This is a genomic window from Ruegeria sp. BHSB058, from assembly GCF_059613285.1.
In genome coordinates this window covers 1-55123 of sequence record NZ_JBXWSF010000013.1, presented here as the reverse complement: position 1 = coordinate 55123, position 55123 = coordinate 1, and the positions used below count along the sequence as shown (strand labels likewise).

At 57.5% G+C, this 55123-nt stretch carries 58 protein-coding genes and 1 other RNA gene (1 of these 59 cut by a window edge); 33 read left to right on the top strand and 26 right to left on the bottom strand.

Annotated elements, in window-relative coordinates:
• The 7 genes from AC2FNB_RS05550 to AC2FNB_RS05520 form a co-directional block, all read right to left on the bottom strand.
• Nucleotides 1–634, bottom strand: the 5' portion of a protein-coding gene (locus tag AC2FNB_RS05550; protein ID WP_480751142.1) for a TFIIB-type zinc ribbon-containing protein. Its footprint begins 500 nt before the window's first position; the window shows 634 of its 1134 coding nt (coding positions 1–634); its start codon is at nucleotides 632–634; its stop codon lies beyond the left edge, outside the window.
• 3 nt (nucleotides 635–637) lie between these two features.
• Complete coding sequence (locus AC2FNB_RS05545; RefSeq protein WP_496744973.1) at nucleotides 638–802, bottom strand: hypothetical protein; 165 nt, start codon at nucleotides 800–802, stop codon at nucleotides 638–640.
• A 65-nt stretch (nucleotides 803–867) separates the two neighbouring features.
• Nucleotides 868–1992 carry an SPFH domain-containing protein gene (locus tag AC2FNB_RS05540; RefSeq protein ID WP_496744971.1) on the bottom strand — a complete coding sequence of 375 codons (1125 nt, stop codon included), beginning with the start codon at nucleotides 1990–1992 and terminating at the stop codon, nucleotides 868–870.
• A 22-nt stretch (nucleotides 1993–2014) separates the two neighbouring features.
• The gene (locus tag AC2FNB_RS05535; protein WP_496744969.1) at nucleotides 2015–2977 is read right to left on the bottom strand and encodes a DUF2927 domain-containing protein; all 963 of its coding nucleotides are present in this window, start codon (nucleotides 2975–2977) and stop codon (nucleotides 2015–2017) included.
• A 5-nt stretch (nucleotides 2978–2982) separates the two neighbouring features.
• Entirely contained in the window at nucleotides 2983–4173 is a 1191-nt protein-coding gene (locus AC2FNB_RS05530) for a toxic anion resistance protein (RefSeq protein WP_496744967.1), read from the bottom strand.
• 28 nt (nucleotides 4174–4201) lie between these two features.
• Nucleotides 4202–5113 (bottom strand): 5-bromo-4-chloroindolyl phosphate hydrolysis family protein, encoded by a 912-nt coding sequence (locus AC2FNB_RS05525; protein WP_480751135.1) that lies wholly within the window; start codon nucleotides 5111–5113, stop codon nucleotides 4202–4204.
• 177 nt (nucleotides 5114–5290) lie between these two features.
• Entirely contained in the window at nucleotides 5291–6106 is an 816-nt protein-coding gene (locus AC2FNB_RS05520) for a pseudouridine synthase (RefSeq protein WP_496744965.1), read from the bottom strand.
• Between the two features lie 62 nt (nucleotides 6107–6168).
• On the opposite strand from AC2FNB_RS05520, the gene AC2FNB_RS05515 reads away from it, so the two are divergent.
• The gene (locus AC2FNB_RS05515; RefSeq protein ID WP_496744963.1) at nucleotides 6169–6624 is read left to right on the top strand and encodes a nucleoside deaminase; all 456 of its coding nucleotides are present in this window, start codon (nucleotides 6169–6171) and stop codon (nucleotides 6622–6624) included.
• A gap of 43 nt (nucleotides 6625–6667) precedes the next feature.
• On the opposite strand, the gene AC2FNB_RS05510 is transcribed toward AC2FNB_RS05515, so the two are convergent.
• Nucleotides 6668–7639: a nuclear transport factor 2 family protein gene (locus AC2FNB_RS05510; protein WP_496744961.1), complete on the bottom strand. Its 972-nt coding sequence runs from the start codon at nucleotides 7637–7639 to the stop codon at nucleotides 6668–6670.
• A 12-nt stretch (nucleotides 7640–7651) separates the two neighbouring features.
• The gene (locus AC2FNB_RS05505) at nucleotides 7652–8344 is read right to left on the bottom strand and encodes a metal-dependent hydrolase (RefSeq protein WP_496744960.1); all 693 of its coding nucleotides are present in this window, start codon (nucleotides 8342–8344) and stop codon (nucleotides 7652–7654) included.
• A 389-nt stretch (nucleotides 8345–8733) separates the two neighbouring features.
• On the opposite strand from AC2FNB_RS05505, the gene AC2FNB_RS05500 reads away from it, so the two are divergent.
• The 6 genes from AC2FNB_RS05500 to rnpB all read left to right on the top strand — a co-directional run bounded on the left by AC2FNB_RS05500 (nucleotide 8734) and on the right by rnpB (nucleotide 13409).
• Entirely contained in the window at nucleotides 8734–9537 is an 804-nt protein-coding gene (locus tag AC2FNB_RS05500; protein ID WP_496744958.1) for a nickel-binding protein, read from the top strand.
• A 155-nt stretch (nucleotides 9538–9692) separates the two neighbouring features.
• Entirely contained in the window at nucleotides 9693–9980 is a 288-nt protein-coding gene (gene gatC, locus AC2FNB_RS05495; protein ID WP_480751125.1) for an Asp-tRNA(Asn)/Glu-tRNA(Gln) amidotransferase subunit GatC, read from the top strand.
• A gap of 3 nt (nucleotides 9981–9983) precedes the next feature.
• Nucleotides 9984–11471, top strand: coding sequence for an Asp-tRNA(Asn)/Glu-tRNA(Gln) amidotransferase subunit GatA (gene gatA / locus AC2FNB_RS05490; protein WP_480751123.1), 1488 nt, complete (start codon nucleotides 9984–9986; stop codon nucleotides 11469–11471).
• A gap of 42 nt (nucleotides 11472–11513) precedes the next feature.
• Entirely contained in the window at nucleotides 11514–12317 is an 804-nt protein-coding gene (locus tag AC2FNB_RS05485; RefSeq protein ID WP_496744955.1) for a hypothetical protein, read from the top strand.
• The gene (locus AC2FNB_RS05480; RefSeq protein WP_496744985.1) at nucleotides 12314–12988 is read left to right on the top strand and encodes an N-acetylmuramoyl-L-alanine amidase; all 675 of its coding nucleotides are present in this window, start codon (nucleotides 12314–12316) and stop codon (nucleotides 12986–12988) included. Before AC2FNB_RS05485 ends, AC2FNB_RS05480 begins: the two co-directional genes overlap by 4 nt.
• Nucleotides 12989–13017: 29 nt before the next feature.
• An RNA gene (rnpB, locus tag AC2FNB_RS05475) (RNase P RNA component class A) lies at nucleotides 13018–13409 on the top strand.
• Between the two features lie 6 nt (nucleotides 13410–13415).
• Here rnpB and AC2FNB_RS05470 read toward each other — a convergent pair.
• From AC2FNB_RS05470 to AC2FNB_RS05460, 3 genes are all read right to left on the bottom strand, one after another.
• The gene (locus AC2FNB_RS05470) at nucleotides 13416–13748 is read right to left on the bottom strand and encodes a GYD domain-containing protein (protein WP_496744953.1); all 333 of its coding nucleotides are present in this window, start codon (nucleotides 13746–13748) and stop codon (nucleotides 13416–13418) included.
• A gap of 68 nt (nucleotides 13749–13816) precedes the next feature.
• Entirely contained in the window at nucleotides 13817–14659 is an 843-nt protein-coding gene (locus tag AC2FNB_RS05465) for a DUF2182 domain-containing protein (protein WP_496744951.1), read from the bottom strand.
• Between the two features lie 14 nt (nucleotides 14660–14673).
• Nucleotides 14674–15309 (bottom strand): DUF1326 domain-containing protein, encoded by a 636-nt coding sequence (locus AC2FNB_RS05460; RefSeq protein ID WP_496744950.1) that lies wholly within the window; start codon nucleotides 15307–15309, stop codon nucleotides 14674–14676.
• Nucleotides 15310–15623: 314 nt separating this feature from the next.
• Between AC2FNB_RS05460 and rpmG the strand changes: the two genes are divergently transcribed.
• The gene (gene rpmG, locus AC2FNB_RS05455; RefSeq protein ID WP_005630270.1) at nucleotides 15624–15791 is read left to right on the top strand and encodes a 50S ribosomal protein L33; all 168 of its coding nucleotides are present in this window, start codon (nucleotides 15624–15626) and stop codon (nucleotides 15789–15791) included.
• A 206-nt stretch (nucleotides 15792–15997) separates the two neighbouring features.
• Nucleotides 15998–16510, top strand: coding sequence for a hypothetical protein (locus AC2FNB_RS05450; protein ID WP_480751116.1), 513 nt, complete (start codon nucleotides 15998–16000; stop codon nucleotides 16508–16510).
• 136 nt (nucleotides 16511–16646) lie between these two features.
• On the opposite strand, the gene AC2FNB_RS05445 is transcribed toward AC2FNB_RS05450, so the two are convergent.
• Together AC2FNB_RS05445 and AC2FNB_RS05440 are read right to left on the bottom strand one after the other, a co-directional pair.
• Complete coding sequence (locus AC2FNB_RS05445) at nucleotides 16647–17423, bottom strand: Bax inhibitor-1/YccA family protein (protein WP_480751114.1); 777 nt, start codon at nucleotides 17421–17423, stop codon at nucleotides 16647–16649.
• Nucleotides 17424–17583: 160 nt separating this feature from the next.
• Nucleotides 17584–17793: a DUF1127 domain-containing protein gene (locus tag AC2FNB_RS05440; RefSeq protein WP_496744948.1), complete on the bottom strand. Its 210-nt coding sequence runs from the start codon at nucleotides 17791–17793 to the stop codon at nucleotides 17584–17586.
• A 124-nt stretch (nucleotides 17794–17917) separates the two neighbouring features.
• Between AC2FNB_RS05440 and AC2FNB_RS05435 the strand changes: the two genes are divergently transcribed.
• Nucleotides 17918–18799 carry a LysR family transcriptional regulator gene (locus tag AC2FNB_RS05435; protein WP_480751111.1) on the top strand — a complete coding sequence of 294 codons (882 nt, stop codon included), beginning with the start codon at nucleotides 17918–17920 and terminating at the stop codon, nucleotides 18797–18799.
• On the opposite strand, the gene AC2FNB_RS05430 is transcribed toward AC2FNB_RS05435, so the two are convergent.
• Nucleotides 18800–19756 (bottom strand): NADPH:quinone oxidoreductase family protein, encoded by a 957-nt coding sequence (locus tag AC2FNB_RS05430; RefSeq protein ID WP_480751109.1) that lies wholly within the window; start codon nucleotides 19754–19756, stop codon nucleotides 18800–18802.
• A 346-nt stretch (nucleotides 19757–20102) separates the two neighbouring features.
• Here AC2FNB_RS05430 and AC2FNB_RS05425 point away from each other — a divergent pair, with 346 nt between their 5' ends.
• The 3 genes from AC2FNB_RS05425 to AC2FNB_RS05415 all read left to right on the top strand — a co-directional run bounded on the left by AC2FNB_RS05425 (nucleotide 20103) and on the right by AC2FNB_RS05415 (nucleotide 22762).
• Nucleotides 20103–20474: a helix-turn-helix domain-containing protein gene (locus AC2FNB_RS05425; RefSeq protein WP_496744946.1), complete on the top strand. Its 372-nt coding sequence runs from the start codon at nucleotides 20103–20105 to the stop codon at nucleotides 20472–20474.
• Nucleotides 20475–20519: 45 nt separating this feature from the next.
• Complete coding sequence (gene hisN, locus AC2FNB_RS05420) at nucleotides 20520–21311, top strand: histidinol-phosphatase (protein WP_496744944.1); 792 nt, start codon at nucleotides 20520–20522, stop codon at nucleotides 21309–21311.
• A gap of 116 nt (nucleotides 21312–21427) precedes the next feature.
• On the top strand, nucleotides 21428–22762 hold the full coding sequence (locus tag AC2FNB_RS05415; RefSeq protein WP_480751105.1) for an 8-oxoguanine deaminase: 1335 nt from the start codon (nucleotides 21428–21430) through the stop codon (nucleotides 22760–22762).
• Nucleotides 22763–22817: 55 nt separating this feature from the next.
• Here the strand turns inward: AC2FNB_RS05415 and guaD are convergent, their stop codons facing one another.
• Nucleotides 22818–24107 carry a guanine deaminase gene (guaD, locus tag AC2FNB_RS05410; RefSeq protein WP_496744942.1) on the bottom strand — a complete coding sequence of 430 codons (1290 nt, stop codon included), beginning with the start codon at nucleotides 24105–24107 and terminating at the stop codon, nucleotides 22818–22820.
• 140 nt (nucleotides 24108–24247) lie between these two features.
• On the opposite strand from guaD, the gene mgtE reads away from it, so the two are divergent.
• Nucleotides 24248–25639, top strand: coding sequence for a magnesium transporter (gene mgtE, locus AC2FNB_RS05405; RefSeq protein WP_496744941.1), 1392 nt, complete (start codon nucleotides 24248–24250; stop codon nucleotides 25637–25639).
• A 10-nt stretch (nucleotides 25640–25649) separates the two neighbouring features.
• Nucleotides 25650–26207 (top strand): 5-formyltetrahydrofolate cyclo-ligase, encoded by a 558-nt coding sequence (locus AC2FNB_RS05400; RefSeq protein ID WP_496744939.1) that lies wholly within the window; start codon nucleotides 25650–25652, stop codon nucleotides 26205–26207.
• Between the two features lie 3 nt (nucleotides 26208–26210).
• Here the strand turns inward: AC2FNB_RS05400 and AC2FNB_RS05395 are convergent, their stop codons facing one another.
• Nucleotides 26211–26435, bottom strand: coding sequence for a putative hemolysin (locus AC2FNB_RS05395; protein WP_496744937.1), 225 nt, complete (start codon nucleotides 26433–26435; stop codon nucleotides 26211–26213).
• Between the two features lie 155 nt (nucleotides 26436–26590).
• On the opposite strand from AC2FNB_RS05395, the gene AC2FNB_RS05390 reads away from it, so the two are divergent.
• From AC2FNB_RS05390 to AC2FNB_RS05380, 3 genes are all read left to right on the top strand, one after another.
• Nucleotides 26591–27403, top strand: coding sequence for a TIGR00282 family metallophosphoesterase (locus tag AC2FNB_RS05390; RefSeq protein ID WP_480751099.1), 813 nt, complete (start codon nucleotides 26591–26593; stop codon nucleotides 27401–27403).
• A 100-nt stretch (nucleotides 27404–27503) separates the two neighbouring features.
• Complete coding sequence (locus tag AC2FNB_RS05385; protein ID WP_480751097.1) at nucleotides 27504–29282, top strand: SLC13 family permease; 1779 nt, start codon at nucleotides 27504–27506, stop codon at nucleotides 29280–29282.
• A gap of 105 nt (nucleotides 29283–29387) precedes the next feature.
• Entirely contained in the window at nucleotides 29388–30134 is a 747-nt protein-coding gene (locus tag AC2FNB_RS05380; protein WP_496744935.1) for a YbaY family lipoprotein, read from the top strand.
• 145 nt (nucleotides 30135–30279) lie between these two features.
• Here the strand turns inward: AC2FNB_RS05380 and AC2FNB_RS05375 are convergent, their stop codons facing one another.
• From AC2FNB_RS05375 to AC2FNB_RS05365, 3 genes are all read right to left on the bottom strand, one after another.
• Nucleotides 30280–31941: an FAD-binding dehydrogenase gene (locus AC2FNB_RS05375; protein WP_496744933.1), complete on the bottom strand. Its 1662-nt coding sequence runs from the start codon at nucleotides 31939–31941 to the stop codon at nucleotides 30280–30282.
• Between the two features lie 70 nt (nucleotides 31942–32011).
• Nucleotides 32012–32746 (bottom strand): glutamine amidotransferase, encoded by a 735-nt coding sequence (locus tag AC2FNB_RS05370; RefSeq protein WP_480751094.1) that lies wholly within the window; start codon nucleotides 32744–32746, stop codon nucleotides 32012–32014.
• Between the two features lie 48 nt (nucleotides 32747–32794).
• Nucleotides 32795–34567, bottom strand: coding sequence for an SLC13 family permease (locus AC2FNB_RS05365; RefSeq protein WP_496744931.1), 1773 nt, complete (start codon nucleotides 34565–34567; stop codon nucleotides 32795–32797).
• Between the two features lie 107 nt (nucleotides 34568–34674).
• On the opposite strand from AC2FNB_RS05365, the gene AC2FNB_RS05360 reads away from it, so the two are divergent.
• A complete protein-coding gene (locus AC2FNB_RS05360) occupies nucleotides 34675–35415 on the top strand; it encodes a YebC/PmpR family DNA-binding transcriptional regulator (protein WP_480751092.1) in 741 nt (246 codons plus the stop codon).
• Nucleotides 35416–35502: 87 nt separating this feature from the next.
• Here the strand turns inward: AC2FNB_RS05360 and AC2FNB_RS05355 are convergent, their stop codons facing one another.
• The gene (locus AC2FNB_RS05355) at nucleotides 35503–36192 is read right to left on the bottom strand and encodes a nitroreductase family protein (protein ID WP_480751090.1); all 690 of its coding nucleotides are present in this window, start codon (nucleotides 36190–36192) and stop codon (nucleotides 35503–35505) included.
• Between the two features lie 41 nt (nucleotides 36193–36233).
• The gene (locus tag AC2FNB_RS05350; protein ID WP_496744929.1) at nucleotides 36234–37118 is read right to left on the bottom strand and encodes an ArgP/LysG family DNA-binding transcriptional regulator; all 885 of its coding nucleotides are present in this window, start codon (nucleotides 37116–37118) and stop codon (nucleotides 36234–36236) included.
• An 87-nt stretch (nucleotides 37119–37205) separates the two neighbouring features.
• Here AC2FNB_RS05350 and AC2FNB_RS05345 point away from each other — a divergent pair, with 87 nt between their 5' ends.
• From AC2FNB_RS05345 to AC2FNB_RS05320, 6 genes are all read left to right on the top strand, one after another.
• Nucleotides 37206–37805, top strand: a complete 600-nt coding sequence (locus AC2FNB_RS05345) for a LysE/ArgO family amino acid transporter (protein ID WP_496744927.1) — start codon at nucleotides 37206–37208, stop codon at nucleotides 37803–37805.
• A 39-nt stretch (nucleotides 37806–37844) separates the two neighbouring features.
• Nucleotides 37845–38753 (top strand): DMT family transporter, encoded by a 909-nt coding sequence (locus AC2FNB_RS05340; RefSeq protein ID WP_480751086.1) that lies wholly within the window; start codon nucleotides 37845–37847, stop codon nucleotides 38751–38753.
• A gap of 102 nt (nucleotides 38754–38855) precedes the next feature.
• Nucleotides 38856–39428 carry a choline-binding transcriptional repressor BetI gene (gene betI, locus AC2FNB_RS05335; protein ID WP_480751085.1) on the top strand — a complete coding sequence of 191 codons (573 nt, stop codon included), beginning with the start codon at nucleotides 38856–38858 and terminating at the stop codon, nucleotides 39426–39428.
• Complete coding sequence (gene betC, locus AC2FNB_RS05330; RefSeq protein ID WP_496744925.1) at nucleotides 39425–40933, top strand: choline-sulfatase; 1509 nt, start codon at nucleotides 39425–39427, stop codon at nucleotides 40931–40933. Before betI ends, betC begins: the two co-directional genes overlap by 4 nt.
• An 81-nt stretch (nucleotides 40934–41014) precedes the next feature.
• Entirely contained in the window at nucleotides 41015–42673 is a 1659-nt protein-coding gene (gene betA / locus AC2FNB_RS05325) for a choline dehydrogenase (protein WP_496744924.1), read from the top strand.
• 100 nt (nucleotides 42674–42773) lie between these two features.
• Nucleotides 42774–43013, top strand: a complete 240-nt coding sequence (locus AC2FNB_RS05320) for an HP1242/YdcH family protein (RefSeq protein ID WP_480751080.1) — start codon at nucleotides 42774–42776, stop codon at nucleotides 43011–43013.
• Between the two features lie 67 nt (nucleotides 43014–43080).
• Here AC2FNB_RS05320 and AC2FNB_RS05315 read toward each other — a convergent pair whose 3' ends face one another.
• Together AC2FNB_RS05315 and AC2FNB_RS05310 are read right to left on the bottom strand one after the other, a co-directional pair.
• A complete protein-coding gene (locus tag AC2FNB_RS05315) occupies nucleotides 43081–44481 on the bottom strand; it encodes a helix-turn-helix domain-containing protein (RefSeq protein ID WP_480751078.1) in 1401 nt (466 codons plus the stop codon).
• Between the two features lie 63 nt (nucleotides 44482–44544).
• A complete protein-coding gene (locus AC2FNB_RS05310) occupies nucleotides 44545–45750 on the bottom strand; it encodes a multidrug effflux MFS transporter (protein ID WP_496744923.1) in 1206 nt (401 codons plus the stop codon).
• A gap of 182 nt (nucleotides 45751–45932) precedes the next feature.
• Here AC2FNB_RS05310 and AC2FNB_RS05305 point away from each other — a divergent pair, with 182 nt between their 5' ends.
• The 4 genes from AC2FNB_RS05305 to AC2FNB_RS05290 all read left to right on the top strand — a co-directional run bounded on the left by AC2FNB_RS05305 (nucleotide 45933) and on the right by AC2FNB_RS05290 (nucleotide 48722).
• Nucleotides 45933–47465 carry an acyl-CoA carboxylase subunit beta gene (locus AC2FNB_RS05305; RefSeq protein WP_496744922.1) on the top strand — a complete coding sequence of 511 codons (1533 nt, stop codon included), beginning with the start codon at nucleotides 45933–45935 and terminating at the stop codon, nucleotides 47463–47465.
• 251 nt (nucleotides 47466–47716) lie between these two features.
• Nucleotides 47717–48202, top strand: a complete 486-nt coding sequence (locus AC2FNB_RS05300) for a DUF6497 family protein (RefSeq protein WP_496744921.1) — start codon at nucleotides 47717–47719, stop codon at nucleotides 48200–48202.
• Nucleotides 48202–48375 carry a hypothetical protein gene (locus AC2FNB_RS05295; RefSeq protein ID WP_480751071.1) on the top strand — a complete coding sequence of 58 codons (174 nt, stop codon included), beginning with the start codon at nucleotides 48202–48204 and terminating at the stop codon, nucleotides 48373–48375. Before AC2FNB_RS05300 ends, AC2FNB_RS05295 begins: the two co-directional genes overlap by 1 nt.
• The gene (locus AC2FNB_RS05290) at nucleotides 48369–48722 is read left to right on the top strand and encodes a hypothetical protein (RefSeq protein WP_480751069.1); all 354 of its coding nucleotides are present in this window, start codon (nucleotides 48369–48371) and stop codon (nucleotides 48720–48722) included. Before AC2FNB_RS05295 ends, AC2FNB_RS05290 begins: the two co-directional genes overlap by 7 nt.
• Before the next feature lie 86 nt (nucleotides 48723–48808).
• On the opposite strand, the gene AC2FNB_RS05285 is transcribed toward AC2FNB_RS05290, so the two are convergent.
• The gene (locus AC2FNB_RS05285; RefSeq protein WP_480751068.1) at nucleotides 48809–49948 is read right to left on the bottom strand and encodes a DcaP family trimeric outer membrane transporter; all 1140 of its coding nucleotides are present in this window, start codon (nucleotides 49946–49948) and stop codon (nucleotides 48809–48811) included.
• A gap of 656 nt (nucleotides 49949–50604) precedes the next feature.
• Here AC2FNB_RS05285 and AC2FNB_RS05280 point away from each other — a divergent pair.
• Both AC2FNB_RS05280 and AC2FNB_RS05275 read left to right on the top strand, forming a co-directional pair.
• On the top strand, nucleotides 50605–50805 hold the full coding sequence (locus tag AC2FNB_RS05280) for a hypothetical protein (protein ID WP_480751066.1): 201 nt from the start codon (nucleotides 50605–50607) through the stop codon (nucleotides 50803–50805).
• 123 nt (nucleotides 50806–50928) lie between these two features.
• Complete coding sequence (locus AC2FNB_RS05275; protein WP_496744918.1) at nucleotides 50929–52974, top strand: ATP-binding protein; 2046 nt, start codon at nucleotides 50929–50931, stop codon at nucleotides 52972–52974.
• Nucleotides 52975–53072: 98 nt separating this feature from the next.
• On the opposite strand, the gene AC2FNB_RS05270 is transcribed toward AC2FNB_RS05275, so the two are convergent.
• Entirely contained in the window at nucleotides 53073–53519 is a 447-nt protein-coding gene (locus AC2FNB_RS05270) for a DUF4174 domain-containing protein (protein WP_480751063.1), read from the bottom strand.
• A 416-nt stretch (nucleotides 53520–53935) separates the two neighbouring features.
• Between AC2FNB_RS05270 and AC2FNB_RS05265 the strand changes: the two genes are divergently transcribed.
• Nucleotides 53936–54568 (top strand): hypothetical protein, encoded by a 633-nt coding sequence (locus AC2FNB_RS05265; RefSeq protein ID WP_496744916.1) that lies wholly within the window; start codon nucleotides 53936–53938, stop codon nucleotides 54566–54568.
• Nucleotides 54565–55123 (top strand): methylmalonyl-CoA mutase family protein (locus AC2FNB_RS05260; protein ID WP_496744914.1); only part of this gene is annotated, 559 nt, incomplete at its 3' end. The genes AC2FNB_RS05265 and AC2FNB_RS05260, both read left to right, overlap by 4 nt.

Below are 55123 nucleotides of genomic sequence, written 5' to 3'. Positions count from 1 at the left end.
GTACTTTCTGAACCTGCTGCTGCACCCGCTTTCCATCCCGCATGACGGTACGGGTTTCGTAATAGACGTCTCCGCGTTCACCCCGATAAGCCGATTTCGTGTCGGCATCGAACGTCCAGTAGGGAACGTATATCCCCTCCATCCGGCGGCCTTTTCGCGCGTATTCCTTCAGGCCGCTGGGGGCGAACCACAACCGGCCCAGCCAATCCGACATGGCCTTGTGCGCCGTGCGCTCATCCAACGCAAACGGCAGCACGCCGCGCGGCTTGATATGCCGGTGAATACCGGTTCCCGTCACGACCGGCGTCGCGCAGAACGGGCATTCGGCGGCGTGGGTATCCGGATCGAACTCGACCTGGGCGGCACAGTTGGGACAGGCCAGCACCCGCGTCTCTTCCATCTCTGCATCGGGCAGGCGTTCGGCCAGGGCCGCATCGAAATCCAGTTCGCGCAGGCTGGCCCCGCCCCAGGGACCGGCGCCGATGGCTTCGGAATGGCCGCAGTGGTCGCACACCAACGCCCCTTGTTTCGGATTGAACCGATAATCCGCCCCGCATTGCGCGCAGGGAAAGCGATGCTCCTGCACGGCAGGACCAGAGGTGTCGGTTGGCGGGGGCGGTGGAGCAGCGGTCATGGGTCAGGCCTTTGCCTTTGTCATCCGGGTCGTGGTGCCATCCTTTCTGACGGCCTGGTGCCAGATGGCGACGACGGCGTGAAGCAGCGCCACCAACATCACGGAAATGCGGGCCACCTCAAGCGAACTGCCTGCCAAGGGTCCCGATATGCGTTGTACAATTCGCACAACTACCCCCTCAAAATCAGTACAAAATGAACACTTCGCAGCTACACATCTGGATGTTGCTTCCGTCACGCACCCGGCGGCGGGGGCGGCAGGACGGTGAAAAGCTGTGCCAGTTCCTGCACATCTTCCGCCCGTTTCCAGCCGTCCTGACCTGCAGTCCAGACATAAGTGTCGCGCGTGATCTCTCCGCCCGCCGCCATCCGTCCCAGCCTGGCCTTCGAGAACGGCCCCGAGGTTTCTCCATTCACCGCGACATGCCAGACATGTTCGACCGGAGGTGGCGGCGGCGGAGCCGCTTGCGCAGCTGCGGCAGGCGCTCCCCATGGGCCGCGCGGCTGGCTGGTCGCCATCTGCTGCGCCATCGCCATACCCATTCCCATGCCAAGACCGGCGCCCATGCCGCCGCCCTGACCGGGATTGCTGGCCGCTGCGGTCATCGCTTCGGCTGCCGAATACTGGGTGAACTTGCCCAGATCACCCGCCAGCCCCATCGACGTGCGCTTGTCCAAAGCGGCCTCGACAGCAGGTGGCAGCGAGATGTTTTCGATATAGAATTCAGGCATTTCCAGGCCATAGGTATCCAGAACCGGCGACACTTCGGCAGCGATCAGCTTGCCCAGATCGGCGGTGTTGGCCGCCATGTCCAGAACCGGAATTCCCGAGCTTGCGATCACTCGGGAAAATTCCTGAACGATGATGTTGCGGATCTGAAAACTGATCTCGTCCATGGTGAATTCGCCATCGGTACCGACAATTTCCACCAGGAACCGCGCCGGGTCCTTGACCCGAATTGTATAGGTGCCAAAGGCGCGAATGCGGGTGGGACCAAACTCCGGATCACGCAGCATGATCGGGTTCTTGGTGCCCCATTTCAGATCATTGAAACGCGTCGTGTTGACGAAATAGATCTCGGATTTGAAAGGGCTTTTGAAGCCGTGATCCCAGTGCTGCAAGGTGGTCAGGATCGGCATGTTGTTGGTTTCCAACATGTACAGGCCGGGCGTGAACACATCCGCCAGTTGCCCTTCATGTACAAACACCGCCGATTGCCCCTCGCGCACGGTCAACTTGGCACCGTACTTGATCTCATGCCCCTCACGCTCGAACCGCCAGACCATTGTGTCGCGAGTGTCATCCACCCAATGAATGACATCGATGAACTCACCGGTCAGAAAATCGAAAATTCCCATGGGTTTTCTCCTGTCAAAGCTGTCAGAGCGGCTGCCCCATCAATTCTCTTGCAATATCCTCGGTCACTGGGCGTGCCTCAGCGGCGGTCATGCCCGGCTTCAGCCGAGGATCGTAAAGCATCATCAGTAACTTTTCGTCGTGACTGGTCAGCAGGGCGAACTCGTCATCATCATTGAAAATTGAGGGCCGCGCGGCAGGGCTGTCATTGGGCAGTCCGAGGCCCTGCGCAATCTCTTCGTGAATACAACTGAGCCGCACGAGGTCGGGATGCTCCGCCCGTATCAAAGCGACAGCACGCGTGTAAGTGTGGCTTGACTCGCCGCCGGCGGACGCGAAGACAAAGCAATAGAACGCGCGGGGCAGATCGTTAAACAAATCAAGCTGAGCCTGTCCAATATTCGGGATCAGTTGCCGCAGCCGGTCTTGAACATAGGCCGTGTCATCGTCACCTGCGATGAAGACATGGAAATTGGAGTTCTGGTCAGTGGTGGAGATCGGATGACCCGTGACGCGTGAAAGCCGCGCAGCATAGGATTTCACCCGCGCACTGTCCTTCTGTCTGCGCTCGGGCGGAACGCTTGGGCCATAGTCGACACTGATCCGGACCGAATCGACCCATCGGCTGAGACGCCCGCTGGTGCGGCGAGGAGTGCTCGAGACGCTCTGACCGGAATACTCGCTATAGAACGCAATGGTTTCGAAATTCCGGACAAGATCTTGCGCATCATAAGGCGTATCCGGGCCGCCGCCATCCGTGCGCAGCAACCCCCGCGTCAGCAGATCGCCTTGCACCTTTTCATAGTACCGGGCCAGGTCCTGGCTTTGTGCCGAGGGTGGGACATAGGCGTTGGCAGGAGGGGTCGACGTCGCCGGGCGTTCCTGCGGTACTGGTAAAGGCGGCCCATCGACATCGCAGCCAACCAATGCCAACAGGGCGCAGATTGCTGCGCTCGAATTGCCAAATCTGAGCCTTTGCGCAATCAAGTGGTTCAGCCCGGAACTGCGGTTCCGGCGGCGTCACCCATGCCGTCCTGCCGGGCCTTGGCGGCGGCCAGTGTATCTCGCAACTCCGCCTCCATCTTTTTCAGTTCTTCCTCGGCTGCGGCGCGCTTTGCCTTGCCTTCATCGGCAATCTGCAGGCTTTCCTGAATCGTGCCGACCAGATCGGCGTTGGCCTGTTTGACTGCCTCGATATCAAAAACACCGCGTTCCATTTCCTGCCGGATCATCTTGTTGCTTTCGCGCAGGTTGGCGGCGTTGGCAGTCAAAAGTTCGTTGGTCAGATCATTGGCCTCGCTCACTGCCGCCGCCGCCTCGGCGCTTCGCTGTATGGTGACGGCTTGCGCCAGTTGCGTTTCCCAAAGCGGGACAGTGTTGACCAGCGTCGAGTTGATCTTGGTCACCAGCGACTTGTCGTTTTCCTGGACCAGCCTGATCGAGGGAAGCGACTGCATCGTCACCTGCCGCGTCAGCTTGAGGTCGTGCACACGGCGTTCAAGATCGTCACGTGCGGCTCGCAGGTCGCGCAATTCCTGCGCCTTCATCACCTGTTCACTTTCGGCTGCGGTCTCGACCCCGGCTGCAGTTGCGGGAATGTCTTGGCTGTCAAGTTCGGTCAGCTTTTCTTCGCCTGCTGCAATATAGAGCGCCAACTCGTCATAGAACCCAAGCGTCTTTTCATAGAGCAGGTCCAACGATTTAATGTCCTTGAGCAATGTATGTTCGTGTCCAAGAAGATCGTCGGTTATTCGGTCGATCTGGCTCTGGACCTCTTCGTACCGGGCGGTGAACTTGGCGAGAGGCGCGGCGCGGCCCAAAAGCTTTTCCCACCATGACCGTTCGCGACGCACGTCCAGTTCGCTAACCGAAAAGCCGCGAATTGTGGTCACGATATCACGCAGGCTGTCGCCTGCCGGACCTACGTCCTTGTTGCGGACATCTGCCAGCATCGATTGGCTGATTTCCTGCAACTCTGCCTGGGCGCGCGATCCGAACGAGACGATCGAATTGGTATCAGCCATGTCGATTTCGCCCATCCGCTTGCGAATCTCGGCACCAACCGGCGCGTCGGCAGTTTCCAGTGAAACGGCTTCGGTCTGGGGTTCAGGTAGGGCGACAGCCGTGACTTCCTGCACCAGTGCTTCGGCTTCTACAGCTTTGTTTCTTGTGGCATCGGACATGAATCGCCTCCTCAATCAATCAAACCGGTCACTCCGGCCGGACACCTTCGCGCTTCAAACGGTCGCGCAGAACTTCAATTTCGACTGTCAAATCGCTGTGGTCATCCAGCAGCATCTTGCGGGTGCGCGCGGCAAAATTCTGTTCCAGATCGTCCAGCAACGCCGCAAAATCGGCCAGGGCGCTGGCGTCCCGTGTTCTCGCGTAGACATCAGCAAACTTGGCGGTCGCATCGCGCGCGCCGCGCAAATAGACAGTCAGGTACTTGCGTGCGCCCGTGAGGTCGCGGGGGTCATCCTCGACCGTCCGGAACAATTCTCGAGCGGTGTCCTGAAAACGTTCGACACGCGCTTCGATCTTTCGGTCGCCTGCGCGTTTGATGGCGTCGGACATATCCTGCAGCAGTTTTTCCGCATCGCCAACAACTCGCGCAACCCGGTCCTGTTGAAAGGTATCGACGCCCTCCATGCCCTTGTCCGTCAAGGGATCGACGCCGAAGGACACAGAATGAAGCACTGTTCCGACAAGCCCGTAGAGCAACGGGGCCAGCACGCTGATTTGAGAGGCAGTACCGACATCAAGATAATCGTTGCGAAAAGCGGCGAGACCCACGCCAAGCCCGGTCAGAACACTGGCAAATATTTTTCGTGGAATGGCCGGGCGGCGGGCTGCACGGCGGTCGTGATACGCGGCTTCGGCCCGCAACCCTTCGCGCAAAAGGTACGCGGCAGCCGTCAGAATTCCAGCCGCAATTAGACCCATGGTCAGCCCGATTGCCCCGTCGTTCAGCGACAGAAAAACCAGCGGGATAGCCGGAACGAACATCACATTGGCCCGCGCCCCGGCAGGATCCACACGCGCGCCGTCGAACTGTCCGCGTTGCGGGGGATCGTCGCTGCCAGATGCATCCGGGCTGTATTTTCCGCCAAAGCGCTGGGCCATCGCCTTACAGCCCTCCAAGCCAGCCGGTGCACACGCCAAACAACAGCACAATCAGCGCTGCATAGGCTATTTTCTGCAATCCGGTCTGAGACATGGCGTTCCCCAAATTACCGCCGACAAATGGGAATCTAGTGGATGCTCAGCCGGGACGCTAGGGGGAAGGTTGCGTCAGTCAACTCACCGGCGGGGTTTGCCGCCGGGGGCAGACCGATTTCTTTGAGGGCGAGCGGGCCGTTGCACCGGGTCGGCGGTCTTGTCGGTTTGATCTAGCCCCAACTGATCGCGCATGACCCTGCGTCGAACCTCCTCCACCTCGCCGGGCTTGAGGCTTCCGAGTTGAAATGGCCCGTAGGACACGCGGATCAGCCGGTTCACGGAAAGCCCGATATCCTCCATTGCGCGGCGGATTTCGCGGTTCTTGCCTTCGCGCAAACCAACCGTCAGCCAGGCATTTGCTCCCTGCTGGCGATCCAGTGTGACCGTCATGGGTTGGAATCTTTCGCCTTCGATCACAAGCCCTTGGCGCAGCGGTGCGAAATCTTCATCCTTCGGGCGTCCGTTGATCCGCACCCGGTACTTGCGCAACCAGCCGGTGGAGGGCAATTCCAGCTTGCGCTTGATGCCGCCATCGTTGGTCAACAGTAACAACCCTTCAGAGTTCAGGTCGAGCCGCCCCACGCTCATGACACGTGGCATGTTTTCGGGCAGTTTGTCGAAAATAGTCGCACGCCCCTTTTCGTCGCGGGTCGTGGTCACCAGTCCGGTGGGCTTGTGATATAGCCACAGACGCGCCGGTTCAGCCTCGGCGACAGGATTACCGTCAACCGTGATCCTGTCCTTGCCGGACACGTTCAGTGCTGGACTGTCGATGGTCTTGCCATTGACCGTCACGCGGCCTGCTTCGATCATGCGTTCGGCCTCGCGGCGCGAGGCAACACCGGCGCGGGCAAGGACTTTGGCGATCCGGTCGCCGGGAGGAGGGGTTTTGCTCATGCCACCGGCCATAGCGCATCCCGACGACTTGCGAAAGCCGGGTTTGTGAGGCAGTCAGAGGCATGGAATTCAGATCGTATATGAGTCAGGCACTTTCGGAAGCGCGCGCCGCTGCCGAGCGCGGCGAAGTGCCTGTGGGCGCAGTGATCGTATCGCCTGAAGGCCGGGTTGTCGCCAAGTCCGGTAACCGGACGCGGGAGTTGAGCGATCCAACGGCACATGCGGAGATTCTTGCCTTGCGGGCGGCCTGTGTAGACGCGGGCTCTGAACGGCTGCCCGGTCACGATCTGTATGTGACACTGGAACCCTGTGCAATGTGCGCGGCGGCATTGTCGGCAACGCGGATCAGGCGCGTCTACTATGGCGCTGCAGATCCCAAATCGGGAGGCGTGGCACACGGCGCAAGGGTGTTCTCTCATCCGCAGGCGCATCATAAGCCCGAAGTTTATGACGGAATATCCGCGGCAGAATGCGAAGCTTTGCTGAAATCATTTTTCGAGCAGCGAAGGGTGGATTGACGCGCGCATCTTCGCGCCATTTGAGCCGTGCATTCGTTTTTCTTCATCTCCAATTCAGGCGATAAACCGTCTGCTGTCCTCCGAACCCTTTGAGATGCACCGATTTTGGAACACCAAATTGCAATTCCGCGTCAGTCCCCGCCAGCAGGCGCGTCACATCTGAGACATAAATTTCATTCGGGCCGCTCAAGTCGGTCACGCGTGCGGCCTTGTTCACAACCGTCCCGAAAAAATCCTCGTCTCTTTGTATGACGTCTCCTGAATGGATGCCGACCCGCAGGCCAAGCGCTGTGTCTGACGGAAAAGCCGTGTTTTGCCTTTGCAAGGCCACCGCCGCCCGCGCAGCATCGTGAACGGATCGAAAGATCGACATCGTTCCGTCGCCCAGGGATTTCACCAGCCGCCCGTCGTGCTTATCGATCACGTCCCGGGCCAACTGCAAATGGCGATGGATCATGTCTGCCCAGTTGTCATCTCCTATCTGCTGCGCGATCCGGGACGAGTCGGCAATGTCGGTAAACATCACCGACGCCGCGCCTTCGCTTTGATCCAACGTGAAGCCTTTCCTCGCCGCCGCAACGAGTGCGTTGAGCGCCTCATGTTCGATGCCGATCTTTTCCAGATTGGATTTCGAGTTCGACACATGAAGCTGGATCATCTTCCAAACGCCATTCTCGAGGTGCAGCACGAAAGTAAAACGGTGCAGAGATGAATTGCCGTTACTGGCGAATGTCAACGTGGCATGGCAATGGGCCCAGCCGATATTCCCGCACTCGAAGGCTTCAAGGCTGTGTTCCTCCCAGTCATAGCGCGGAATCTCGTCGACATGTTCGGCGAATCCTTTGCGGAATAGTTGCCCCGACCAGGCTTCGTCGTCTGCCGTTCCCTGGTACCTCAAATGCTCCGAAGCAGACAGCATGTTCGCCAGCGTGGCGCCGTCACGGTTCTGAACGGCCTGGTGCCAGCGGCGCACTACCGCCATCAGTTCCGGAGAAGGGGAGAGCGCGCCAGACATGTCGTGACGGTGTCAGGTTTCTATCGCCCGCATGACCTCGGGTTCGATCACGGTCACACCGGGCAATCCGTCAACCAAATCCTGCGCGGATTGCTCGAGGATCGGGAATGTTTTGTAGTGGCACGGAATCACGGTCTTGAAGCTGAAATACCGTTTGGCCGCATAGGCGGCCTGTTTCATGTCCATGGTGAAATGCCCGCCAGCGGACAAGATGCCGATATCGGGTTTGTAGTAGTCGCCCATCCATTCCATATCCGCCATGAGCGCCGTATCGCCTGAATGATACAGCGTCTGACCTTCGGCCATGATCATGAAACCCACCTCGCTGCCGCCGGTGCGCAGGCCCTCGGGAGTAGAAAATGTCGATGAATGAGAGGCGGGCACCATCGCCACTTTGACCGAGCCAAGCTGCACGGTCCCTCCCTTGTTGAAACCGATGGTATCGATGCCTTCGGTCTCGCCCCAGAATCCCATTAGATCGTATTGCCCGACAACAGGTATGCCCAGCTTCCTTGCCAGAGGCAGGACATCCACGACGTGATCGAAATGCGCATGAGTCAGCAGGATATGCGTGGCCCCGGCGACGGCTGCGTCGTGATGTTCTTCGGGGAGCGAGGGGTTTCCGGTCAGCCACGGATCGATCAGAAGAATCTGCTCTCCCGTTTCGATGCGGAAACTGCCGTGGCCCAGCCAAATGATGTTCATGAAATCCTCCCTCGTTGAACTTGGCTCAAGCCTAGCATCGGAAATGCAAAAATCCATGGACTGGATGCGCGAATTTGGAGCCATTTTTAAAAGCGTTTGTGATCGCTTCGAGCCTTCCGATTGCATCAATCATATTGCGAGGCTAGGCGTACCGTCTGTAAAAGTCGATCCTTGGCTACCCACATCTGTCGACTGTCGTGAATGCGAAAGTGGTAGGCTGGAAGAACGTGGTTACCAGATCAATCGGGACGAGGGGCAGAGGATTCCGGTTTCGATTCGAGGCGCTTCTCGCCGATAACCCCCGGCACGGGATACCGCACCGTACATGAAACGCAAAGTGTGCGGGCAACCCGTGTTATACTTCGGACGAAGAGGAGGAGGGGAAGCACATGCCAATCTTCTCGGATCGTCACGACATGGTCGAAGAAACAGCGGAGGGGGTGGCGATGCACCACCTTCGGGATTTGAAGATACAGGACCAATACGGTGTCAAGTTTCTCACCTATTGGTTCGATGCCGAACGGCGCACGACTTTCTGCCTGGTGGATGCGCCGGACAAGGCAACCGCCGACCGGGTGCACGCCGAGGCACACGGGCACGTAGCCAATGAAATGATCGAGGTCGACCTGTCTGCCGTTGAAGCGTTTCTGGGCCGCATTCAGGATCCGCCTACCGCGCAGACGAAGGCCATTGATGACTCGGCGTTTCGCGCGATCATGTTCACCGACATGATTGGTTCCACTGAAATGACCCACAAGCTCGGTGACGACATGGCTGTGGAATTGTTGCGGGCTCATGACGCGATCATCCGCCGGTCGCTGGAGCGCTATGAAGGGCGAGAGATCAAACACCTTGGCGACGGAATCATGGCATCGTTCCATGATGTGCCGAATTCCGTGAACTGCGCCTTGTCCATTCATAGGGAGTTCACTTCCTACAACAAAAAGAACGAGATACCAATTCAGGTTCGGATTGGTGTCCATGCCGGTGAGCCCGTGGAGGACAGCAACGACTTATTCGGTTCAGCCGTGCAGATGGCGGCGCGAATTTGCCAGGTAGCTCAGGCGAGCCGGCCCCTTGTTTCGTTACAAGCAAAAAACGCATGCGTGGATGCAGGTCTGGAATTCCAGCCAGTGGGCGCAAAACAGTTGAAGGGTATTTCCGCGCCGGTCTCGCTTTTTGCGCCTGTCTGAAATGATCGTTTTGAGGAAATGGCGCCAGTTGAGCGCGCGCATCGTCGGAAAACGGCTTTCTCGGGGTTGCGGCTTGGAAGCCAACAAGACTCTTGCGCACTTGCGACCCGCCCGTCTGAGGGGTAAATGCCCCCTGACGCATATGAGGGTTAGCCATGTCGATTGACCAAAGCACCGCCGCCAAGGTGGCCAAACTGGCCCGGATCAAGGTCGAGGATGACGCGCTGCCGGCGCTGGCCTCGGAGTTCAATACGATCCTTGGGTTCATCGAGCAACTGAACGAGGTGGATGTCGAGGGTGTCGAGCCGATGGTCTCGGTCGAGCCAATGCGCCTGAAGCGTCGCCAGGATGTGGTCACCGATGGCAACCAGCAGGACAGGGTTCTGTCCAACGCCCCCGATGCGCGCGAGGGCTTTTTTGCGGTCCCGAAGGTGGTGGAGTAAGACATGAGCGATCTCAACAAACTGGGCTTGGCAGAGGCCCGCGACGCGCTTCGCAAGGGCGAAACCACTTCCGTCGAGCTGACCCAGGCCTGTCTGGCCGCCATTGACGCGGCGGACGCGCTGAACGCATTTGTCCACAAGACGCCTGAAATCGCCATGGACCGTGCAAAGGCTGCGGACGCACGGATCAAAGCTGGTAACGCGCCGTCGATGTGCGGCCTTCCCATTGGCATCAAGGACTTGTTCTGCACCAAGGGCGTGCCGTCGCAGGCGGCCAGCCGCATTCTCGAAGGGTTCAAGCCCGAGTACGAATCGACTGTGTCGCAGCAACTTGCCGATGCGGGCGCGGTGATGCTGGGCAAGCTGAACATGGACGAGTTCGCGATGGGATCGTCGAACGAAACTTCGGTCTATGGCAATGCCGTCAGCCCGTGGAGACGCGGGAATGATGATGCACAGCTGACCCCCGGTGGGTCGTCTGGCGGCTCGGCTGCTGCCGTGTCAGCTGACCTGTGTTTGGCTGCAACCGGCACCGATACCGGCGGTTCGATCCGACAGCCTGCGGCATTCACCGGGATCACCGGTATCAAACCCACCTATGGCCGTTGCTCGCGCTGGGGTATCGTCGCGTTTGCCTCTTCGCTGGATCAGGCCGGTCCGATGACCAAGAATGTGCGTGACGCAGCGATCATGCTGGAAACAATGTGCGGCCACGACCCCAAGGATTCCACCAGCGCCGAACTGGCCGTCCCGAATTTCGAGGCCATGTTGACCGGCGACATCAAGGGCAAAAAGATCGGTATTCCGAAAGAATACCGCATGGACGGAATGCCGGCCGAAATCGAAAAACTCTGGGCCGATGGCGCCGCTATGTTGAAAGATGCAGGCGCTGAGATTGTCGATATCTCGCTGCCGCACACCAAATACGCACTGCCCGCCTATTATGTGATTGCTCCGGCCGAGGCATCCTCGAACCTCGCCCGCTATGACGGTGTTCGCTATGGCCGCCGCGCCCGGTTGGCGCAGGGCGATGGCATCACCGAGATGTACGAAAAAACCCGCGCCGAAGGCTTTGGCCATGAGGTTCAGCGCCGCGTGATGGTCGGAACATATGTTTTGTCAGCGGGCTTCTATGACGCTTACTACAATCGTGCGCGCCGTGTCCGTACCCTGATCAAGAAGGATTTCGAAGATGTGTTCGCCGCAGGCGTGGACGCGATTCTGACCCCAGCCACCCCATCTGCCGCCTTCGGGCTGGGCGAGATGACCGAGACCGATCCGGTACAGATGTACCTCAACGATGTGTTCACCGTGACCGTGAACCTCGCGGGGCTTCCTGGTATTTCTGTCCCAGCGGGACTGGACAAGCAGGGTTTGCCGCTGGGTCTGCAGCTGATCGGACGCCCGTGGGAAGAGGGCGATCTGCTCAATACTGCCTATGCGCTCGAAAATGCGGCCGGTTTTGTGGCCAAACCGGGCAAATGGTGGTAACTCTAAAGTAGAGCAGGAAAGAGCAACAAAAGGCAGCTTGAAATGCGTGCAGTTCTTCTGATCCCGGCGATCGGCCTTTTGGCCGCATGTGACACCACCAGCACGGTTCCCGGAACCGAATTCAACACACCTTCGTATCAGGCGCAACGCGAGGCGGTTCTGAGCGGGCAAACCGTAAACGGGGACCCTTTGATCCCGCCTTCGGTTATCTCGTCTGAGGCGCTGTCGCCATCATCTGTCGAGGCGTCTGCACTGGTGGCCCAAGGCGATCCGTTGACAGCTGTGCAAACAGGCGGGGATTCGGCCGAAGATATCGCCAATCAGACCGCGGCGGCACTGGCGGGTACGTCACCGTCTGCCACTGCTCAGCCCGATGTACCGGTTGCGGCGGTCGCAGCTCCATTGACAGCTACAGCTCCATTGAGCGCTACTGCGCCGGTGGTCGCCAATAACGTCAGCATTTCCGACGAGCAGAGTTTTGACGCGGTGTCCAACCGACGCTCGATTGAAAGTGACGCGGCGCGGATCGAAAAGAACAAGGCGACTTACGAAGTGGTCACGCCAACTACGCTGCCGCAACGCAGCAGCGATGGTCAGCCCAATATCGTGCAATACGCGCTTTCCTCTTCGAACCCGGTTGGGGCACAAGTCTACAGCCGGGCGGGGTTCAACTTGCAGGCCAAGGCTCAGCGAAACTGTGCCAAATTCCCCTCGCCGGATCAGGCCCAGATCGAGTTTCTGGCCAGTGGCGGACCGCAAAGGGATCGCAAGGGTCTGGACCCCGATGGTGATGGCTATGCCTGTGGCTGGGACCCGAGCCCGTTCCGACGGGCGATCAATAACTGACACCTGTGGAGCCGATCTGGCAACCATCACCGAATTTCGGCCCGCGCCGCGATGGGCTGACGCCGTCGCTGATCGTTCTTCACTACACCGCGATGGAGGGCGCCGGGGCGGCGCTTGAACGGTTATGTGATTCTGATGCCGAAGTATCAGCGCATTACCTGATCGGACGTGATGGCATGCTTTGGCAGATGGTAAACGAAGAGGACCGGGCCTGGCATGCCGGCGCCGGAAGTTGGTGCGGGCACACCGATATCAACTCGCGGTCTATCGGGATCGAGTTGGATAACGGCGGGGATCATCCTTATTCGGAGCCGCAGATGGCGGCATTGGAGCGACTGCTGACGAGGATCATGGCGCGCTGGAGCATTCCTCCCAAAGGCGTCATCGGTCATTCAGATATGGCTCCGGGTCGAAAGTTCGATCCCGGATCCCGCTTTGACTGGCCGCGGCTTGAGCATCAGGGATTAGCGGGAAAACGCGGATTCTGCGAAGGTCCAAAAGACGCTCCGGCGACATTGTTCCGGGCGTTGGCGCGGGACAAGGGCTATACGGCCGATGTGGATGACGAGACGCTGCTTGCCGCAGTTCGTCTGCGTTATCGCCCGCGGGCCTGCGGCGCGTTGGAGCCTGCGGATTTCACACCGCTTGGCCATACTGCGCTCTGGACCTGAGGGAACAAAACTCCTATGTCCCCAACTGCGCGGAGGGCCGGATGGCCGCTGGGGCAGACGCCCGAGAGGAAAGTCCGGACTCCACAAGGCAACGGTGCCGGGTAACGCCCGGGCGGGGAAACCCGACGGAAAGCGCCACAGAAAACAGACCGCCGCGCATGCGCGGTAAGGGTGAAACGGTGGGGTAAGAGCCCACCGCGCCGCTGGCAACAGGGGCGGCACGGCAAGCCCCACCGGGAGCAATGCCGAATAGGGTCCCCGCGCGGGCCGGTCGGCGTCAGCCGATACCGCCGCTAGGCTCGCCTTGGCCGAGAGGGACCGGGTTGGCAGCTTGAGCCGCGCAGCAATGCGCGGCCTAGAGGAATGGTCATCGAAGGGGGCAACCCCGGAACAGGATCCGGCTTACAGGCCCCCCGCGCGTTTTTCTTTACGAGCCCGGCGCTTTGTATGCGCCGGTCAACCCGGCCGCTTTTTCGGCAATCGCCGCAAATTCGGCACCGGTCCATGCCCTGACGGTTTCAATGCTGGACGTAACACCGGAAGCGCCCACCGCCATTCCGACCGAGACGGCATCCGCGCCATCCGGTGCTTCGCTGACAAGCACGATGTCGTTGGTTCCGGTGGTCATGTATAGCGCGACGATCTTGCCGCCGACCTTGTCCAAAAGCGCCTGAATGGCAGCGGTCCTGTCCTCCGGTTTTTTCATCAGTCCCTGAATCCCGGATTGTGAATAAGATGCGTAGGTAATGAATAGGGGCATGTTGCCCTCCATGATTGAGGTGTGCGGGACGAACAAATTGGCCAGTCCCCAGGCCTGGTACTCCAAAGTCAGACCAACGCGGAGAACGCCGGATAGACCAGATAAATGCCGAAAAGGCACAGTGCGGCGCCTGTCACAGCGACTAGCCATCTGGAGTGAGGCAGCAGTTTTTCTGCCGCCACATACAGGGCGATACCTGCAATCCAATACAGGTTCATGATGCCACCCACGAACAAAAGCGCCATCAGAACCCAGCAGCATCCCAGGCAATAGAGTCCGTGATCCATACCAGTCAGAAGTGCCCCCACCCGGCCAGGTCGATTGTGCGTGGCCAGGAAATGGGCAGGCGATCTGCAGTGACGCAGGCAGGCCGATTTCAGTGGGGAGAACTGATAAAGGCCTGCTGCGATCATCACAAAACCGGCAAAGGTCTTGGAGCGGATGGTCATCATGGGACCGTCTGAAAGCCCCCAGGCTTCCAGAGCATATTGCAGCACTGTGGCCAAAAGGCTGAACCCCGCCCAAGCAATCAGATAGCCTGCCAGAAACAGGGTGCCGAGGAGGGTTACTGAGGCTTTGTCGGCCCCATGTCTTTTTAGGGCGGTATATAGCAAGAGCATGGGAGCTGCGCTGGGTGTCATCATGGCGATCATCATGATCCACCACATCAGAAAGATCAGAACGGCGTATTGCAACGTCCATTGAACGGCCATGCCCATCATCATGGGTTCCCCGATAGGGCGGGCCATTCGAGTCATCTCCAAGGCCGACATGTTCATGCCAACACCGGCAATCGTATACCAGACCGCGCCCATCACAACCAATGACACGCTGGCCAGGACGATCCGAGTGTCGTGACGGGCCAGCTTTTCCGCCGGCCCATACGCGTTTAGATCAGTTTTGCCGCTCATGAGGCATACCCTGTTCAGGCCCCGACGACGCCGTGTCCGGAAATGTTCAGATGAGCCAGATGAGCATGCGTGGTATCAAATGTCAGGCTGATGGCGCCGCCGGTTGTCGTTGCGGTGCCGGAGGCAGCTTCGGCATGGCGATATTCAAATCCGTTAGGTAAATTGATTCCGGCGCGGTGCGGGAGGCCGGATACGATATGGGGAATCGGCCCTACCTCGACGTTGAAAATCCCCTTGACCTCGGCCGTGCCGGTGCGTTCCTCGCGGCTCCAGTCAAGTTCGACAGGAAGATAAAGCGTTTCGTGTTTCGTTGGACTCATTGCTGCATAAACGTACCACATCGTAGCCATTTCATCGGTATCTTCGCCCAACATGATCGACTCCAACGCCTTGCGCTGATCGGCGTCCGCGCGCTCATCCACGATCAATTGCATCTGGCCATTGCCTTCGTGAATTGGACCAGGCCAGTAGTAGACGCCTGCTGCCCTAAGGCCACCCAGCTTGGTGTCGCCGTAGTGCCCTGACTTGATGTCATAAACGACGATAGCCTCGCAGTTCCCATGTGTCGGCAGAACGCTAAATTGGCAGGGACAGCCGAAGTTGCAATTGCAATTGGCAAGCTCTTCCGCATCAATGTGCCACTCTGTCATGGTTTACCCCCTCGGTAGACTTGTTTGAACCAGCATGCTCGAACGTGGGTCTTGCCGTGGAAGGCCTCGTAATGCGATTTCCGGTTATTGTTCCCCGGACTTACATTATCCGACGACATTATCACGGAACCGTGATGTATTCAAAATTTTGCCAAACGGATGAATCTTTCCCGTGTCTGCAACTTGAGAGAGCGTTTGAAAAACCTGCCGTTCTGCATCGAATCCGGTTGACTTGGCCGTAAAGCAGGGTAAAAGCGCACGCTCATAGGAATTCAACCGAAAGGCTCCTGCCTTTTCGGACGCAGGAGATAACCATGGCGAAGCCGACGACCATCAAGATCCGTCTGAACTCGACCGCGGGCACGGGCCACTTCTATGTGACCAAGAAAAACGCTCGCACCATGACCGAGAAAATGACCGTTCGTAAATACGATCCGGTCGCTCGCAAACATGTCGAGTACAAAGAAGGCAAGATCAAGTAAGCCTTCTTATACAGGATGTTCGAGGAAGGGCCGCATCAGTATGCGGCTCTTTTTTTTGATTTTGTGGCGTTCGACACACTGGGTGCGATGCGTGGGCCGTTGCAGACGAGCATCAGGCTTACAGACAATCGAAAGTCACCCTGCTTGATATGAAGCCCTTACTGCCTTTACGGTTTCAGCAACCCGTCACAAATCTCTGAGCAGCCATGAAAAAAATCTTGTTTCCCGCATTCGCCTGTCTCTCGCTTGCAGCTTGCGACGATTTCTGGAACCGTGAAGGGGTTGGATTTACCGGCCTTGATGGTGAGCCAAAAACCTTTTCGGAAGAAAAAGGGGTTGTGGACTATATCACGCGCCGTGAAAGTGTTCCGGCGGAACTGGCGCGTCTGGCACCGGTCAAGGTGACGACGGATGAGACTGATATGAACAAAATTGCCGGTGTCGCTATTGACCACGGTGGACGAACCCCCGCGAATGCAGTCGAAGTCGGCGGGCAGGACAAAACGCTGATGCTGAGCAATGTCGAAGTTAACGGTATCCTGTTTGCCGTTCTGCGTACGCAGGAAGGAACAACAGCGAAGATGGATGCCTCAGCCGGGAGCGCGTTCTCCAGCGCCATACCCCGCCTGACCGGGTGCCTTGCAAGCGGAAGTGCCTATCAGAAAGGTTCAGCTGGCAAGCGGACCACTGGTTTCGCCGTGCCGCTGGATTGCAGCTGATCTGACGTCGATCTTCTTTTTAGGAAATGGCCGCCGTACGGTGGCCGTTTTTTTTATCTATGAGAAACCGTTCAGAAAAAAAAAGGCGGGTTCCAAAGAACCCGCCCCATCTTGTTTGATTTGGTTTGCCCGCAGTTTATTCGCGGCTTCCAAACAACTGCAGCAGGAACATGAACATATTGATGAAGTCTAGGTACAGGCTCAGAGCGCCCATAATCGCTGCTTTGCCCAGCCATTCCTGATCGCCGGAGTGGGCCATCTGAATATACGTGGTCTTGATCTTCTGTGTGTCATAGGCGGTGAGGCCTGCGAAAATCAGCACGCCGATCACCGAAATTGCGAACGCCATCGCCGAAGAGGCAATAAAGATGTTGACGATAGAAGCCACGATCAGGCCAATCAGGCCCATGATCAGGAACGTTCCCATCCCCGACAGGTCTTTCTTGGTGGCGTAACCATAAAGCGACAGGCCGGCAAAGGCGATCGCGGTGATCAGAAACACCTGAATGATGGACTGGCCGGTGAAGACCAGAAAGATCGAGCTGATGGAAAGACCCATCACGGCGGCAAAGGCATAGAACACAAGCTGTGCACCAGCCGCGCTCAATCTGTTAATGGCTGCGCCAAAGCCAAAGACAAAGGCCAGAGGCGCGAACATGACCACCCACTTCAAAGGCGATGCATAGATCGAATAGCCGAATTGGGTCAGGTACTTGTCTGCGCTTAGTTGTGCCGCGGCGGCCGACGGATCGGTGGTCACCGCCAGCCCGGAAATCGCCCATGCAGCCAGGAATGTGATCAGCATGCCTACGGACATCGTGCCGTAGACCTTGTTCATATGGGCGCGCAGGCCCTCGTCAATCTGGGCAACGCGCGCGCCAGCCGCCGTCCGGATTGTGTCGAATTCAGCCATTGAGGTCTCCCTAAAGTTGTCCGTTTGTGTGCAGGTGCAAACCTGCGGTACTCGGAGCAAATATCGGAAAGGAAGCCTCGCAATTCAAGCCTTTTCATGACAAATTCTTGAGGTTGCGCAGATGGTAGTCATCCGGAGTTAACTGCGTTTGGCGCCGCGATCAGCAGCGCCAGTTGTCCGGAGCGTCCCAGATCGGTTTGGAGGCCTCCTCGCGGGCTTCAGTTTTGGTCAACCCGACATCTTCAAGGGCACGACTGTCCAGACGTTCCAGAGCGCGACGTTGACGCCAGACAGAAAGCAAGGTCCGGATGCGGTATGTGCGCGATGTGCGGGCGGTGCGGCAAGTAGTGGATGCAGAGGTGAGTGTCATATCGGAACCTTTCTTGATTGCTGATGTGTTTTCTTTCTTTCATCAATTTTCTTGAATTATATGGTGCAGTATGATTGATTTTGAAAACGAATGTTTTTGATCTTTCACATCAAGGATTGTGATAATGAGAAACTTGGACATCACCACATTGCGTTCCTTTGTGGCGGTTGCGGATCATGGCGGTGTGACTCGCGCAGCGGGATTCCTGCATCTCACGCAATCTGCTGTCTCCATGCAGTTGAAACGACTGGAAGAGCTATTGGGTCAGGAATTGCTCGACCGCAGCGGACGCACCATCGCGTTGACGGCATCCGGTGAACAGCTGCTGGCCTATGCCCGCCGGATGGTGGCGCTCAATGACGAATTGATTGGGAAACTGACCGATCAGGCATTTGAGGGCGAAGTGGTTCTGGGGGTTCCGCATGACATAGTTTACCCGGCGATCCCAAGGGTATTGCAGCGGTTCAATGCCGATTTTCCGCGTGTGAAGGTGCAACTGGTGTCGTCTTATTCGCTGCAACTCAAGGACATGTTCGGCAAGGGCGAATGCGATTTGATCCTGACCACCGAAGCATCGAATGGGGAAGGGGCCGAGACGGTCGCTGAACTGCCGCTTCGCTGGATCGGCGCGCCTGGAGGATCCGCATGGCGCAAGCGGCCGCTTAGGTTGGCATTGGGGCGGCGGTGCATGTTCCGCCCGCAGGTAATCTCTGCCTTGGATGAGGCCGGGATTCCGTGGGAACTTGCTGTCGAAACTGAAAACGACCGCACAATTGAAGCAACCGTAAGCGCGGATCTCGCAGTGCATGCGATGCTGGATGGAACCGAAGCCGCGCATCTGGAGCAGATCGACTCGGGGAGGGCTTTGCCCGAACTGCCAGCCCACCGGATAAATCTCTACGGTGGCGAAAGTGGTCGGGGTGCGATTGTCGAAGCGCTGGCGGAGTTGGTGCGCCAGAATTTCCGGATGATCGGTGGGCCACAACTCAAGGCCGTCGCCGGTTGATTATGGCGTAATCACCACCTTGCCGGTCGATTTGCGTTCTTTCAAAAGCGTCATTCCCTCGGCAACCCGTTCCAGCGGCAGTACGTGACTGATATGTGGTTTGATTTTTTCTTCGCCATGCCACCGGAACAGGGTTTCAAAGCTGTTTCGTACAACTTCGGGGCGGAATTTCAGATACCCGCCAATGTAAACGCCGATGACCGTAAGGTTTTTGACCAGCAAGTGATTGGCTGAAATCTGTGGCACGTTGCCACCGGCAAAACCGATGGGCAGCAAGCGCCCTTCGGGATTTGTGGCCCTGAAGGCGGCTTTGAATACATCTCCGCCGATGGCGTCATAAACGACATCGGCCCCACCCAGAGTCTTGACCCGCTCTCGCAGGTCTTCTGACGCGTCGATCAGGTGGTCCGCACCGGCGGCTTGGGCAACTGCCAGCTTGTCTGGACCTCGCGCCTGAGCGATTACCCTGGCCCCCATCAACTTGCCGATTTCGACCGCTGTTAGCCCTACGCCTCCGGCGGCACCGGTAACCAGCAAAGTTTCGCCGGGTTGCAACATGGCACGATGACTTAGCGCAATGTGGCTGGTGCCATACGCAATTTGTATTGCAGCAGCGTCCTCAAAGCTCATCGAGTCCGGGAGCCTAATCGCCCGTTCAGCATCGAAAGTTCCAAACTCTGCTAATCCCCCTTGACCCGAGTAGACAGCGATTCGGTCTCCTGGCTTCAAGTCGGTCACATTTGTTCCGACTTTGTCGACAATCCCGGATATTTCCATTCCGAGTGTAAAAGGCACGGCAGGCGTATCTTGATAGCTTCCCTGCTGCATCAGTAGGTCTGCAAAGTTTAGACCGCAGGCTCGAATGGCGACTCTGACCTGACCCTGCTCCGGCTCTGGCTTTGGGGTGTTCACAAGCTCGGCAGAGGCTCCCATAGTGGTCACGTTGTATGCGAGCATCAAGATGTGTCCTTTCTCGGAGCCTGTGGCAATGGCTCGGTTTTCGGTTCTTGAACGCATAGCGAAACGTGGAATGGGCAACAACTCCCCGGTGTTTTCTTTAGGGTAATCTCTACTCAGAAGTTGACATTTGTTTGCATCATACTCACAACCACAAACCTGTGTTGCGGGGTCTTGATTCAACCTTCTTGAAATGAGGCGCGAAATTCGCGATATATAGTGATAGTGCAGTTCGGGGTGCATATTCGGAATTAGGGAGTTCTTAAAAGGCCACCCGCTAGTTTGGGGGTCAAGGCCTAAGGCGCGAGTACCCGGACAGTTGTCAGTGTAACAGAGGAGAGAACCCATGACCCATCCCGTCGATGTCCATGTCGGCAAGCGTGTGCGGCACCGCCGTTGGCTGATCGGAATGACACAGCAGCAGTTGGCGGAGCAGGTTGGAATCAAGTTTCAACAAATCCAGAAATACGAGACCGGCGCAAACCGGATCAGTGCGTCACGCCTTTGGGACATCGCGGAGGCGCTGGATGTGCCTGTGAGTTTCTTCTTCGAAGGCCTTGACGAGTCGCACAAGGACACGCCGCAAAAGCAAAAGGTTCCTGCGGACCTTATGGGTGACAAAGAAGCATTGGATCTGGTCCGCTCATATTACGCAATTCCAGAAAACCAGCGTCGCCGCTTGTTTGAACTGGCGCGTGTGCTAAGCGACGTAGCGTAATCCAAAGGTCTTGACTCTCCTGATCGCTGGCCGCACGGGTGTGTTATGGAACATACCCAGTTCAGTGATCTAGAAGTTGCCGAAATGCTGGCGGATGCTGCCCGGGCGGCCATTCTGCCATATTTCCGGCAGCCTATATTGGAAACTCAAAACAAGCTGCATGCCGGTTACGATCCGGTTACCGTTGCGGATCATGCTGCGGAACAAGCCATGCGCGATGTGTTGGCCAGGCACCGTCCCGAAGATGGGGTTTGGGGGGAAGAATTCGGCAAGACGGCAAGTGCCAATGGTCGGATGTGGGTTTTGGACCCGATAGACGGAACTCGGGGGTTTATCAGCGGAACACCAACTTGGGGCGTGCTGATTGCCCTGTCCAACAACGAAGGCCCTTTTCTTGGCGTCATTGACCAGCCCTATATCGGCGAGCGATTCGTCGGAACGCATGATGCGGCGTATGTTCGTGGTCCGCACGGCGAAACCCGGCTGCAAACACGAACACCCGTCGCATTGAAGGATGCGGTGTTGTTCACCACGTTTCCAGAAGTTGGGACACCGGAAGAGGGTGCTGCATTTCGGGCCGTTGCCGAGCAGGTAAAACTGACGCGGTTCGGAATTGATTGTTATGCCTATGCGCTACTCGCTGCAGGTCAGGTGGATTTGGTGATCGAGGCTGGTCTGAATGCTTACGACATCCAGGCTCCCATTGCCGTTATCCGATCGGCTGGTGGTGTAGTGACTGATTGGCAGGGCGGCCCGGCTCATCAGGGTGGACGAGCCTTGGCGGCGGCAAATCCTGAGATTCATGCGGAAGCGCTGGATATCCTTCGCCGGTTCTGAACAAACTTGAAAAGCGGCGGTTGACAGTATAGTCAGACGCTGACCGGTTCTTGAGTCCGTTTTCCGCCGGTCCCAACACTCCTTGCACGAAACGGGCGGTTGCAGGAGTGTGAAACATGAACGAAATCCTGTTGAAGAATGCCGACACCATCCTGACAATGGATGACGAACGGCGCGAATTATCAAATTCCGACGTCATAATTCGGGACGGCCAGATCGCTGAAATTGGGCATGATCTGAAGTCTGATGGCGAAATTCACGATCTGGCAGGTTGTGTGGTGACGCCGGGACTAGTGAATACGCATCACCATCTTTATCAAACATTGACCCGCGCCGTGCCAAAAGGGCAGGACGCGCTGCTGTTTGGCTGGCTACAGACGCTCTATCCAATCTGGTCCCGGTTCGGCCCGGACGAGATGTTCGTGTCGGCTCAGATTGGTCTCGCTGAATTGGCGTTGTCGGGTTGTACACTCAGTTCCGACCACCTCTATCTCTACCCCAATGGCGCGCGCTTGGATGACACGATCGCAGCTGCGGCTGAAATCGGACTACGGTTTCACCCGACACGTGGAGCGATGAGCATTGGTGAAAGCGATGGCGGATTACCGCCGGATCAGTTGGTGGAAAACGAAGCAGACATTCTTGACGACATGATACGTGTGGTCGATGCATTTCACGATCCCTCCGAGGGTTCCATGTGTCATGTCGGGCTGGCCCCGTGTTCTCCGTTTTCGGTCAGTCGTGATCTGATGCGTCATACCGCTGATTTGGCGCGGGACAAGGGCGTCATGCTGCATACCCATCTGGCAGAAAACGACGAAGATATTGCGTATTCTCTGTCACAGTTCGGGTGTCGCCCCGGACAATATGCCGAAGACCTAGGCTGGACAGGTTCGGATGTATGGCATGCCCATTGCGTCAAGCTGGACGGACAGGAAATTGATCTCTTCGCTGGCAGTCGAACCGGTGTCGCTCATTGTCCTTGCTCAAACTGTCGTCTTGGCTCGGGGATCGCCCCGGTGCGCGAGATGCGGGACAGAGGGGTCACTATCGGGTTGGGCGTTGACGGGGCGGCATCCAATGACTGCGGCAATCTGATGGCCGAAGCGCGCCAGGCGATGCTGTTGCAGCGGGTGGCGCGCGGGGCCGATGCGATGTCGGCGCGCGAAGCGCTGGAAATCGCGACGCGGGGCGGAGCGGATGTGTTGAATCGCCCGGATTGCGGGCGTATCGCACCTGGCAAACGTGCCGACATCGCAGTCTGGGACGTGCGCTGTGTCGAAAGTGCGGGTAGCTGGGACCCGGCGGCACTGCTTCTGGCCGGGCCGACCACAGTAAAACACCTGTTTGTCGAAGGGCGTCAGATTGTGAGTGATGGGCAGGTCACTACGGTCGATTTGCCGGTGGTGATCGAGCGTCAGAACCAGCTGGCACTTGCGCTGCAAGACTGAACCCTGATGCTGCCTTCATGAATAACAGTTGCACGCCCAATGGCGCGCGCCAACATCATTTGGCCACGCGCTGACCGCTGATCCAGACTTCGGCGATGGCGCGGTCGTCGCCCATCATGATGGTTGGGAAGATTGCCTCCCACAAGTCGTCCGCGACGGCGACGCGTTGCGCAATGGCCGGGGTCGATGCCAGGTCGAGAACCACCAAATCTGCGTCCATCCCATGTGCGATATTGCCGATACTATCGTCCATGCGCAGGGTTCTGGCGGATCCGACTGTCCCCAACCACAACAGTTGTGCCGGGTGCAGAGGCGTGCCGCGCAGTTGCCCGATTTCATAGGCCGCGGCCATCGTGCGCAGCATCGAAAAGCTAGACCCTCCACCGGTATCCGTAGCAAGGCCAATTCTGTGCCCGTCCTGCATCAAACCGGCCATATCGAACAGGCCGGACCCGATGAAGGTGTTTGAGGTCGGACAGTGAATCAGGGCCGCGTCCACCTCGCGCAGCCGGTCGCGTTCCCGCGGTTCCAGATGGATCACGTGACCATAAAGCCCCCTTTTGCCCAGAAGGCCGAAGCGCTCATAAGTGTCCAGATAGTCGCGCGCGTCCGGAAACAGCGACATGACCCATTCGATCTCGTCTGTTTGCTCGCTCAGGTGCGTTTGCATCAGGCATTCGGGGTTCTCCGCCCAAAGCGCACCCATCGCTTCCAGCTGTTCCGGTGTCGAGGTCGGAGAGAACCGCGGTGTGATGGCATAAGAAATGCGATCGACCCCATGCCACTTCTGCAACAGCGACTTGGATTGGTCATAGGCGGTTTGGGCGGTGTCCCGCAGACCTTCGGGGGCGTTGCGATCCATACAGGTCTTTCCCGCAACTACTTTTTGCTTGCGCTTCTGCGCCTCGGCGAAAAATGCATCGACGCTTTCAGGGTGGATTGTGCAGAAACTGCACATGGTCGTGGTTCCGTGCGCCGCAGTAAGATCCAGATACCGCGCCGCGATTTCGGCGGCGTATTCGGTAGAGGCGAATTTCATTTCTTCAGGAAAGGTGTAGATGTTCAGCCAGTCGATCAGTCGCTTTCCCCAGCTGGCGATCATCGCGGTCTGGGGATAGTGAACATGAGGATCGATAAAACCCGCCATAATGATCCGGTCCCCATGGTCTATGCTTTTGGCATCGGGGTTGGCCTCTTGCAAGGATCGCGCGGACCCAACGGTTTCGATTATGCCGTTTGATATCAGCACGGCTTCGCTGACGCGCACGGCGTCTGTTGGCTCACCCTCGAAAGGTGAGGCAGTAAAGCTTAACACGCGACCTTGCAGCAGTGTTTTCTGCGTCATGTCCAGTCGATCTCCACTTTGTTGGAACCGACGCACAGCATAGAAGCGGCAAAGATGTGGGTAAATTGCGCTATTGTCATTGTTTTCCGGTAGCAGCTTCTTCTAATTAGGGGTCAATCGCGAAAGTGAAGGGGCAGTTCATGACCACTGGCAACGATCAGGTCGATACCGACCAGCCCCGGGACGACGACGCCTATGCATTGGACCGCAAGGTTGTCGCGGATATTCTTGATGCAGTAGAGGCTGGCGACCGCGATGCTCTCGTCGCGTTGATGGAGCCGCTTTATGCGGCGGATATCGCTGACCTTTTGGAGCAGATCGATTCCGACGATCGCGCACAGTTAATCCGCCTCTACGACCGTGAATTCGATGGCGAGATTCTCTCGGAACTCGAAGAGGGCGTTCGCGAAGAAGTCATAGGCATCCTGCATCCTGACGTTCTGGCCGATGCCGTGCGCGATCTGGACAGTGACGATGTTGTCGACCTGCTCGAAGATCTTGAGGAACCGCAACAGGAAGTCATCCTTGGTGTTCTTGAGGATGCCGAAAGGGTCGCCGCGCAACAGGCGCTGTCATATCCGGAGAACTCCGCCGGTCGCCTCATGCAACGCGAAGTGGTCATGGCGCCTGAACATTGGACAGTGGGTCAGGCCATCGATCACATGCGTGCTGCCGAGGAATTGCCCGAGGACTTTTATCACGTCATTTTGGTCGACCCCCGCCTCAAGCCGGTGGCCTATGTGACCTTGGGCAAGCTGATGGGAACCCGGCGCGAAGTTCACCTCAGTGACATCGCCGAAGAGGATTTTCACGTCTTCCCCATCGATCTGGACGAAGAAGATGTGGCCTATGCCTTCAATCAGTATCATCTGATCTCGGCGCCGGTGGTCGATCAGGACGGGCGGCTCGTTGGTGTGATCACAATAGACGATGCGATGGTTGTTCTGGACGAGGAGTACGAAGAAGACATGATGCGCCTTGCTGGTGTGGGTGAAGGCAGTCTATCCGACACGGTTGTCGAAACGACAAAGCAGCGTCTGCCTTGGCTGGGGGTCAATCTGATTACTGCGATTGTCGCCTCTATCGTGATTTCGATCTTTGATGACACCATCGCAAAGTTTGTGGCTTTGGCGGTGTTGATGCCTATCGTGGCCTCGATGGGCGGCAACGCCGGGACGCAAAGTCTGACAGTGGCGGTTCGGGCCCTTGCCACACGCGACCTGACCGGATCAAACCTTTGGCGGGTGGTCAGGCGCGAGGCGCTGGTTGGTTTGACCAACGGGATCGTGTTTGCAGGGGTCATGGGAATCGTTTGTTACGCGTGGTTTGGCTCGCCCATGCTCGGCTTTGTGATTTGCGCCGCAATGGTGGTCAATCTGGTCGTGGCCGGGCTAGCGGGAACCGGGATTCCCGTGCTTCTCGAAAAAGCCGGGGTCGACCCGGCGCTGGCTTCGGGGACATTCGTGACAACGGTGACGGATGTTGTGGGTTTCTTCGCTTTCCTGGGGCTGGCAGCATGGCTTTTGACCTGAGGACTATTCCTTGACCGACCTGGCCGAAGTGAAAGCAGTTGCACGCAAGGCGGCCTTTGCCCGTCGCAAGCAGGCCTTTGAAGCCGCACCACCCGGCGCTGCCGGTCATCTATCAGAGGTTTTGGCCGGATATCGCGGCGTTCCCTTGTCGGGTTACATGCCGATCCGGACCGAGATCGACCCGCTTCCCGCTATGGCGGAAGCTGCGGCTTACGGCCCAGTGGGCGTTCCGGTGATTCAAGCCGCTGGTCAACCTTTGCGCTTTTCGCGGTGGGTGCCTGAAGGTGTGCTCCGTGACGGTCCATTCGGTGCCAAGGTGCCTGAAATTGATGATTATTTCGACCCAGAGATTCTGATCGTCCCGCTTGTGGCGTTCGATGCTCACGGTGGGCGTCTGGGGTATGGCGGCGGGTTCTATGACCGCACGTTGGAAGGGCTGCGGGCCAAGAGACCGACACTGGCCATCGGGTTTGCATTTGATGCACAGGAGGCTGAAAACCTGCCGCTTGAACCCACGGATCAACCGTTGGACATGATCGTCACGGAAAGCCGCATCCTGACATTTTGAACATCAGTTCTCGAAATGGCTGCGCAGATAATCCCAGGCATCGACTTCTTGTCCGTCGGGTAGGATGCAAACGCCATGTTCGCTGCCATCAGCGTTCTTGCGTATTTCGAATGTGCCTTCGTTTTCAACGCAGAACGTAGCTGCTGGGTTTGCCATCGTAGTCTTGGTTTGCGCTATAGCGTAGCTGGCGGCCAGGGTCATCGCGATTGCCAAAGTAAACAGTTTCATGAAACGCCCAATCTGTCGGTCGAGACCCGCGCGTGGCAGAGCACGTGTTGTTTGTCGAAATAAACTATGTTCGATCGGGCGGATGAACAACATTTCCCAAAGGTTGGCCGCTTGCGTCTTGTTCTCACCAACGGCTGGCCGTAGGAGAGTGACCCATGAGAATTCTGTTCCTTGGTGATGTCATGGGCCGTTCCGGGCGGACGGCCGTGCAAGAGCATCTGCCACGCTTGCGAGACGAGTGGCGGCTGGATTTCGTCGTGGTCAATGGCGAGAATGCCTCGAGCGGCATGGGGTTGAGCGGGGATCACGCCAAGCTGTTGCTGGCGGCGGGTGCCGATTGTGTAACGCTGGGCGATCATGCATTCGATCAAAAGGACATGTTGCAGTTCATTGAAAGTGAGCCGCGCATCATCCGGCCCATTAACTACGCCAAGGGCGCGCCGGGGCGGGGGTATCGGCTCTTCAATGCTCCGGGGGGGCGCAAGGTTCTGGTGGCGCAGGTGCTGGGACAGGTGTTCATGAAACGGGCCTTTGATGATCCATTTTCGGCCATTGAACCGGTGCTCAAATCACACCCGCGCGGCGGGCTTGCGCAGGCCGTAATCGTAGACATGCATTGCGAGGCGACTTCGGAGAAGATGGCGATGGGGCACTTTTGCGACGGGCGCGCGAGTTTTGTTGTTGGCACGCATACCCACGTACCCACAGCTGACGCCCAGATCCTTCAGGGCGGCACGGGATACCTAAGCGATGCGGGTATGTGCGGCGACTATGACTCGGTCATTGGAATGGACAAGGCCGAACCCATGCGCCGATTCATCACAGGTATGTCAAAGACCCGGTTTTCACCTGCTGGTGGAGAGGCGAGCCTGTCCGGCTTTTTCGTGGAAACAGACGACCGCACTGGTTCGGCGATTTCGGTCAGCATGGTGCGGGTTGGCGGGCGATTGCAGCAAGCCGGTCCATAGTGCACCAAAACGAACGCACGTGAGAAGAACGACAGGCTTGCCAAGCACGGGAATTGCGTGAAACTGTTGGTTAGGCAAGGGATCGGGCAATAAACCGGGAATGGATCTCCTACAGCTTTCAGATACAGCCAGCGCAGTTCTGGCACTGACCATCGTCGCGGGCATGTTTGCGTTGTTTTTGCGTGAAACTTTGCCAGCTGAGGTTGTTGCGATCATTGGTGTCGCGTTGATGCTGTTTACCGGCATCTTGCCGTATGAAAAGGCCTTGCCGGTACTGGCAAACCCGGCACCGTGGACGATTGCAGCCATGTTTCTGATCATGGGGGCTTTGGTGCGGACCGGGGCTCTCGATTCTTTTACCTCGCTGGCGCAAAAACAGGCGCAGGTGAATCCAAGAATTGCAATTGGTCTGCTGATAGCTTTTGTGGTTGTCGCATCCGCCTTTGTGTCGAACACGCCGGTTGTTGTGGTGATGATCCCGGTTTTTGTTCAGATTGCCCGAACTTTGAACATTTCTGCCTCGAAACTCCTGATCCCGCTCAGCTATGCCGCCATTCTCGGCGGAACGTTGACCCTGATTGGCACGTCGACAAACCTGTTGGTCGATGGTGTGGCAAGGGCGCAGGGATTACCCCCATTTACGATTTTCGAAGTCACACCGCTGGGTGTGGTGCTGGTTGCGTACGGGATGGTATATCTTCGCTTCATCGGCCCAAGATTGCTGCCCGAGCGTACGAGCATGGCGATGATGCTGAGCGACCGCTCCAAGATGAAGTTCTTCACCGAGGCGGTGATCCCCCCCGAGAGCAATCTGATCGGTCGCGAAGTGATCGGAGTTCAGTTGTTCAAACGCCCCGGTGTGCGGCTTATCGACGTGATCCGGGGGGATGAATCGCTGCGCCGCGACCTAAAGGGTGTTACTTTGCAACTTGGTGACCGGGTTGTTTTGCGCACGCAGATGACCGAGTTGCTGAGCTTGCAAAGCAACAAGGAACTCAAGCGTGTCGATCAGGTATCCGCGGTCGAGACCAAGACGGTCGAAGTGCTGATCACGCCAGGATGCAGAATGGTCGGGCGCGCCCTGGGTGCGATGCGCCTGCGCCGTCGTTATGGCGTTTACGTATTGGCTGTGCATCGCCGAAACCAGAACATCAGTGGCCAACTGGACGATCTGATCGTCAGGGTTGGCGACACGCTACTGTTGGAAGGCGCTCCAGCGGATATCCAGCGACTGGCCGCCGACATGGACATGGTCGACGTCTCGCAGCCTTCTGCGCGTGCCTATCGCCGCAGTCACGCGCCCATTGCAGTTTCGGCGTTGCTAGGAATCGTGTTGCTCGCCGCGCTCGGTGTAGCCCCCATTCTCCTGTTGTCGGTCCTCGCTGTCGCGGTGGTGCTGGCCACCCGTTGCATCGATGCTGATGAGGCGTTCTCTTTCGTGGAGGGGCGCCTGCTCGCGCTCATCTTCGCCATGCTGGCGATTGGCGCTGCTTTGGAAAGTTCAGGTGCGGTCGAGATGATCGTGAATGCCGTCGCCCCGGTGTTGAGCATGTTGCCACCATTCATGATCGTCTGGGCGGTTTACCTGCTGACCTCTATCCTGACCGAACTGGTTTCCAACAACGCAGTTGCTGTGGTCGTTACACCCATCGCCATTGGGTTGGCGCAGGCTGTGGGCGTGGATCCGCGCCCTTTGGTGGTGGCGGTCATGGTTGCTGCATCGGCGTCTTTTGCAACACCTATCGGATATCAGACGAACATGATGGTCTATGGGCCGGGTGGGTATAAGTTCATGGACTTCATGAAGGTCGGTGTGCCGCTCAATCTCACGGTCGGGTTGCTGGCGTCGCTGCTCATTCCGCTGCTGTGGCCGCTTTGACGTGAATTAATAAGGCGCATTGCCGCCGATCGAAGCGGGACGAACTTGAATTTGACCGGCCCATCCCAATCTTGAAAGAGATTTGTACGAAAGGGGTTAAGGACAATGCACAGTCGAACCATTCGCTTGGTGGCATTTTCGGGGATTGCAGCTTTGTGGCTTGGGCACTCTATTGCGTTGGCCGGGACAGTAACGGGAACAGCAACCTACAAAGAACGTATCGCGGTCCCGCAAGACGCTGTTCTGGACGTTGTGCTACTGGATGTTTCGTTGGCGGATGTTCCTGCGGTAGTTCTTGCATCCCAACGTTACGCGCTGACCTCCGTGCCGGCGTCGTTTGAGCTGACCTACGACGATGCCTTGATTGATGAGGCAATGCGATATGTCGTGCGGGCTTCTGTGTATCAGGGGCGAAGGCTGGTGTTCACCACTGATACGGCCAACCCGGTTTTGACCCATGGAGCTGGCGATGCGGTTGATCTGATCATGATACAGGTTGCGGGGCAGGCGGGAGCGATGCTCGAAAACACCACCTGGCGGGCGGTCGAGATCAATGGGCAATCCATAGATAGCGACAAACGGCCCGAGATCGCATTTGGCGAAAGCGGACAGTTCGGTGGTAACGGAGGATGCAACAGGTTTTCCGGTCAGATGGATATTACGGCCAGCACTATGAGCTTTCCAGACAATATGGCTGCCACTTTGATGGCCTGTCCGCCGCCGCTGGATGAAATGGAAAGGGAGTTCCTTGCGACCCTTCCGCGAGTGGAAGGGTATTCAGTGGAGCCTGACAAACTAATACTGGTAGACGGGCAAGGCGCTCCAGTTTTACGGTTTGAACGAATAAAATAGTTTGCTCCGAGAGCTGCACTTCAACTCGTCAGGGCAGTCAGAAAGACACGGAAACTCGTTCGCAAAAAATCACGTTGTGTGGTCACCGCATCCTTGAAAGTCACAGGGACTGATCCAGTGCTCTGGCGAATGTTCCGGGCCAGTGTCATGCGATTGACGTCGAACGGCCCGCGTTGCGGCCGGAAAAGATGCAGCCACCCAAGAATGTGCCTTCCAATGCGTTGTATCCGTGATAACCGCCGCCTCCGAACCCGGCGACCTCGCCCGCAGCGAATAGACCCGGGACCGGAGCGCCATCCGCACTGATCATCCGGCTGTCGAGATCGGTTTGCAGCCCGCCCAGCGTTTTGCGCGTGAGGATATGCAATTTGACCGCAATTAGCGGACCATTGGCTGGATCGAGAAATTTGTGCGGTTTGGCCGTTCTGACCAGGCGGTCGCCTCGATAGTTGCGGGCCGCGTGAATGGCCATGATTTGAACATCCTTGGTGAAGGGGTTGTCCATTTGGCTATCGCGCGCCTCGATCTGGGCACGCAGATGTGCCTCGTTGATCAAGTTGCCACCCAACTTGTTCATGCCTACCACAAGGTCGGAAAGCGAGTTGGCCACGATGAAGTCCTCGCCATGATCCTTGAACGCCTCTACTGGACCGGTCGCTTTTGCTCCCGACAGAATGCGCTGGCGGATCACTTCTTTCCAGCTAGCGGATGTGAAATCGGGGTTCTGCTCGGACCCGGACAAGGCGAATTCTTTCTTGATTACCTTCTGGGTCAGGACAAACCAGCTGTACTCAAATCCGGTTTTTAGGATTGTGCGCAAAGTGGTCAGCGTATCAAACCCTGGCAGGCAGGGTGGTTGCAGGCGGTCGCCTCGCGCGTCGAACCACATCGAACTTGGACCGGGCAGAATGCGAATGCCATGTGCGGGCCAGATCGGATCCCAGTTGCGGACGCCTTCGGTGTAGTGCCACATCCGATCACCATTGATCACATGTCCACCAGCCTGTTCGCTGATCCCGATCATGCGGCCATCAACATGGAAAGGAACTCCGGCAATCATGTTCTGCGGAGGTTCGCCCAGCCTGTCTCGCGGCCAGGCCTTGCGCACCATCTCGAAATTACCGCCAATGCCGCCAGAGGTCACGACAACTGAAGGGGCGTGAACCTCGAACGCCGTTACTTCGTCGCGATTGGTTTTTTTGCCGCGCTCGGCGGTATCATCTGCCAGCACTACACCGGCGACGCCTTTGGCGGCGCCATTTTCCATGATGACCTGGTTGACCCGATGGCGGAAGCGGAACGTTACGCGCCCGGCAGCAACGTGTTCGTTCACACGGCGAATGAATGGGGCCAATATACCGGGTCCGGTCCCCCACGTGATGTGAAAGCGGGGCACAGAATTGCCGTGACCATTGGCATATGATCCGCCACGCTCGGCCCAGCCAACCACGGGAAACCAGCGCAGCCCCATTTCATGCAACCAGGGGCGCATTTCACCAGAGGCAAATTCGACATAAGCTTCGGCCCATTTCTGCGGCCAGTGATCTTCGGGTCGGTCGAATTGCGCGCTACCCAGCCAGTCGCGCATCGCCAACTCGCCGCTGTCACGGATACCCATGCGGCGTTGTTCTGGCGTGTCCACCATGAATAGGCCTCCGAGGCTCCAGAAGGCCTGCCCACCCAGAAAATGCTCCGGCTCCTGATCCAGCAGGATCACCCGCTTGCCTCGATCTCCCAGCTCTGCGGCTGCGGCCAATCCCGCCAATCCAGCTCCGACGATGATTGCGTCCGCCGAGTCCGTTGCCATGGCGTATCCTCCCTCTCGGGTATAGCCTAGCTTTGCGTCGCTGGCTCAGGCAATGGGAGTTGCCGCGAGGTCAGCCGAAACGTTCAGCAAACCGTCGCAGGATCACGCCGGGCTGGGTCACATTGGCAGCGTGACACATCCCGATCAAGCGCTCTGCATCCTCGGGCGGGAAATAGCCGTAATCCTTGTAAATGTTGATTCGCTGCTCAAAGTCTTTTGCATCCGCTTCGGGATGGAACTGGGTGGCATAAACATTCTGCCCCCAGCGGATCATCTGAAAAGGACAGGGGTCCGAGGCAACCAGATGCACGCAACCCGGAGGTAGCGATTGCACCGCCTCCTTGTGGCCGACAAACGCTTCAAAGACAGCGGGGAGACCCGCAGTAAGGGGATCAGTGCTTGCATCATGGGTAAGGGTGCATGTCGAAGGACCGACCGGTTCGCTGTATTGCGCTTTGCTGACCTCACCGCCCAGATGGGCTGCAAGAATTCCCAGCCCATAGCAGCATCCCATGAACGGGTGATCGGATTCGATGATCTGCGGCATCAACCCCATGACCGTTGCCTCGATCCGGGCGTCCATCGCCGATTTCCTGGCTGGATCGTCGCTAACACAACCAGGCCCGCCACCAACGATCACACCGGCATAGTCATGTACGTTCAACCCGTCCGGCAGATCCTCACAATCTAGCCGAATGCGATGTGCGCGGTCAGGCGGCAGCCCGCATTTGTCGAGAATGGACGCGAACTCGGCATCCGCTGCATCGGTTTCGGGGCGAAGTTGCAGGATCAGAAAGCGTTTCATGCTGTGCCCTTAGCCGGGACAGGCGCTGTTTGGCAATACGCTGCCCCCTCACAACGGCCAGAACAGAAGGATTGCGGGGATAGAGACAACCACGATCAACAACTCCAGCGGCAGGCCCATGCGCCAGTAGTCGGCAAAGTGATAGCCGCCAGGACCAAGGATCAGAGTGTTGTTCTTGTGGCCGATCGGGGTCAGAAAAGCAGCCGAGGCGGCAACGGCAACAGCCATCAGAAACGGATCGGCCGATACTCCAAGCGTTTGCGCCATCTGGATGCCCACTGGGGCGGCGACGATTGTTGTCGCCGTGTTGTTCAGCACATCTGACAGCGTCATGGTGACAACCATCAATACCGTTAGGATCACCCAGGCAGGCATGCCGCTTGTGACCGACACCAGCGCATTGGCTATTAGCTCCGTGCCGCCTGATGTTTCCAGTGCTGCGCCAAGCGGGATCATTGAGCCCAGCAGAACGACGACTGGCCATTCGATGTGGTCATATATTTGTGCAATCGGCAGGATCTTGGTCAGGACATAGGCGATGACCACAAGTCCCAGAGCAATCGGCAAATAGATCAGACCGACGCTAGCGGCCAGAACCGCAGCCGCGAACAGCGCAATGGCGAGGCCTGCTTTTTCATTGGCCGTTACGTTCAGTCCGCGTTCCGCCAAGGGCAGGCAACCCAACCATTCGGTCACATCCGCGCCATGGTCGCGGGGGCAGAGCAACAGCAGGATATCACCTGGCTCGATTTCGGTTTTGCGCACCTGCTTGGTGATCTTCCGGCCCTGTCGGGAGATCCCCATCAACACCGTGCTTTGACGCCATGTCAGGCCAAGCCCTTGCGCCGTTCGTCCTGCGACACGAGCAGTTTCCGGCACAACGACCTCCAGAACCTCCAGCCCTTCGCCCGCGGCGGTCAGCGCCTTTTGTCTTTGCGCATCGGAAAAATCTAGGCTGACAGCGGAGCGAAACTCGTCCAAAGCCTCAGGCGTGGCCTCCAGAACCAAGGTATCGCAAGCCTCGAGCAGGGTATTCGCCGCCCGACCATAACGCCTTTTTTCGTCGCGGATCAAACCCAGAATGGCCACGTCTGTTTTCTCGGCAACCTCGTCCAGTTCAGCCAGACGCTTGCCGATATGTGATGAACCTTCGGGAATGGTAAGTTCGGCGATATATTCGGCCAGCGTTTCTGATGTGTCCCCCTTCATGCCGCGATCCGGGATCAGCCGCCAACCGATCAGCGCAACGAAGATCAACCCGGCGATTGCCGCCAACCCGCCAACAGGTGCAAAGTCGAACATGTGATATGGCTCGCCCAAGGCCTCTCCGCGGATCGATGCGATAATGATATTTGGGGGCGTGCCGATCAGTGTGGCCATGCCACCAAGAATGGTGGCAAAGCTCAGCGGCATCAGCGACATCCCCGCTGAACGACCGGCCTTGCGCGAGGTCTGGATATCCACTGGCATCAGCAACGCCAGTGCCGCAACATTGTTCATGAAGGCCGACAGGATCGCCCCAAGCCCGCCCATCAAGGCAATATGCGCTCCCAGACTGCGCGATGCATCCACCAGAGTTCGGGTGATCAGGAACACTGCCCCCGATCGGACTAGCCCTGCCGAAACAACAAGCACCAATGCCACAACAATCGTGGCGGGGTGGCCAAACCCGGAAAAAGCATTGTCTAACGGAACGACCCCCAGAACAACGCCAACCATAAGCGCGGCAAAGGCGACAAGATCATATCTGAATCGCCCCCATAACAACAGGCCAAAGACTGAAATGAACAGTGAGAAAAGAATGATTTGATCAGCCGTCATGCGATCACATTAGCTTGCACGGACGTACCTGCAAGCGGCTCTCTTGATCCCTGGCCTCGCAAACGTCTATATGAGCGCCGAATACGCAATCATGACGAGGACGCAACATGGCCGGCCATTCCAAATGGGCCAACATTCAGCACCGCAAGGGGCGCCAGGACGCCGCTCGGTCCAAGCTGTTTTCCAAATTGTCGAAAGAGATCACTGTCGCTGCCAAAATGGGTGATCCCGATCCCGAGAAAAACCCACGCCTGCGTCTGGCGGTGAAAGAGGCCAAGGGCCAGTCGATGCCCAAGGACAACATTGAACGGGCCATCAAGAAAGCCTCTGGCGGCGATGCCGAGAGCTATGAAGAAATCCGCTACGAAGGCTATGGCCCAAACGGCGTCGCGGTGATCGTCGAGACGATGACCGACAACAAGAACCGCACAGCGTCCAATGTGCGCTCGACGTTTTCAAAGAATGGCGGCAATCTGGGTGAAACCGGGTCGGTGGGCTTCATGTTCGAACGCAAGGGCGAAGTGGTCTATCCTGCGGATGCCGGGGATGCAGATACCATCTTTGAAGCAGCCATCGAAGCCGGCGCCGAGGATGTCGAAAGCTCGGAAGAGGGCCATATCATCTGGTGCGCCGACTCTGATCTGAACGAGGTGTCGAGCGCGCTTGAAGAGACACTTGGTGAATCGGAATCAACCAAGCTGGTCTGGAAGCCCACCACAACCACGGAGTTGGGTTTGGATGACATGCAGCGTCTGATGAAGTTGGTGGATGCGCTGGAGGATGATGACGACGTGCAGCGCGTCACCACCAATTTCGAAGCCACGGATGAGGTGATGGCGCAACTGTGATCTTGCGTCATGGCCCATCACACAGCCCGGCGTGTTCCGCCGGGTTTTTTTGTTGTCGCTCCTTAGGGTAACTGAGACGTGTCGCGGTCAAAAAAAGCTGCTGATGTCCTCTAGTGGCTTTTTCAGCTTGGCCACTGCGGGGACTGTCGCATTCCCAGCCGGGTGCCCCACGGCGATGATCATCGTCGGTTTCTCCGAGGCAGGACGTTCAAGTGCGTCGTTCAGGAACCGCATAGGATTCGGCGTGTGTGTCAGCGTGGACAGACCGGCGTGATGCAGCGCGGCCAGCAGGAAACCTGTGGCGATATTGACGCTTTCCGGCACGTAGTAGTTTTTGTATCGGGTTCCATCTTCGAACTGTCCCCAGCGCTGGGCAAAAACCACGATCAGCCACGGGGCAACGGTCAGGTGCTCCTTGATCGCGTTGGTCCCGATCGGTTCCAACGCCTTGATCCATTCATCCCCGGCAGTGCCTGCGTAGAATCGGCGCTCTTCTTCTTCGGCCTCCTCTCGGATGCGCTGTTTTAGGGCAGGATTGGACACAGCCGCGAAGTGCCAGGGTTGGTGGTTGGCGCCCGACGGGGCGGTCCCTGCGGTGCGAATGCAGGTTTCAATCACATTGCGGGGGACCGGGCGATCGCAGTAGTCTCGAACAGTATGGCGCTTGCGCATGACTTCGTGGAACGCCTGTGCAGCCGTGATCATTTCGACATCGGCCAAGTCGGCTCGGTCGGGCAGCGGGATAGGGTCATAGCTTAGCGCATTTCGCGAAAACATGGCATGCACTCCAACATTGTTGGTCCTGTTATCCAGCGAGTTCAGTCGGGTTGCAACCCACTCGCAGCGGCGGTTTTGATCGCGCCGGTCAGGTGCGTGATCGCAGGGGCCACGATGCGGCTGACCTGCCAGGTCAAAGGCACGTCGAGCGGCGTGTCGGGCAAAAGTGGGAGCAGGCGGCCCGCACGAAGGTGGTCCCGAACAAGGGGTTCAGGATTCATACCCCAAGCAATTCCTGCGCACGCGGCTTCGACAAATGCATGCGTTGACGGAAGGAAGTGCGATGGTGGGTTGATCCGGGCGCCAGCATTGGCGGCCAGCCAAGCCTTTTGCAGACCATCCTTGCGATTGAAAGTCATGCAGGGAGCCTTGGCTAGTGCTGCTGGCGTGACGCCACCAGAAAACCAGTGCTGAACGAAACCCGGGCTGGCTGTCGCTATGTACCGCAAGGTTCCCAGCGGGTACGCATCGCAACCGGTCACAGGTTTGCCGCCGACCGTAATCGCTGCACCAACTTCTCCTCGTCGCAACCAGTCGGCGGAGTGATCCTGATCGTCGATCAGCAGATCAAAAAGCATGTCATCTGCACCAGCCATTGCAGCGATGAACCAAGTCGCCAGACTGTCGGCGGGGACAGCGATCTTCAATAATGTCGGACCAAAACTTTGATCCAAAGACAGATCCCGGTTCAGTTTGGCTTCTAGCAGTCGGACGTCTTCGGCATGCTTGGCAAGCCTCAAGCCCGCGACGGTTCCCGTGCACGGGGGGCCTCGATGGACCAAGGGTATCCCGATCCTGTCTTCCAGCGCCTTGATCCGCTGGGAAATCGCCGAAGACGTTACCGCCAGTTCATCGGCCGCCGCTTCGAAGCTTCCCAATCGTAATATCGCTGCGAGAGCATTTAATTGACCGGTATCGAGAGTCATTAGCAATTCTTAATCTGCATTATCATCTTTAATTTGATAGATCGTTCAAGCGCGGCTAGTCAATTCCGGTCGTCCACAGGAGTGCCCATGCCCGCCTCTTTCATTTCCGGCTTTGCGCTTGGCTTCAGCCTCATCCTCGCGATTGGCGCACAAAACGCATTTATCCTTCGTCAGGGTTTGCGACGCGAGCACGTCTTTGCCTTGTGTCTGACATGTGCGTTGTCTGATGCCGTGCTTATTGTTGCGGGTGTTGCCGGGTTTGGGGCCTTGGCTGCAACTGTGCCAAGTTTCGAGACCGTCATGCGGTATGGCGGAGCAGCTTTTCTGTTCTGGTATGGCACACGCAGTCTGTGGTCGGCCTGGACAAGCGGCGCAACGCTGCAGGCGGATAGACATCAGCGAACCAGCCTGCGCGGGGCAATGTTCACGGTTCTTGCATTCACATGGCTCAATCCGCATGTCTATCTGGACACCGTGGTCCTGATCGGCTCGATATCGGCACAATACGATGATCGGTTCGGATTTGCCTTGGGCGCGGTGACATCCAGCTTTGCCTTCTTTTTCTCGCTTGGATACGGGGCGCGTTTGATAGCTCCGATCTTTGCGCGCCCGGGTGCCTGGCGATATCTGGACGCCATGATTGGGCTGACCATGCTTGGGATTGCATGGAAGTTGGTTGCGATGTGAAGTCTTGCACAAGTGCCCATTCCATGTTGAACCGTTAGCATGACAACGATCGCCGCCCAATCCCGCCCCCTTGCCGGTATCTTCTGGATGCTGTCGGCTGGGTTTTCCTTTGTGATAATGACGGCGATGGTCAAATCCATGGGAACCGCCATGCATCCCATTCAGGCAGCATTTTTACGCTATCTGTTGGGGCTAGTGTTCCTGCTTCCGGCAATGCGTGCGATCCTTTCGGCGCGATTGACCAAAAAACACTGGGTGTTGTTCGGTATCCGTGGCGGGATTCATGCGATTGCCGTCATGCTATGGTTCTTCGCGATGACCCAGATCCCTTTGGCAGAGGTGACGGCAATGAACTATCTCACGCCGATCTACGTTACCTTGGGCGCGGTCTTGTTTTTGCGGGAACGCCTTGCCGCCCGTCGTGTTGTTGCGATAGGAGCCGCATTGATCGGAGTTCTGATCATTCTGCGCCCGGGGTTTCGCGAAATATCACAGGGACATCTGGCCATGTTAGGTACGGCACTCGCTTTGGGCGGGTCCTATCTGATCGCGAAGGTTCTGGTTCAGGATCTTCGCCCGTCTGTTGTCGTTGCGCACTTGTCGATCTGGGTCACCGTGGCTTTGATTCCCTTTGCCGTTTCTGTCTGGACACCGCCAAGCTGGCAGGATCTGGGGGTGTTGTTTCTGATTGCCTGCTTTGCGACAGGTGGGCACTATTGCATGACGCTTGCGATGCAGGCGGCACCCATCACGGTGACGCAACCCGTGACCTTCGTGCAGTTGATCTGGGCGACTCTGCTTGGCGCACTGGCCTTTGGTGAACGTGTCGATCTATGGGTGGTCGCAGGTGGTACGCTGATATTGGGCGCAGTCAGCTTTATGACTTGGCGCGAAGCCGTTTTGTTGCGCCGCGCGGTTACTCCGCCAAATTTGGCAACGAAATTCTGATTGCCTGAAGCAGGGCATCCGGTGAAAAATCGGTTATTGATTGACGAGTCAATAAAATCCTTTTAGCGTTTCGGATATTACACTGGCTCGAAGGAGACCGACATGCCGAAACTCGGAATGGAACCGATCCGACGCGACGCGATCGTGAAGGCGACCATCGCCGAGCTTGGCGTGAAAAAGTCGCTCGACGTGACGGTTAGCCAGATTGCCAAACGTGCAGGAATGTCCAGCGCGTTGGCGCACCACTATTTCGGCGGCAAGGACCAGATATTTCTGGCCGCCATGCGTCGTATCCTGTCGGATTTTGGCGAAGAAGCGCGATCTGAATTGAAGAGCGCACCAAAGACCGAACGTGCCCAGGCAATTATCCGAGCCTGTTTCGCTCCTTCTTGTTTCACCCCGGATGTAATCGCCGCTTGGATGACCTTCTATGTTCTGGCGCAGACCAATAATGATGCCCTTCGCCTTTGGCAAATATACCAGGCGCGTATTAGGTCCAATCTGGTTGACGCACTGCGCCCCCTATTGGAGGACCCCGCAGAAGGCGCTGAGAACATGATTGCCATGATCGATGGATTGTATATCCGTGCGGCGCTGAGCGCACCAGAGCAACCCGAACTTGCCGTCAACCACGCTTTGCGCGTTCTCAACACCCTTATCGAGGCTGGTAAATGACAAAGCCCAATATTCTGATCCTGATGGTGGATCAGTTGAACGGAACCCTCTTCCCCGACGGTCCCGCCGACTGGCTGCATGCGCCAAACCTGAAGAAACTGGCCGAGCGTTCAACGCGCTTCGTCAATGCCTATACTGCGTCGCCGCTCTGCGCTCCGGGACGGGCGAGTTTCATGTCGGGGCAATTGCCTTCGCGCACCGGTGTCTATGACAACGCAGCCGAATTCAGCAGTGCTATCCCGACCTACGCCCATCATCTGCGCCGTGCGGGCTACTACACCTGCCTCAGCGGCAAGATGCATTTCGTTGGTCCCGATCAGTTGCATGGTTTCGAGGAGCGGTTGACCACCGACATCTATCCGGCCGATTTCGGCTGGACGCCGGATTATCGCAAGCCGGGTGAGAGGATCGACTGGTGGTATCACAACATGGGGTCTGTCACTGGGGCAGGGGTGGCCGAAATCACCAACCAGATGGAATATGATGACGAGGTCGCCTACTATGCAAAGACCAAGCTTTATGATCTGGCGCGGGGCCGCGACGACCGTCCATGGTGTGTGACCGTAAGTTTCACACATCCGCACGACCCCTATGTCGCGCGTCGCAAGTATTGGGACCTCTACGAGGAATGCGAGCATCTGCTGCCCGAGGTAAGCGATCTGGGCTATGACAATCAGGACCCGCACGCCAAGCGCATTTTCGATGCAAACGACTGGCGCAGCTTTGAAATCTCCGAAGGGGATATTCGTAAATCGCGTCGGGCCTATTTTGCCAATATCTCGTATTTGGACGACAAAATCGGTGAAATCCTCGAAGTGTTGGATACCACCCGGCAAGAGGCAATCATCCTTTTCGTGTCCGACCACGGCGACATGCTGGGTGAGCGCGGGTTGTGGTTCAAGATGAACTTCTATGAAGGGTCGGCGCGCGTTCCGCTGATGATTTCTGCTCCCGGAATGCCTGTCGAGTTGATTGATACACCTGTGTCGACCATCGACGTAACACCGACACTTGGTGTTCTGGCTGGCGTCAATATGGATGAACTGGCACCCTGGACCGACGGTCACAACCTCGTGCCGCTTGCCAATGGCACAGATCGAACCGAGCCGGTTTTGATGGAGTATGCGGCTGAGGCGTCTTATGCGCCTTTGGTGTCGATGCGTTACGGCAAATGGAAATACAATCGCTGTGCACTGGACCCCGACCAACTGTTCGATCTGGAAAACGATCCGCATGAGTTGAACAATCTGGCCGATGAACCGGCCCATGCCGGAACTTTGCAGACCCTCAAGGCCAAATCCGAAGCACGATGGGATCTTGAACGCTTCGACACCGAAGTCAGGGCAAGCCAGGCGCGCCGCTGGGTGGTGTATGAGGCGCTCAGGCAAGGCGGCTATTTCCCGTGGGACTATCAGCCGCTTCAGAAGGCATCCGAACGGTACATGCGGAATCACATGAATTTGGACAACCTTGAGGAAAGCCAGCGTTTCCCGCGCGGCGAATAACCTCTTCATCTTTTTGATAATACTCCCGACGGAGCCGATAGCGATCAATTGCCATTCCGGCGGGACGAAGGAGACGTGAACATGGAAGCAGATTTTGTCATCGTCGGTGCAGGATCGGCCGGTTGCGCGATGGCGTATCGACTGAGCGAGGCCGGGGCTTCGGTTTTGGTGATTGAATATGGCGGCACCGATGCGGGGCCGTTCATCCAGATGCCGGCGGCGCTCAGCTATCCTATGAACATGTCGCGCTATGATTGGGGGTATCAATCGGAACCCGAACCGAAACTGAACAATCGGCGTCTGGCCTGCCCGCGCGGCAAGGTGATCGGTGGGTCGTCTTCTATCAATGGCATGGTCTATGTACGCGGTCATGCGATGGATTTCGACACCTGGTCCGAGATGGGCGCCGACGGCTGGGCCTATTCGGATGTACTGCCCTATTTCAAACGGATGGAGACGTGGCACGATGGCGGCCATGGCGGCGACCCGACCTGGCGCGGAACGGATGGCCCTTTGCACGTGACGCGCGGACCGAGGTCGAACCCGCTGTTCAAGGCGTTTGTCGAGGCTGGACAGCAGGCTGGCTATGAAGTGACCGGCGACTACAACGGTGAAAAGCAGGAAGGTTTTGGCCCGATGGAACAGACCGTCTGGAAAGGACGGCGTTGGTCGGCAGCCAATGCCTATCTCAAACCCGCGCTGAAGCGCCCGAACTGCGATATCGTACGGGGGCTGGCGGCGCGGATCGTCATCGAAGACGGTCGGGCGACAGGCGTCGAGATTTTGCGAGGCGGTAGAAAGGAAGTGATCCGCGCGCGGCGCGAGGTTGTTTTGGCTGCCTCCTCGATCAACTCGCCCAAGCTCCTGATGCTGTCAGGTATCGGCGCGGGTGCGCATCTTGTCGAACACGGTATTGACGTCATTGCGGACCGCCCGGGTGTGGGCGCCAACCTGCAGGACCATCTGGAGCTATACATTCAACAGCAGGCCATCCAGCCGGTCACCTTGTACAAATACTGGAACCTGATCGGCAAAGGCGCGATCGGCGCACAGTGGTTGTTCACCAAGACCGGTCTGGGCGCGTCGAACCAATTCGAAAGCGCAGCCTTCATCCGCTCGAAACCCGGCGTCAAATACCCGGACATCCAGTACCATTTCCTGCCGATTGCCGTGCGCTATGATGGGCAGGCCGCCGCCGAAGGCCACGGCTTCCAGGCCCATGTTGGCCCGATGCGGTCGCCATCCCGTGGCAACGTCACCCTCCGCTCGGCGCGGGTCGAAGACGCACCGATCATTCGCTTCAACTATATGAGCCATGAAGAGGATTGGGAGGATTTCCGCACCTGTATCCGCTTGACCCGAGAAATCTTTTCACAAGAAGCGTTCAAGCCGTTTGCGGGCAAGGAAATCCAGCCGGGTGCAGCCGTGCAGTCAGACGAGGAACTTGATGGTTTTATCGCGGAACACGCGGAAAGCGCCTATCATCCTTGCGGAACCTGCCGGATGGGTCGGGCGGATGATCCCAATGCCGTTGTCGACCCACAGGGCCGGGTGATCGGGGTCGATGGTCTCTGGGTAGCGGACAGTTCGATTTTCCCACAGATCACCAATGGCAATCTCAACGCTCCTTCGATCATGGTTGGAGAAAAAGTATCCGACCATCTTTTGGGGCGCAGCCCGCTGCCGCGGGCCAATGACGAACCTTGGCTTCATCCGCAGTGGAACGTGGCGCAACGTTAAGAAAAAATGTGTATTGCCGGGTGATTTGATCGGCGTCAAAGAGAGCCTTCGCAGCGCGGTCTAGCTGTTGATGGAAACATCAAGACAAGGAGCGAACAGGATGTCTCATACGCCTCACGAACTGGCCGAAGAGTTTCCGGACAAGGTCGATCTGATGAGTCAGCTCAAGCAGTCGGATGCGCATTTCGCGAAGCTGACAGAAGAATATCACGAGATCAATCGTGCGGTTCATCGCGCTGAAACCAATATCGAACCGATGGAAGAACTGGCAGAGGTGGACCTGCGCAAGAAGCGCGCGGCTTTGAAGGACCAGATCTGGGGGATTCTGTCCAAAGCCTGAATTCCGCAAAGGCGTGACGGGGGCTGTGGCCCCCTCCGTCTGCACCTGAAATTGGCGGGGTAAAAGGTCAATTTACCTCATATGGCAATGTGCCCCGCATATCCGTATTGATGGTAAGACGGCGCTCCAGCGGTGGAACCGAGCGTTGGTGGCAGGATTTTCTCTCGCAGATGCGGCAGGATATCCCAATAGGCTCGTAAGCGCTGGCATTGTTGATATCGAGGTTGTCCGCATAAACCAAAGCGTCAGCGTGCCTGACTTCACAGCCCAGTGCGATGGCATAGCGTCGAACCGGCGCGCCAAACGAACCACCGGGTTTTGAAATGTCTCGTGCCAACGAAATGTAGCGCACCCCATCCGGCGTCTCCGCCAATTGGCGCAGGAAATGTCCGGGCGTTTCAAAGGCGCGATGCACGTTCCACAGCGGGCAGGCCCCACCGAATCGCGCAAACTGCAGACGGGTGGCCGAGTGTCGCTTTGTTATTGTGCCTGCCTGATCCACACGAACAAAGAAAAATGGAATCCCCTTTGCTCCAGGGCGTTGCAAGGTCGACAGTCGATGGGCAACTTGTTCGATGGATGCGCCGAAGCGGTTGCTGAGCAGTTCCAGATCGTGGCGGTCTTCCTGCGCGGCTGCCAGGAAAGTTCCATAGGGCATCAGGGCGGCGCCGGCGAAATAATTTGCCAGCCCGATCTTGGCGATGGAGCGTGCCTCGTCGCTTTGGAAGCGTGCAAAGTCCAGCGTTGCTTCCAACAGTTTGTCTTGACTCAACAAGGCGACTTGGAGAAGGAGCTGAAAAACCTGAGTTTGCGGGGCCGACCGAGAGGAAAGACGCAGGGTTTTCGATTGGGTGTCATAACTTCGCAGAGCCTCGATATCGGAAAGCTCTACATGAATGCCGCGATCGCCGAGGCTTTGCAGCGCAGCGGCTCGAATGCCGCCCGTGCCGCCGCCGCGTTCGGCAAAGTGCTCGGCCGCGTGATCGACAGCGTCAATATAGTTGTCGCAATAGTGGAAAAAGTCGCGCACCTCTTCCCAGGGGCTGGCTTGTATGCGGGCATCTTCACGCCCCAGCGCCTCGTCAAGAGAGGCCAGCCGCTCATGGGTCTGACGGTAGTTTCGGTGCAATTCGATAAAGGCTCGTGCAAGCGCCGGAGCATTTGATGCTGTCAGGCGCAGGTCCGCAAGCGGCGGCATTGCGTCAGCAAAGATCGGGTCCGCAAGTGCTTCGCGCATGTCGGATACCAGCCGTTCGCTGTCGCCAGTGCTCAATTCGGTTACATCCAGCCCGAATTCCTGCGCCAAAGCCAGAACAACCGTCGTCGAAATCGGACGGTTGTTGTTTTCCATCTGGTTCAGGTAGGGCAGCGAGACACCCAGCTTTGAGGCAAAATCCTTTTGCGTCAGCGACAGTCGGGTGCGGATTTCGCGCAACTTTGCGCCGGCATAGAGTTTCTGTGTAGCCATCGACGTGCCTTTGCGGATTTACTTGGCGAAAGGCTAACTTTGCAAATCATCCTGTGCAAGTATTCAAAGGCCAAGCTGCTTTTCGCGAATGATGACCACAGTGATTGCCAGAACGGCAAGTGCCGAGGTTGCGAACATAAGCCACAACAAGGGCAGCGCGCCCGTCTCGGGAGTCAGTAACCATCCTGCAAAAGCGCTCAGCGCAGCGCCGCCACCGAGCATGATCGCGCCGCTCAGGCCCGAAGCCGTTGCAGCAAGGCGCGGGCGGACCGAAAGGGAGCCGGCTGTTGCATTGGGGATCGACATCCCGTTTCCGAGCCCAACGAAAGTCATCAGGCCAAAAAAAGAAACCGCACTGTCCGCGCCTAGAAGTGTAACTAAGATTGAAAAAGCAATTCCCAGCGTGTTCAGCCAACACCCCCAAAGAACCATGCGGTTCACTCCGACACGTGTCGAGAATTTCCCACTTATGAAATTGCCAAAGAAATACCCAAGAGCGGGTGCGCCAAAATAGATGCCAACCTCGGCGGCCGTGAGTTGGAAAACTTCGGAACCTACAAAGGGCGCGCCGCCGAGATAGGCAAAAAAGGCCCCAGACGAGAAACCACAGGCCAGCGAATATCCCCAGAAGCGTGGCGAGGTCAGCAATTCCGGATACTCGCGGAATTGTTGGACCAACGTCTTGCCACTCTTGAGGGCAGTTTCCCCGAAATCCGAATACGTCAGGAAAAGGGCCATGCAACCGAGAATGAGGAGCAGCCAGAAATTGGCCTGCCAACCAAGTGTTTCGTCCAAAAGCCCCCCGATGGCCGGGCCGATCATCGGCACTACGGCCATGCCCATTGTGACGTAGCCCAGCATTGAGGCCGCTTTGTCCTGCTCGTACATATCCCGCACGGCAGCGCGACTAAGCACAACTCCAACCGCGATCACCGCCTGGCACATGCGGAAAAACAGAAAAATCTCGGCGGTCGGAGCGTAGATGCAGCCCAGCGTCGCCAGAAGAAATAAGGCGATCCCCCACAGGATCACCGGGCGGCGACCGGCCTTGTCTGCAAGCGGTCCGATTATGATTTGCATGCCTGCATTTACGCCAAGATACACTGCCACCGAAAGCTGCATGACCCTGTAATCAGTCTGAAAATAGGCCGTCATGTTCGGTAGGCTTGGCAGAAACACGTTCATTCCCAGCGCCGAGAGGCCGGACAACAGAATAAGCGTCGCCAACGTCGGCGGACTGCGGTGAGTCTGGGTGGAACTGAACTGCATGGTTTGCATCTATTGCATTGGTTGCGCCAAATCCATGCCAGCCGGAGTGTAGATATGTTGATTAGCCAATTTTCATTTAGCAAATAAAAGATTGCCAATACTTTGCAAATTTGCCGAATTGTTCTTTGGATGATGCAAGACACGCTATATGGTCCGGTCAAATTTTAAAGGGGACAATCGTGATGAAAGACATCCTTTCCGAACTCGAAGGCCGCCGCGAAGCAGCGCGCCTGGGGGGTGGGCAAAAGCGGATCGATGCGCAGCACGGGCGCGGTAAACTGACAGCGCGCGAGCGGATCGAGTTGCTGCTAGACGAAAACAGCTTCGAAGAATTCGACATGTTCGTTTCACACCGCTGCACCGATTTCGGGATGGAAAAACAAAGGCCTGCGGGCGACGGGGTCGTCACCGGCTGGGGGACGATCAACGGGCGCATGGTATATGTATTCAGCCAGGATTTTACCGTTTTTGGTGGATCGTTATCGGAAACGCATGCACAGAAGATCTGTAAGATCATGGATATGGCTGTGCAAAACGGCGCGCCGGTGATCGGCCTGAACGACTCGGGTGGCGCGCGAATCCAAGAAGGTGTCGCCTCGCTGGCCGGATACGCCGAAGTGTTCCAGCGCAACATCATGGCCTCGGGCGTGGTGCCGCAGATCAGCGTGATCATGGGCCCCTGTGCTGGTGGCGCGGTCTATTCTCCGGCAATGACTGACTTTATCTTCATGGTCAAGGACACCTCATACATGTTCGTGACCGGCCCCGATGTGGTCAAAACCGTCACCAACGAGGTGGTCACTGCCGAGGAACTGGGTGGGGCCTCGACCCACACCAGAAAATCCTCGGTCGCCGATGGTGCATTCGAAAATGATGTTGAGGCGCTGGCCGAGGTGCGGCGTCTGGTGGACTTCCTGCCGCTCAACAACCGCGAAAAGCCGCCCGTGCGCCCATTTTTTGATGAACCGGGCCGGATCGAGGCGTCGTTGGATACGCTGGTTCCAGAGAACCCGAACACGCCCTACGACATGAAGGAACTGATCGCCAAAGTAGCGGATGAGGGTGACTTCTATGAGATTCAGGAGGACTACGCCAAGAACATTATCACCGGCTTCATCCGACTTGAAGGGCAGACTGTGGGCGTTGTTGCCAATCAGCCGATGGTGCTGGCAGGTTGTCTCGACATCGACTCCAGCCGCAAGGCTGCTCGTTTCGTGCGTTTCTGCGACTGCTTCGAAATCCCGATTCTGACTTTCGTCGATGTTCCGGGCTTTTTGCCGGGCACCAGCCAGGAATATGGCGGTGTGATCAAGCATGGCGCCAAACTGCTCTTCGCCTATGGCGAGGCGACAGTTCCAAAGGTCACGGTGATCACCCGAAAGGCCTATGGTGGAGCCTATGATGTGATGGCGTCCAAGCATTTACGCGGTGACTTCAACTATGCCTGGCCGTCCGCAGAGATCGCGGTAATGGGGGCCAAGGGCGCAACCGAGATCATTCACCGTGCTGATTTGGGAGATGCCGAAAAGATCGCGGCGCACGCCAAGAATTATGAAGACCGTTTCGCCAACCCCTTTGTGGCGGCCGAACGTGGCTTCATCGACGAAGTGATCATGCCGCATTCAACTCGCCGTCGGGTTTCGCGTGCCTTTGCCTCGTTGCGAGGCAAGTCGCTGAAGAACCCTTGGAAGAAACACGACAATATCCCGTTGTAAGGCTTTCGGGTGGGAGAGGCCCCGCCCCATGAAGGACAACAGATGATCCAAAAACCGCAAGATCGGAGACTCCCTATATTGTTCGTCGACGTGCCTATTGGCGTCGGACGGGATGCACTTGGGTCGCGCGCGGGTCATTGCGTCCATCTCCCCGGCAGCAAAGGGCAACGCAGAGTTTGGAGTTCGACTGAAACGAGAGTGATCGGACCGAAAGCGCGATCTCAATTTGACGCCAGAGGCGAATCGCCCACATGATCCGTGCGATCGTACATAGAGCCGCGCGCGCCCACCGCGCAGCGCCTGCAGCCCTGGCAGGAGGAGCCCGCCATTGGCGGGGCCGGGGCTGCGGCAGTTTTATTACCACAGTATCTCTGGTCATGCACACGAACGCCTTTGCGCAAGGCAGCCTGCCGGTGCCGTCCGGTCAGGAAGTCTGGCTGGATGAGGTTCTGCTGGATACCAATCCGGGCGAACTTTGGGTCCGCTTCCGGTTCGTAGCACCCGGAATCGGGTCAGAGATCGGGCAGATCGGGCATGACGTGGCGACCCACGATATGGACCATCTCTGCGATACCCTGGCCGTGCCGTACGTCGCCAGGCACCAGTTGGAACCGGCTCGCGTGATCATCTCGATGGCAGATCGTGAGGTGGAATTTGGGCAAACTCAGAAGGCTGCGACCCAGTACTTTGAAGCTTACAGGCTGGAAAATGCCGCCTGCGTATGGGAGGGGCTCTGATGTTGAATGCAACCTCTACACTGTTTCTGGCCCCTCAACCGTGCCAGATGGTTCTGAAAGCGAAAAAGATGACCCAAGTCGCATCCGGATGCCTGTTCCGGCACTATCCCGACGCCACGATGATACCTGCGTTTGCCTTCGCCCCTCTGCACGAGGAGGCGCTGCCATGCTGAAGCATCGTGGTTTTCCCGGCCGCCTTCCCGGCACCGATTTCCAGTTCACGATACGCCGGGCCAATCCCAAAGGTGTGACGCCATTGACGCGTCGCGAAAGGTTCCGCGACCGCAAGGCTGTTGACCGCAAAGCGGATGCAGTCTTTTTCGAAGCACTGTGGGAACATTTTGGCGATCAACCCTTTGAGCGCGGCAATCTCGATGCTGGACGGTTGAGCTGGCTGTTCGGACGCGAGGTGATCCCGGCAGAGGACCCATTCGATCCTGAAAGCTATAGCGCGCTACTAGTGATCGATGTGGATGCCGCGCGGCAGACGTTTCCGGGCGTTTTCGGGGGGGCTAGCTGAACATGCTCCCGGCCGTCGCATACACTGTCTCGCGCAATGTTGCGGACAAGGCCCTGCCCGGAATGGGGCAGGGCCGGAATGTGGTGTCAAAATGTCCACTGAGCCGCAAGTTGCACGCGACTGCCGTCAAAGGTGTTTCCCGAAATGACGTCATTGCGTTCGCCATAGATGTATTCGGCCATCAGTGTCAGATTGTCGGTGGCCTGGTAAAAGGCGTTCACGTGGATGGTTTCCAATTCCGTGAAAGACAGGGTCCCGGTCGACGTGGGAAGGTCATAGTCCTCTCTGCCGTAAGCTACGCCGACATTCCATCTGTTGCCCAGGTCTTGCCGCAACTCGATGGTATAGCCGTCCACGTCATTGGCTTGGCCGCCGACAATCGCATTGCCCACGCCGATCAACCAGGGACCAAGGGCTTCACCGTTCACGTACGTGACCTGAAAAAGACCGCCTTCCCAAGGGCGGACCGAACCCGCAAGGGTAATCCCAGTTTGATCGACTTCTGCGCCGCCCGACGTAGCTGTCCCGTAAAGGCCGGCCGCGCGAAGCGAGAACCGGTCAGTGCTGTACGCAACGGCTGCGGTGAGAACCGGATCGTCGGAAGCAGAGCCCGAAACGTTTTCCTCGACCGACGCGCTGAACACCGTATTGGCGGCAATATCCGCCGTGTATCTGACCTGAGGCACACGTGCGAAAGCAATACCAACCGGACCGTTGAATTCGACCGTGGTTGGATATTCTGCCAGGGGCATGAAGTTGGTCCAGTACTGGCCGATCAGCCAGGTGTCACCAATGCGGACGTTCGCATGGCGAACCCGCAACTCGGGCGAGCTGCTGGAGCCACCGAACAGGTCGAGTTCCAATTGACCGGTAATGTCGCCGATATCGCTCGGAGTGGTGCTTCGCAGGCCGATACGCGATTGCCGAACCGTCGCGCCGAAATGACCGTCCGTCGCGGCAGACGGCTCGCCGATTACGTTGACGAACGCTGTGTCCCCCTGGTCAAACTCGAAGTCATAGAAGAAGTCGGCTTTGACATAGCCGTAGATGTCGATTGCGGTGTTGCCAATGTTCAAATCACCGGACGGTGCGGCACCTTCGGAAGCCTCCAGCGCCTCGACCCGAGCACGCAGTTCGGCGATTTCCTCGGAGTCTTCCGCCAGGGCAGGAAAAGCAGCAAACGCGCACGCCGCTGCAGTCAACCCGAGGGTTGTTTTTGTGTTCATTTTCATATGCTTGGTCCTTGTCTTGCGAGTGAGCACAGCCAGCGTTTCACGCTGTTTACCAAGTGTGAAATCACGTTCTCGAGACTGGTCAGCGGTGATTTCTCACGGCAAAATGATTGTCCATCACGGAATGCCCACGCCTGCGTGAAGAATGAGTGCAAACTGTTGTCAAAGCGTGATTCTTTCAAAGCGGCGGCGAACAGCAGGAATGAAGGGAACTCCGCGGAGTCGAACGATCAATATGAAGGCCCTTACGTAAATGTGACACCAGCCACCTCAGGTGTTGGCCGGTCTGTTCACATTTGCGTCGGCACAATTTTGCGTGTGGGTGTAGAGAATGGGCAGAAACTAGCCGGAAACTCTGCCTTCCCAACAGACGTGTTGGCGGAAAAGCACGGCGCGGGCAGAGTGACCGGGCCGTGCGGCACGTCTTTGCCTGCGCCGCACATGCACCTACTATTCCGTACCCCTTCCTTCAGCGGGCTGGTTGATGTACCCCACATTGACCCGCCCGCTTTTTTCCGTCGGCTGGTTTTCGCAGGGTCACGGCAAAGATTTGCGCATGGTCAAGCTGTTCACCGAATTGACTTGAGAAATTTGGGATTTCCCATTCATCACACGCGTGAGCAGTCAAACTTGGATAGGGGATGCGACTCATGCGGAACATTCGGTTCATTTCGGTCATCGTGCTTTGTGCGGGCTTGGCCGCGTGTGGCGACACGAAAGGCGAACAGGCACTCTTTGGTGGCAGCGCGGGCCTGCTGGGCGCGCTCGTTCTTGACGCAAACCCGGTTGTCGGGGCAGCGGCTGGTGCGGCAGGAAACCTGCTGTATTGCGAAGTGCAGAAAAGCTGCTGATCAGCAGATTGTAGTTAAGGTCGGACATCCCGGCCAACCGAAATCACTGTGGAACGCCGTTTCGGACCATATTGTCCGAAGCGGCGTTTTGCATTTGAAACATCCCAAGACAAAGGACGTTCCATGTTCAACAAGATCCTGATCGCCAACCGGGGCGAGATTGCCTGCCGGGTTATCAAAACTGCCAGAAAGATGGGTATCGCAACAGTCGCCATCTATTCGGACGCCGACAAGCAGGCCTTGCATGTTCAAATGGCCGACGAGGCTGTACACATCGGGCCGCCACCGGCAAACCAATCCTATATCGTGATCGACAATGTAGTGAACGCCATTCGCGAAACTGGGGCGCAGGCGGTACATCCGGGCTATGGTTTCCTGTCAGAGAACTCCAAGTTTGCCGAGGCTCTCGAGGCCGAAGGTGTGGCCTTTGTCGGCCCTCCCAAAGGTGCGATCGAGGCTATGGGGGACAAGATCACCTCCAAGAAGATCGCTCAGGATGCAAATGTCTCGACCGTTCCCGGTTACATGGGACTCATTGAAGATGCGGAGGAGGCCGTCAAGATTTCAAATGAGATCGGCTATCCGGTCATGATCAAGGCCAGCGCCGGTGGCGGCGGCAAGGGGATGCGGATCGCCTGGAACGACACCGAGGCACGCGAAGGCTTTCAGTCGTCAAAGAACGAGGCGGCAAACTCTTTCGGAGATGATCGGATTTTCATCGAGAAATTCGTGACCCAGCCGCGCCATATCGAAATCCAGGTGCTTTGCGACAGCCATGGCAACGGCATCTATCTGGGTGAACGCGAATGCTCGATCCAACGCCGTAACCAGAAAGTTGTCGAAGAGGCGCCGTCGCCGTTCCTTGATCCCGAAACGCGCAAGGCGATGGGCGAACAAGCAGTCGCGCTGGCCAAGGCCGTCGGATATTCCAGTGCGGGCACGGTTGAATTCATCGTGGACGGGAAAAAGAACTTCTATTTCCTCGAGATGAACACCCGCCTGCAGGTAGAACACCCTGTGACCGAGCTGATCACCGGTGTCGATCTTGTGGAACAGATGATCCGTGTGGCGGCGGGCGAGCCGTTGTCGATCACACAGGATGACGTGAAACTGAACGGCTGGGCCATCGAAAACCGGCTGTATGCCGAAGACCCGTATCGGAACTTCCTGCCGTCCATCGGTCGGTTGACCCGCTATCGCCCACCTGCCGAGACAGCCGCAGGTCCGTTGCTGGCCCACGGCAAATGGCAGGGGGACGCACCCGAAGGTGTAACGGCGGTGCGCAATGACACCGGGGTCTACGAGGGCGGCGAGATTTCGATGTACTACGACCCGATGATCGCCAAACTGTGCACTTGGGCACCAACGCGTGAACAGGCCATCGAAGCGATGCGTGTGGCGCTCGACGGGTTCGAAGTCGAGGGGATCGGCCACAACCTGCCCTTCCTGAGTGCGGTGATGGATCATCCCAAATTCGTCGAAGGTGACATGACCACCGCTTTCATCACCGAAGAATATCCCGACGGATTCGAAGGCGTAACACTGCACGAAGATGATCTGCGCCGTATCGCGGCAGCCAGCGCGGCAATGCACCGTGTTGCCGAAATTCGCAGAACTCGGGTTTCTGGGCGAATGGACAACCACGAACGCAAAGTGGGCACTGACTGGACGGTCAGCCTTCAGGGGCTTGACTACAACGTCGTAATCGACGCGGATCCGGCTGGTTCGACAGTAACATTCGAAGGCGGTGGGTCCTATCGCGTGGCTTCGGACTGGACGCCTGGGGATCAGCTGGCAACGTTGGATGTCAATGGGACACCGCTTGTTCTGAAAGTCGGAAAAATCTCGGGCGGTTTCCGCATCCGCAACCGGGGTGCGGATCTCAAGGTGCATGTGCGAACGCCGCGTCAGGCGGAATTGGCGCGCCTGATGCCCGAGAAACTTCCACCGGACACATCCAAAATGCTGCTTTGCCCGATGCCTGGTCTTGTCGTGAAGGTCGACGTCGAGGTGGGCCAGGAAGTGCAGGAAGGTCAGGCGCTGTGCACCATCGAGGCGATGAAGATGGAAAATATCCTTCGCGCCGAAAAGAAAGGGACCGTCGCCAAGATCAACGCCGATCCCGGAGACAGCCTGGCTGTCGACGAAGTGATCATGGAATTCGAGTGACCGGGCAACCCAGGTCGCTCACTGTGAAGAAAGGGTAACACCGTGAAACGCGGCAAAACCGTCTTGCCTGAATGGGATTTGACGACCCGGTGCGAGAGTCAGTTGCTTTCGCGCCGGTCGCGGATTTCCCGTTCGCGCATGGGGGTCTTGTCGATCGACCGGCTAATCTCGCGTACGCTCCATGGCGTGGGCTTACGCAGCTTTACCTCGCCGTCCTTGTCTACCAGAACCATCTGGAATCCACGTGGACGCAGCTTGTTGCGTACAGGTGTGCGCTCTTGGGGATTGGTGTCGGTCAAGACTACGACATCGCGGTCACGCAGCATCGCTTCGCCTTGTTGCAACATGTCGATCTGTTGCTGGAACCGGGGATCGGCAGGTGTGTCGGCAAAGATCACAATGGGACGCTTGACCCACAAGAACTCGGTCAGGTCGCTATTGCTGGCGGGACGGATCAGCTCGTCCTCCGCTGGTAAAGTGCCATCCGCCGCAAATGCAGCGAAGGGGATAAGTGCAGAAAAAACAACAGCTAGCGTGCGTCTCATTCGGCCTCCTGTTCGATTGAATATAGAGGCTATGTTGGCGATTGCGACTGAAGAAATGGACGCGCCTGCGAAAAAAAACGGGAATGGTCTTATCGAAAGGGGTGGACATGACTGTGAATAGTCCCCTTTCAGAGCATCGGCAGTCACATGATGGGATAGGCGACCAAAGGCTGCGCGTCATTCTTCACCTCGGCGCTCATCGCTGTGCCACGACGAGTTTCCAACACTACCTGCGCGATAACTCGGAGTTTCTTGAGCAAAACGGAATCGGCTTCTGGGGGCCTCCGAGGATTCGGAACAAGTTGTGCCCAGGATTTGGAAACACGGAAATCGCTACTCAAGTCCGCGAAGCGGCTGCGGAGCGTATCAGGGTGCAATCCAAACGCGCGGCAAAACGTGGGATCCAATGTCTCATTGTGAGTGACGAGAATATCCTTGGGACAATGGGGCAGAGCCTCAGAGAAGCAACCCTGTATCCAGCAGCTGGCGCGCGGCTTTCTGTTTTTGCCGGATTCTTCGACGGCGGCGTGACGGATATCGTACTGAATATCCGTCAACTGGAGGACTATTGGGCGTCGGTCCTTGCGTTTCAATTGCAAAAAGGTCGAACGATGCCGGGACCAGTTATTCTAGACTGGTTGGCCAAGAACAAGCGCAGTTGGCGAGAAGTCATCACTGATGTCGCATTGGCTGCTCCCGGTGTCCGCCTGTCGATTCTGCCATATGAAAGCTATGCCGGTCATCCGGATTTGCAATTTGCACATATGATTGGGCGACCCACACCAGTGGCCCATAAGGCCAAGCATTTGAACGCGGCCGAACGCCCCTGGCGCCCCACGACCTGCATCCCGGAAGATCCCGAGAATTTGCTCGCCGCATCCCCTTTCACTCTGGAACAGTCCGCCGTGCTGAACGTGGCCCACACCGCTGACCTGGACTGGCTTGCCGGTGGCGCCAATGGGCTCGCCGTTCTGATCGAGGGCCAGGAAACAAAACCTGACGGGGCATCTCCTGTCGCGACCGATATCCACAAGAGGAAGACATCATGACCAAAACCGACGACTGGCGCGCGCTGGCCGAAAAGGAACTGCGCGGCCGACCCGTTGAAGACCTTGACAAGACGACTCTGGAAGGGATCAAGGTCAAACCGCTCTATACCGAAGCGGATACGGCAGAGCTGGCGCATATGGGCACGTTGCCGGGATTTGGCCCTTTCACTCGTGGCGTCAAGGCAACCATGTATGCAGGCCGCCCATGGACGATCCGGCAATATGCCGGTTTTTCGACGGCCGAGGAATCGAACGCCTTTTACCGCCGTAATCTGGCAGCTGGTCAGCAAGGTGTTTCAGTGGCCTTCGATCTGGCTACTCACCGCGGTTACGACAGTGACCACCCTCGAGTGGTGGGCGATGTGGGCAAGGCCGGTGTGGCTATCGACAGCGTCGAAGACATGAAAATTCTGTTCGACGGCATCCCGCTCGACAAGGTGTCGGTGTCGATGACAATGAACGGCGCTGTCGTTCCGGTTCTCGCCAGCTTCATCGTTGCGGGCGAAGAACAGGGTCATGACAAATCGTTGCTCTCCGGGACCATTCAGAACGACA

Bases quoted from the DNA above. Each gene is read 5' to 3' on its own strand.
- AC2FNB_RS05355 (WP_480751090.1), bottom strand. From the start codon at position 36,192: ATGTTTTCGCGAAATGCGCTAAGCTATGACCCTATCCCGCTGCCCGAC.
- AC2FNB_RS05375 (WP_496744933.1), bottom strand. From the start codon at position 31,941: ATGGCAACGGACTCGGCGGACGCAATCATCGTCGGAGCTGGATTGGCG.
- guaD (WP_496744942.1), bottom strand. From the start codon at position 24,107: ATGACGCAGAAAACACTGCTGCAAGGTCGCGTGTTAAGCTTTACTGCC.
- AC2FNB_RS05295 (WP_480751071.1), top strand. From the start codon at position 48,202: ATGTTGAATGCAACCTCTACACTGTTTCTGGCCCCTCAACCGTGCCAG.
- mgtE (WP_496744941.1), top strand. From the start codon at position 24,248: ATGACCACTGGCAACGATCAGGTCGATACCGACCAGCCCCGGGACGAC.
- gatA (WP_480751123.1), top strand. From the start codon at position 9,984: ATGAGCGATCTCAACAAACTGGGCTTGGCAGAGGCCCGCGACGCGCTT.
- AC2FNB_RS05445 (WP_480751114.1), bottom strand. From the start codon at position 17,423: ATGGCTGAATTCGACACAATCCGGACGGCGGCTGGCGCGCGCGTTGCC.
- AC2FNB_RS05305 (WP_496744922.1), top strand. From the start codon at position 45,933: ATGAAAGACATCCTTTCCGAACTCGAAGGCCGCCGCGAAGCAGCGCGC.
- AC2FNB_RS05500 (WP_496744958.1), top strand. From the start codon at position 8,734: ATGCCAATCTTCTCGGATCGTCACGACATGGTCGAAGAAACAGCGGAG.
- AC2FNB_RS05390 (WP_480751099.1), top strand. From the start codon at position 26,591: ATGAGAATTCTGTTCCTTGGTGATGTCATGGGCCGTTCCGGGCGGACG.
- AC2FNB_RS05320 (WP_480751080.1), top strand. From the start codon at position 42,774: ATGTCTCATACGCCTCACGAACTGGCCGAAGAGTTTCCGGACAAGGTC.
- AC2FNB_RS05345 (WP_496744927.1), top strand. From the start codon at position 37,206: ATGCCCGCCTCTTTCATTTCCGGCTTTGCGCTTGGCTTCAGCCTCATC.
- AC2FNB_RS05425 (WP_496744946.1), top strand. From the start codon at position 20,103: ATGACCCATCCCGTCGATGTCCATGTCGGCAAGCGTGTGCGGCACCGC.
- AC2FNB_RS05485 (WP_496744955.1), top strand. From the start codon at position 11,514: ATGCGTGCAGTTCTTCTGATCCCGGCGATCGGCCTTTTGGCCGCATGT.
- AC2FNB_RS05415 (WP_480751105.1), top strand. From the start codon at position 21,428: ATGAACGAAATCCTGTTGAAGAATGCCGACACCATCCTGACAATGGAT.
- AC2FNB_RS05510 (WP_496744961.1), bottom strand. From the start codon at position 7,639: ATGTCTGGCGCGCTCTCCCCTTCTCCGGAACTGATGGCGGTAGTGCGC.
- AC2FNB_RS05530 (WP_496744967.1), bottom strand. From the start codon at position 4,173: ATGTCCGATGCCACAAGAAACAAAGCTGTAGAAGCCGAAGCACTGGTG.
- betI (WP_480751085.1), top strand. From the start codon at position 38,856: ATGCCGAAACTCGGAATGGAACCGATCCGACGCGACGCGATCGTGAAG.
- AC2FNB_RS05385 (WP_480751097.1), top strand. From the start codon at position 27,504: ATGGATCTCCTACAGCTTTCAGATACAGCCAGCGCAGTTCTGGCACTG.
- AC2FNB_RS05435 (WP_480751111.1), top strand. From the start codon at position 17,918: ATGAGAAACTTGGACATCACCACATTGCGTTCCTTTGTGGCGGTTGCG.
- gatC (WP_480751125.1), top strand. From the start codon at position 9,693: ATGTCGATTGACCAAAGCACCGCCGCCAAGGTGGCCAAACTGGCCCGG.
- AC2FNB_RS05280 (WP_480751066.1), top strand. From the start codon at position 50,605: ATGCGGAACATTCGGTTCATTTCGGTCATCGTGCTTTGTGCGGGCTTG.
- AC2FNB_RS05315 (WP_480751078.1), bottom strand. From the start codon at position 44,481: ATGGCTACACAGAAACTCTATGCCGGCGCAAAGTTGCGCGAAATCCGC.
- AC2FNB_RS05395 (WP_496744937.1), bottom strand. From the start codon at position 26,435: ATGAAACTGTTTACTTTGGCAATCGCGATGACCCTGGCCGCCAGCTAC.
- AC2FNB_RS05505 (WP_496744960.1), bottom strand. From the start codon at position 8,344: ATGAACATCATTTGGCTGGGCCACGGCAGTTTCCGCATCGAAACGGGA.
- AC2FNB_RS05285 (WP_480751068.1), bottom strand. From the start codon at position 49,948: ATGAACACAAAAACAACCCTCGGGTTGACTGCAGCGGCGTGCGCGTTT.
- AC2FNB_RS05470 (WP_496744953.1), bottom strand. From the start codon at position 13,748: ATGCCCCTATTCATTACCTACGCATCTTATTCACAATCCGGGATTCAG.
- AC2FNB_RS05275 (WP_496744918.1), top strand. From the start codon at position 50,929: ATGTTCAACAAGATCCTGATCGCCAACCGGGGCGAGATTGCCTGCCGG.
- AC2FNB_RS05340 (WP_480751086.1), top strand. From the start codon at position 37,845: ATGACAACGATCGCCGCCCAATCCCGCCCCCTTGCCGGTATCTTCTGG.
- AC2FNB_RS05540 (WP_496744971.1), bottom strand. From the start codon at position 1,992: ATGGGAATTTTCGATTTTCTGACCGGTGAGTTCATCGATGTCATTCAT.
- hisN (WP_496744944.1), top strand. From the start codon at position 20,520: ATGGAACATACCCAGTTCAGTGATCTAGAAGTTGCCGAAATGCTGGCG.
- betA (WP_496744924.1), top strand. From the start codon at position 41,015: ATGGAAGCAGATTTTGTCATCGTCGGTGCAGGATCGGCCGGTTGCGCG.
- AC2FNB_RS05310 (WP_496744923.1), bottom strand. From the start codon at position 45,750: ATGCAGTTCAGTTCCACCCAGACTCACCGCAGTCCGCCGACGTTGGCG.
- AC2FNB_RS05440 (WP_496744948.1), bottom strand. From the start codon at position 17,793: ATGACACTCACCTCTGCATCCACTACTTGCCGCACCGCCCGCACATCG.
- AC2FNB_RS05290 (WP_480751069.1), top strand. From the start codon at position 48,369: ATGCTGAAGCATCGTGGTTTTCCCGGCCGCCTTCCCGGCACCGATTTC.
- AC2FNB_RS05520 (WP_496744965.1), bottom strand. From the start codon at position 6,106: ATGAGCAAAACCCCTCCTCCCGGCGACCGGATCGCCAAAGTCCTTGCC.
- AC2FNB_RS05350 (WP_496744929.1), bottom strand. From the start codon at position 37,118: ATGACTCTCGATACCGGTCAATTAAATGCTCTCGCAGCGATATTACGA.
- AC2FNB_RS05370 (WP_480751094.1), bottom strand. From the start codon at position 32,746: ATGAAACGCTTTCTGATCCTGCAACTTCGCCCCGAAACCGATGCAGCG.
- AC2FNB_RS05450 (WP_480751116.1), top strand. From the start codon at position 15,998: ATGAAAAAAATCTTGTTTCCCGCATTCGCCTGTCTCTCGCTTGCAGCT.
- betC (WP_496744925.1), top strand. From the start codon at position 39,425: ATGACAAAGCCCAATATTCTGATCCTGATGGTGGATCAGTTGAACGGA.
- AC2FNB_RS05360 (WP_480751092.1), top strand. From the start codon at position 34,675: ATGGCCGGCCATTCCAAATGGGCCAACATTCAGCACCGCAAGGGGCGC.
- AC2FNB_RS05430 (WP_480751109.1), bottom strand. From the start codon at position 19,756: ATGCTCGCATACAACGTGACCACTATGGGAGCCTCTGCCGAGCTTGTG.
- AC2FNB_RS05460 (WP_496744950.1), bottom strand. From the start codon at position 15,309: ATGACAGAGTGGCACATTGATGCGGAAGAGCTTGCCAATTGCAATTGC.
- AC2FNB_RS05515 (WP_496744963.1), top strand. From the start codon at position 6,169: ATGGAATTCAGATCGTATATGAGTCAGGCACTTTCGGAAGCGCGCGCC.
- AC2FNB_RS05270 (WP_480751063.1), bottom strand. From the start codon at position 53,519: ATGAGACGCACGCTAGCTGTTGTTTTTTCTGCACTTATCCCCTTCGCT.
- AC2FNB_RS05300 (WP_496744921.1), top strand. From the start codon at position 47,717: ATGATCCGTGCGATCGTACATAGAGCCGCGCGCGCCCACCGCGCAGCG.
- AC2FNB_RS05465 (WP_496744951.1), bottom strand. From the start codon at position 14,659: ATGAGCGGCAAAACTGATCTAAACGCGTATGGGCCGGCGGAAAAGCTG.
- AC2FNB_RS05525 (WP_480751135.1), bottom strand. From the start codon at position 5,113: ATGGCCCAGCGCTTTGGCGGAAAATACAGCCCGGATGCATCTGGCAGC.
- AC2FNB_RS05380 (WP_496744935.1), top strand. From the start codon at position 29,388: ATGCACAGTCGAACCATTCGCTTGGTGGCATTTTCGGGGATTGCAGCT.
- AC2FNB_RS05365 (WP_496744931.1), bottom strand. From the start codon at position 34,567: ATGACGGCTGATCAAATCATTCTTTTCTCACTGTTCATTTCAGTCTTT.
- rpmG (WP_005630270.1), top strand. From the start codon at position 15,624: ATGGCGAAGCCGACGACCATCAAGATCCGTCTGAACTCGACCGCGGGC.